Origin of the sequence: Ruminococcus sp. YE282, assembly GCA_900101355.1 — a bacterium.
GTDB classification, from domain to species: domain Bacteria; phylum Bacillota; class Clostridia; order Oscillospirales; family Acutalibacteraceae; genus Ruminococcoides; species Ruminococcoides bromii_A.
Genome location: FMUV01000016.1, coordinates 1 through 51,861, shown reverse-complemented (window position 1 = coordinate 51,861; position 51,861 = coordinate 1). Strand labels below are relative to the sequence as shown.

The following is a 51,861-nucleotide window of genomic DNA, read 5'->3' as shown; positions in this document are numbered from 1 at the left end:
ACGGGGCAAATCAGAAAGCCTGATTGCAACCGCAATCCTGTATTCTGTTATTGCTTGAAGGATTATTATTTACACAAAATTTTATGGGTTGCCGCATGGGGCAGGTCATTAAGCCGGGGAGCCGTTTTTCTTTTTGAACTGCAAACCGTACCAATGCGGGAATCTCACTTTCTTTCGCCGCCTGAAACCATTTTGTCCATCCGGCGACTGCTTGTTGGTAATCTGTCAATTCATAAAGTCTGCACATTTCCTCTTTCATGGCATAACAAACAGCAAGGTCGTGATGATCTAGCAGAATAGATTGTAATTGCTCGGTTTTACTGTCGGAGAGTTTATCAGAGTTAGTGAGCAATGACCAGCGCAGCTTCTTGAGTTGGCTGTATTCCTGCTTTTCCGTTTTAGCTTCTTGTTTAAGAGATTTCATAGTTTCCTTGTCGGTATCATCCGAGATATCGGCAAGGATTTCTTTTTCTTTGGCTTTATGCCTGCGAGCTTCATCCAGACGAAGAACACAGAGAACATCTCTGCCAAATTGCGACTGCATATGAAACCGATCATATACAATCTGTGCTTTGGGCAAATGCTTTGTAACAAGCTTGCTGTAAGATGCGTTCATGTCCATCGCTACCGCGATGACTGCCGACAAGGAGTCGGAAGGCACATCTTCAAAAAACTTTTCAAAATCCTTCATCGCTCTGCCCTTTCCGACCCATAAGATATCTCCCTGCTCCAAATCCATCACGCAGGTTGCGTAACTGTGTCCTTTATGGATTGCAAATTCATCAACAGCAAGTATCCTCGGCTTATAGCCTTCCTCTCTTAACATTTCTTCTCTTTTCCAAATCGCCTCGTCCATAATCTCTCGCTGTACTTTGCGAATCGTGTCCCAGTGAATACCGGTCAATTCCTGTATTGCTTTGATGGACATTTTTTGCTGCAAAAAGCCTTTGATCCAGTTTGCAGCTCGGTATGTTATCCGTGTTCCGGGATATTTGAAAGGTATTTCTTCTGTAAATGTTTTGTGGCAACAGTTGCATTGATATCTATGGATAAAGAAGTTCCATATGTGTGTAGTACCTCTCCATATTGGAATATCTTTGAGTTTGACTTGTCCGTTTTCATAAATATATACACTGCCTCCGCAATAAGGGTACCGGACTGTCTGCGTTGACCTTAAGCTCTCCAGAAACAGTACGCTTTTATCTTTTTTAGGACTGATTCCTATATGTGTTCCTTTAAATCCTTGACTTTCAAATTCAACTTTGATATCATCTAAATAGAGCATAGGTTTCTCTCCTCCATTGTTTGTCTCTTCAACTACAATTTTGGAGCTTCCTATGCTCTTTTTCAATATTTACTTTTGATTATCCCACATTTTTCCGTGATGATGGATAAAACTGCAATAGTATTATTAATTAAATACAAATAAAAATCTGAAGCAGGCAGCTGAAATATCGGCTGCCTGCTTCAATTAATATAATTAAATTTACAAAGAGGTATAACGGTTAAGGTGAACAGAACAAATAATAAGTTCCTTGACTTTATATTCCGTTGACTGCTCCATAGCCTGTTTATACAGTTCCAGTTGCTTCTTGTATAACGAAACAAGCTTAGCTATATTCCCTACTCTGTCTGTCTTATAATCGACAATTACAAGTCTTCCGTCTTCAACAAATGCTAAATCTATTGCGCCCTGCATAATAACATATGCATCCGAACTGATATTTGCATAATCTTCAAACGCATCTGAAGCCTTTATTTTCACAGTAAATCTTTCTTCACGATAAATTCTTTCGGACCTTATGATTCTGTCAAACAATTCCGAATGTAAAAGTTCTGACAATTTAACTGAATCAATACACTGTGACTGTTCTTCGTTCAATCTCCCACGAAACATAAGACGTTCTACTTCTGAATTTATATCATCTCTTGCCAACTGAAAATCACAATACTGTAAAAACAAATGATGTGCTGTTCCGCGTTCGACAGAGGAAGCGGCTGAACGGTTTATAAACGTAGGCTTTGTAAGTACCTTATCAAAATAATCTTCATTCTGATTATGTGCAATCTGCGAAGCGCTGACCTTTTGAGGGAGCGACATAATTTCGGCATTTTTATATTTAAAATCTAAGTTTTTCTTCAAAAGGTCACCATAATTAAATTCATCAGAAACTTGTTCAGTCTCCTGAGCTAAGTTCATAACAAAATCAAGCGAATCTTCTGTTCCCATGGTTAAAACATCACTGCGCTTATCTATTATCTCGAATTTCCAATTTGGATATGGTTGCAATAAAGTAACAGGAGTTGCTGAAAAATCAGCTGTTTTTCTCAATTCATACAATGACGGATTAACAAGAGCAGTAAGCATAATCCAATCACAAATTGATTTACAGCGTTCAACCGTATAAGGCTCAATTATCGACTCAAACACTAACTTTGAGTAAAGATTTGAAAGGTACTTTTCAATATTTTTTATTGAAGCAACCATAATAAGTTTTTCTTTTGCTCTTGTCAAAGCCACATATAAGACGCGCAATTCTTCTGCAATTTCATTTTTGGATATTTCAATTTCAACCGCAAGCCTTGGCAAAGTATTGTACCTACAAATTCCCTGTCTGCGCTTTATTCCAAGACCGGCATAGCTGTCAATCAATACATCTGACTTTAGGTCAGTTTTGTTAAACTCATGAGCTGCGTCTGCAATAAAACAAACAGGAAATTCAAGTCCCTTGGATTTGTGTATACTCAAAACTCTTACGCCGTTAAGTGTGATCGGATTGATACTTGACGACGCAGGAACGGCTGTTTTATTGTTAATAAGGTTATCTATGAATGATACAAAGTCTGACAGGGTTTTAAATCCGTTTGCTTCAAAATTACGTGCGTAAACTCTTATAAGATTTAAATTTTGCAAAGGAGACTCCCCGCCTCTTACTGCTGAGGTAACTGCTCCAAGTGCAGTAGTTTCATATATTTTGCCGATAAGCTCATCAACGGTACTTATACATGAATATGCCCTGAGGTCAGCTAATTCTTTGAGAAAATCTTTTGCCTTTTTATCGGTCTTTGAAAATTTGACAAGTGATGTATAAAGATTAGAATGACGGTCATTGCTGCGAATCAATGAGAGTTCATCGGGTGTAAAGCCGTAAAGCGGACTGCACAGTACGGACAAAAGTGGGATATCAAGCGTCGGATTGTCAATTATTCTCAAAATACTCAGCAAAATTTTCACTTCTAATGTCTCAAAGAAGTTTTCTTTTTCTTCACAGTAGGCAGGAATTCCACACTCAGCAAGCACGTTTACGTATTTGTTGGCTTTAGATTTTGTTGAGCGCAAAATCACGGCGAAATCTCCATAAGTTACACTACGCTGAACATCACCGTCTTTGACGGTAAAACCGCTACCCATCATTTTGTGAATTTTATTGGCAATGTGTCTCGCTTCAATCTCTACATAATCTTCATCTTCAAAAGCAGACTTTTCTATAAGTGATATTTCAAAATCACAACTATCACTTTCAGGATATTTTGCACCGGTATTCAGACGTTCGTCTGCTGTGTAGTCCATCCCTGAAACCTGTTTTGTCATAAGTCTGGAAAAGATAAAGTTAACGGTATCGCAAACCTCTTTCCTGCTTCTAAAATTCTTATCAAGAATAATAGTTGCAGGATAAACAGGATTACGTTCATCGAACTTTTTATAACTTTCTTTTCTGTTGATAAAAATTTGTGGTTTTGCCTGACGAAATCCGTATATACTTTGCTTAACATCACCAACAACGAACAGGTTGTTTTCATCATTGCTGGCACAATTAAAGATGAGATTTTGAACATCATTTACATCCTGAAATTCATCAACTATTACCGCATCGTAACGTTCGGAAATTTCATACGCCTGCGGAGTTTTTATGTAACCGCCTTTTTCATCGGGTTTTGCAAGCAATTTTACTGTCAAAAGTTCGACATCGGCAAATGAAAGAATGTTCTTTTTGGATTTTAATAAATCAAACTCTTTTATATATTCTCTTACAAGTTCAAAAAGTACAGCTACAATGCTTTCGAGCTCTGAAAATTCAGCACAAGCTTCTGCCTCGCTCCTGCAAAAATATGAACTTATCTGTTTTATTGTGATTTTAACTTCATCGCGGTTAGAAGAAACGGCAAGTTTGAGCGGATTATCCTTATATCCCCTCGGGGCAGACATTCTGCCAGATTTAAATGAAGATAAGTGCATTACAATATCATCCCAATTTGCGGATAATAATCTTTTACCCAACTCATTTAAAAATACAAGGTCACTCTCAAATAGCTCTATTGCCTTTTCCTTGAGTTTTTGATCGTCGTCAAGGAGCTTAATGGAATTTTCGGTCAAATTAACTGCATGGTTTACCGCAGGAACAGAATAATCTATTATAATTTTTCCCCATATTGAATCGGCAACCGAATGCTCGCCGTAACTGCTGAGCATATCATCAAGCCATTTATTCGGAAACGGCTGTGTAGACAAAAACGTACAAATTTTCAGAACTGTCTCACGCAATTTGGTGTCTCCACCCTTGCTTGAAAATGCATCAAGAAGTGATGAAAATTCTTTGCTTTCAGTCTCATAAAAAGTTTCAAACGACTTGTCAAGTGCTTGATTTCTGAGAATTTCAAGTTCTCCTTCGTCTGCAATTCTAAAATCAGAAGACACACCTGCCGCATGGAAATATTCACGAACAATATTTCCGCAAAAGCTGTCAATAGTTGATATGCTTGCGTTATATAACAATTGTTTTTGCATAAGCAGCCTTGAGTTGTATGGGTCATTTTCAAGCATACTGTTTAACGCTTCAGTGATTCTTTGTCTCATCTCAGCAGCTGCTGCACGGGTAAAGGTTACAATAAGCAATCTGTCAACATCAATAGGATTGTCCTTGCGTGTAATAAGGTTAATTACACGCTCAACCAAAACAGCGGTTTTACCGGAACCGGCGGCAGCTGAAACAAGAACAGAACCGTCGGTTGAATATATTGAATTTAGCTGTTGTTTTGTCCATTCTCTGTTCATTTCAGCACCTCCCCGTCAAGTCCTTTTTCAATCTGCTTAAAAACTTCTTTATTGTCAACATCAAAAGTATTTCTTGCTTCACTCATACGATATGCACAAACGCTGTCATATGGGCAGTATTCACACGCATCGTGCGCTCCCTTTGCTGGAGATGCAGGGATATTGCCTGAATAAAGCTCCTGTCCCATTGAAATTATTGTGGCATCAAGTTTTTTAAAGATTTCTCCAAACTGAGCGATATTTGCAAGGCTTCTGTCTGACATGGGTGTATCAAGTTTAATTTTTACAGGAATATATTTGCCAAGCTCCGACTTATCCATTCCTCGAATCACTTTGACATCATCAAGCAAAATACCGTTCATTTTTAATTTTGTATCAAGTGTTCCTTCTATTTTTTCCGCGGTTGTATTATCATCGGCAGAAATAACGGGAACCGTAGCAGGCATATAAAGAATACCGGCAGGTACAAAATCGCCATATTTTTCTTTTCCGTTCACTTTGAGGGCATAAAGATAAAGAAGCATTTGGAGGTTAAGTCCGTAAAGAATATCCGATAATTTAAAAGTTTTGGTACCGGTTTTGTAGTCAACAATTCTTATATATTTTTCTGCCCCGTTATTCATAACGTCAACTCGGTCTATACTGCCGTATACGGCAATATTTTGACCTGTCGGAAGTTTAATTGTGTATGCGGGTATTTCTGTTCCGATTTTCAGCTCACAATCCGAAACATCAAAATCACTTTGTGATAATTCTTTTATTATATGTTTCATTAAAACTAAAACATTAGTCTGCAAAACGTTGAGTTTATAAAGAAATGATTTACTTTTGGTGTCGGCTCCGCCGAAGTGGCTTTCAATATATGTACCGACAGTCGAATCTATAAAACTTTTAATTTTATCGTCACCAAATGTTGAATATTCTTTTTTGGAATATTTATTAAAAAATTGTTCAAGTAAATAATGCACAAGCGTTCCGTATTCAAGCGGATTAATTTCTGCTTTTCTGCGTTCACGAATGTTGAGCCCGTAGTTACAAAAATATGAAAAATGACAAAGACTGAACTTTTCAATCTGAGAAGCAGAAATATTTAAATTGTCACCGAATAAGAGCTTTGCATTTTCACTGTTTTCTATTTTAAACGGCGAATCATCAAGTGAACGTTCTACTGCTCCGCACTTTGCAGAGTAATACTCATCTTTCTTAAGAATTTCATCTAAACCAAAAAGAGATGATGAACCGCCAGACATTGAACGGGCATATTCTTCAAATGCAGGCGCTTTGGCATACATAGCGTCTTTTCTCGAATCAAAATCGGCACTGTCAAGCATTGGAATGTGCGGAAAAACTTTTTTGATTTCGTCGAATATAACAGACGGAGTATATTGTGTACCGAGCAAATCGACAGCAGGATATGACACAAACAGTTTTTCTGACGGAGAAGTCATACAACAATAAGTCTGAAATGTTTCAAGATTAGCAAGGTCAGAAGAATCTACGGAAAGTTTAATTTCATTTAATGACAGAAGTTTCATTTCATATGATGAAAACAATCCGATTGTCTGCAGAACAGCAGGAAAGTTGCCGTCCGTACAGCCTATCAAAAATGACGCTTTGTTATCGCACAACCTTACTCTCTCCGATGTTGTAACATTAACGCAGTCAAGAGTTTGGGGTATTCGTGAAAACTCAATTGAGGAAATTTGTATTGATAAAAGCTCAAAATATCTTTTTGCGGAAAGCCTCATCTCGGAAGTTATGGCAACAGTTTTATCAAGAGCGTCCATCAAAAAATTCCAAATTCTTATTTGCTCCGCACCAAGTCCTTTTTGGATTCCATTTTCAAGTTTGTCATACATATTGCCAAGGGTCTTTGGTACATCAAATTTACACAGTAAATCATAAAGTTGGGTCGTTATTTCTCTGCCGTTTTTATCCTTTATATTATCTTTAAAATAAAGTAACGATTCAACAATTGATTTTCTTACTTTCTCGGCAACCCTGAGGTTCTTAGTGTCAGATTCTGAAAATTTATCGGAAAAACCTCTCGGATTTTGCTTAAACTCAGATTTAAAAGCAGAACCGTTAATATTCCATATAAAAACATAATTCTCAAATATGCTGATTTCATCGGGAGAATTATTTGTCAGCCCGGTTTTAAGCAGTGACAAAACATCCTCACGCTCAAAATCATCCAGAATTATTCTGAAAACAGAATTTACAAACCTTATAACAGGCTTAACGTCAACAGTCTTATGAACATCCATAAAATACGGAATATCATATTTTTCAAAAACCATATCAAGTATTCCGTTATACGGTAAGGTATCATGACAGATTACCAAAATATCAGAATATTGATAGCCACGATTTATAACCAGGTCTTTTATGCGCTTGGCTACAAAAGCACACTCATCATATGTATTGGAAGCAGAATATAATTTTATATTCTGAGGTTCTATATCACTTTTAGCATATTCATTGCGAAAAATTGAGCTTTCAAGCAAAGCCAATTCATCGTTTTTATATTTTTTTAATTCCGTAAGTTTAATCGGCGTTTTAATATCGACAAAGTCTTGTTTTGCATAATTTTTTAGAATCTTATATGTCTTATTTGACGTTGCAAACAATTCCTCATTGTCATTAGAAAAGACATCAAGTGTGAGCGAAATGCAGATGTATTTACAGCGTGAAATCAAAAGCCTGAGAACCTTTAGCTGCTGAGCCGTAAAGTCACTGAACGAGTCTATGTAAAGATAATAATCTTTCAAAAGCTCATTATTCTCTACAAGAATATTATATAATCGTGTTAAATCATCAAGCGGGTCAATATAACTTTGTGAAACAACTGCATCGTACGTATCAAGAATAAGTGCAGCATCAGAAAGTTTTGATTTTAATGTATTATCAGTAATAAAGTTTGAAACATTTCTCAGCATTTCAGGAGAAATGTTATTTTTCTTGCAATCTGATAACGTACCAAGCATTAACGAAGTGTTGCTTTTGGAATTTTTGGAATTAAGTACAGTCAGTTTTTCAGACAGCTGTTCAAGTGCAATATTCATTACTACCGCACGTGTTCCTTTATCAATTACATTTTTGGGATTGTGGGAAGTCAATTCAAAAATATAATTACAAAAACGTGAAAATCCAAACACTTTAACATTTCTAGACTTTCTCGCGCCAAGAATATCAAGAAACGCTTTTTCCGTTTCAAAAGTTATTTGGTCGGGAACAAGCGTTATTATATTTTCATTTTTGCTTTCGGCAAGTTTCTTTATTGAATTGTAAATATATGTGGTTTTGCCCACTCCGTTTTTTCCGAGAATAAATTGAAGCATATTCCCTCCGAAATTTGTGTTAAATCAGTTTTTAAAATTTATATAATTTATATAATTATTATATAATAACATGTGCGTCAAAAACAGGACTTTGGTTTTTGTGATTATTTTAGCATAGAGATTAAATAGTAACAATGCGTTCAAAATCAAATTTGCTTTTGATTTTCAAAGGAAGAGCAAAATTGTTCAAACAATTCTACAATTTTGAATTTATACTGATACTGTTCGTTTTTTACAATATCATACTGCTTTTGGTCAAAAACCTCACGAGCCTTTGAATCTTTTTCGCTCTCGCTTGAAATGCAAATTGACGGGTACATTACACACCACCAATTATGACCCTTTCCTTCACCTATTGTTATTCGAAGGGCATCGTACATTCCCGACGGAAGAGTGTAATTATCGTAGTACCTTGTAGAAAAATACATATTCGTTATTTCAGCCTTTACCGAATAATCAAATCCGTTATTTAATACTTCCGCATATGCCACATCAGCTATGCTTTGAAGATTTTCAGAAATTACTTTTTCCGCCTCTTCCTTGGATTTTGCACTTTCAAAAAGAGACTGAGTAAAACAAAGAACCTTATCTCTGACTTTCAGTTTCAAATTTTGGTCAAAATCCGAATCTGAATTTGCAAGGATGTGCAATCTGAAAACCTCATCCGAAATTTGTGAACACTCAGACTGGAACGGTATCATTGAATAAATAACTGCAAGCACAAATGCTATGCAGGCTGATTTAATAAATATTTTCATAAAAATAACCTGTCCTCTCTTGGAAAAGATTATGGGCAGGTTATTTTGATATTATACAACAAAGCAGCCTTTTTTTGCAGGCTTGCATAAAAATGTTTCTTTATATATTGATTTTAAGGCTTCAACGCATTTTTTTGCCTTTCTATCAGATGTAAAAACAGCAAAAACTGCCGAACCGGAACCCGACATTCCTGCACCTCTTGCACCTGATTTAAGCATAATACGTTTAATGTCCGCAACTTCGGGAATTTGCAGTGCAAGTTCAAAGTCGTTAAATATAGTTGTTGAAATCAAGAACATATCACGGCTGAAAAGTGCCTTAATCATCTCATCTGTGTATGACGGATGGGGATTCAGCGCATCAACCTTTTTATAAGCTTCCGCAGTTGACACACTTACATTGTCAGGCTTACAAATAACAATTGAATAACAATTAAAAGACGGCATCTTTTTTAACACGGTTCCTATTCCTGTTGCAAGCATAGTACCGCCTTCAAGGCAAAACGGAACATCCGCTCCGACTCTTTCGGCAATTGCGTGCATCTCTGCAGGCTTGAGCATTGAATCAAAAAGGACATTAAGTCCAAGTATTACGGCAGCTCCGTCACTGCTTCCGCCGGCAAGACCTGCCTGTGCAGGAATAGTTTTGTTAATATCAATATGAACACCTTTAACATCTGTTTTGCAGTAATCAAAAAAACGATAGGCAGCTTTGGCACATATATTACTGTCATCGCAAGGTATTCCGTCATAGTTACAGGATACGGTTACCGCTCCGCTGTCATTATCTTCAAGAGTGATTATATCGTAAAGGTCAACAGCCTGCATTATTGTTGAAATATCGTGATATCCGTCAGTGCGCTTTCCTACAACATCAAGTGTAAGATTAATTTTTGCCGGGGCTTTTACCTCAACCTTCATTGTTTAGCTCCTTCAAAAACTCTCTTATGCGTTCAAGAGCTATTTTTAGATGTTTTAGCGAGTAAGAATATGAAACACGTACAAAGCCCTCTCCGCATTTTCCAAATGCAGTTCCCGGAATAACGGCAACATGCTTGTCCATAATCAGCTTTGTACAAAATTCTTCAGATGTAAGTCCGGTACTTTTTATGCAAGGAAATACATAGAACGCACCAAGAGGCTCAAAGCATGAAAGACCCATTGCGTTAAAACCGTCAACCACAAGCCTGCGACGCATATCATATTCATCACGCATCTTATTTATATCACGGTCACCGTTTTTTAGTGCCTCAATAGCGGCATACTGAGCTGTTGTAGGAGCCGACATTATACCGTACTGGTGCAACTTTGTCATCTGGGCAATTATAGGAGCAGGACCGAGTGCATATCCAAGTCGCCAACCGGTCATTGCATATGACTTTGAAAAGCCATTTATTACTACGGTTCGCTCGTACATTCCGTCAATTGAAGAAATTGATGTATGAGTGTTGCCTCCGTATGTAAGCTCGGAATATATTTCATCAGACAACACAAGCAAATCGTGTTTTTTGATAACCTCTGCTATTTCTTCTAAATTCTCTTTAGCCATTATTGCACCTGTCGGATTGTTTGGATAAGGCAGAACCAAAAGTTTAGATTTTGGCGTTATTGCGGCTTCAAGATCTTTTGCTTTAAGGCGAAAACTATCTTCATTCTTTGTTTTTATAATTACAGGTTTTCCGCCTGCCATTACTGTAAGCGGTTCATAACAGACAAATGAGGGCTCAGGAATAATTACTTCTTCTCCCTCATTTACAAGCGTACGAAGAGCAAGGTCAATTGCTTCACTGCCGCCGACAGTTACAAGAATCTGCTTGTCAGCTTCATATTTTACACCGAACTTGCGCTCAAAATAATCTGAAATTCCGTTAAGAAGCTCAGAAAAGCCTCGATTCGGAGAATACCATGTTTTGCCCTTTTCAAGGCTTCTTATGCCCTCGTCACGAATATGCCACGGGGTTTGAAAGTCAGGTTCGCCAATACTCAGTGAAATAACGTCGTCCATCTCATTTGCAATATCAAAAAAACGACGTATGCCTGACGGAGGAATTGTTTTTATGCTGTTGTTAATGTAATTGTCATAATTCATCAGAGAATTAAGCTCCTCTCGTCAACCTGGTTATCGGAATTAATCAAATTCATTCCTCTGTCCTTATAACGGCGCATAATAAAGTGTGTTCCTGTTGAAAGCACACCGTCAATAGTTGAAAGTTTTTTGGCAACAAACATAGCTATATCCTGCATTGTTTCGCCCTTAACAATAAGAGCAAAATCATAAACACCTGCCATAAGATAAACGGATTCAACCTCGTCAAATGCCATACACATTTCAGCCATTTCATCAAAGCCTGTTTCTTTTTTAGGAGTTACTCTTAACTCAATAAGTGCTTCAACAAAGTTGTCGTCCAAACCGTCCCAATTTACAACAGCCTGATAACCCTTGATTATTCCTTTATTTTCATATTCTTTTATTTGTGCTTTTATGTAGTCCTCAGGCTCTCCGAGCATAGAGGCAATTTCGGATGTAGTAAATCCGGAGTTTGTACTTAAAAGCTGTAATAGTTTATCCATATATAATTCCTCCTGTTTTTCAGATATTATACTGCCTGTACGGCAAAATTGTCAACAGTATTAATAAGACTTACACATATTGACGTTGCTATGCAGTATAGTTCGTTTGAACTGTCTGTAATTGTCAGCTCATAAGAACCTCCGCAATTTTTCTGTGACAAAATGACCGAATTATCAACGTCAATGATACTGAAATTTTTTGTAATAACCTCGCCTTTGATGTGCCAGTTATTTCCGTAAAAATAAGAATGTATTCCTTTTTGCGTCAGAACGGTTACAAAAGTCACATGAGATTTTCCAACCTTAAAAACGAAGGTCTTGGTTCCGACAATCGGCAGTTGACGAATTTTTGCTATAACGTTATTTTGTGTATCCTTTAAAACAATGGTAACATTTGATTTTGGTTTCATTTTTTGAAACGAAGCATAATACTTAGGGTTTCCAAGTTCATCATAGACGGTATATATAGCCTTTGATGCGGAATCATCTCTCTTTATAAAAAGCTTCATATATATCACCGAAAGTTAATTTTCTTGATTATCTAATTCATTTAGCCAAACATTTACAGATGCGTCGCTCGGCATTCGCCAGTCGGAACGTGGAGAAAGCGTAACAGAACCCACCTTTGGTCCGTCAGGCAAACAAGAACGCTTAAATTGCTGAGCAAAAAACCTTTTTACAAAAACAGTAAGCCACTTTTTTATTGTAGCATTGTCATACTTGCCCGAAAAAGAAAGCTTTGCCATATAATATATTTTACTCGGAGTAAACCCACAGCGTACCAAATAGTAAAGGAAATAATCGTGGAGCTCATACGGACCTACAACGTCTTCTGTTTTCTGGGCAATCTCACCATTATTATCCGGAGGCAGTAACTCCGGACTTACAGGCGTATTTAAAACATCAAGCAAAACGGATTTTAACGGTTCATCGGATTTATCTGCCTCATAAGCTGTAAGATAACGCACAAGGGTTTTGGGAATTGATGCATTAACGGCATACATACTCATATGGTCTCCGTTATATGTTGCCCAACCAAGTGCAAGCTCGGATAAATCACCTGTACCGATTACAAGCGCACCGTACTTATTTGACAAATCCATAAGCACCTGAGTTCTCTCTCTTGCCTGTGAATTTTCATACGTTATATCAGTTAATTTCTCATCGTGATTGATGTCTTTAAAATGCTGCCTGACAGAAAGGGTAATATTAATATCTTCAAAGGATGTTCCGTACGCCTGCGCAAGTTTTTCTGCATTGGATTTTGTTCGTCCTGTTGTTCCAAAACAGGGCATTGTTATTGTATGAATATTTTTTCTGTCTATACCAAGAGCGTCAAAAGCATGTACACATACAATAAGAGCAAGAGTGCTGTCAAGTCCGCCCGACAAACCAAGCATAACATTTTTTATGCCTGTATGGGCAAGACGGGTAGCCAATCCGGTTGACTGAATTGTGATAATTTCTTCGCATCTACTCTCAAGGTCGCCTGCGCTTGACGGAACAAACGGTGTTTGAGAAAATTTTCTTTCCAGATTAACGGCTCTTTTTGCCATTGCAAATTTTTTAATCACATATTTACCGTTAAATGTATTGCAAAAAGTCGTGGAACGTCTTCGTTCATATTGCAGCCTTTCAACATCAATATCTCCGTATATAATCCCCTGCGTAAATCTTTTGCTTTCAGAAAGAATTGACGCATTTTCGGAAATTATGTTATGTCCGGAAAATACCATATCGGTGGTACTTTCTCCAAAACCCGAGTCACAGTAAATGTATGCGCAGTACAATTTTCCGCTTTGCATTCTTACAAGTTCGTGTCTAAACTGCGCCTTGCCAATCAAATCATCAGATGATGAAAGATTGCATATAACGGTTGCACCGTTCAGTGCCAGCTCAACTGACGGAGATGAGACTACCCACAAATCTTCACATATTTCAATTCCGAATTTAAAATCCGGCATATCTGCACATTCAAAAATTTGATAAGGTGATAACAAAATATTTTCTGAATCTGCATAATCAATGTAAACAGAAACATCCTTACCGCTTGCAAAATGACGAACCTCATAAAACTCGCCGTAATTCGGAATGTTCACCTTGGGAACAATTCCAAGAATTTCACCTTTATAGATAACAACCGCACAGTTATAAAGTGACTGCATAACAGCAATCGGCGCACCAATTACAATTACAGTGTCAAGAGACTTTGATGACTCTTGCACTTTACGCACTGCGTTTTCAGCTGATTTTAACAAAGCTGTTTGCAGAAAAAGGTCCGAACAGGTATAGCCCGTTACGCAAAGTTCAGGAAAAACAACAATTTCCGCACCATTATTACATGCCTCTGATACAAAATCAATTATCTGATTTGCATTATAATTACAGTCGGCAACACGGATTTTAGGGGTTGCCGCCGCAGCTTTTACAAAGCCGTATTTCATCTTCTCACCCTTTATAAAATAATAACCACAGGTAAGATATACCTATGGTTATTATACAACATTACATATAATTATACAAGCACTTAGCCGATTTTAAATCGGAGCACGCTCTGCTTTGGTTGCAAGAAGCAGAGCGTGCGATAGATTGCAAGGGTAAAAGGAGCGTTAGCTCCTCGGGCTTTCGGTGGGAGATTATAACTCCGTCGAAAGCCCGGATATTCCCCCGACGCCTAAGAGGCGGGGAATATCTGCACTATGTTATATTTATCACAGCAATGTGCGGGTAAGTCTGTCTCTGTGGAATAAATATTGAGTTTCAAGCATAGGCTCAAAGCCTGCAATATAACAGCTTGTGTATCCCATCATAAGCCAAAACCACATTACCATAAACGATATGTCGTAGAGCAAAGCCTTTTCAAAAAGCGAATAAAACAAATACGCAAACAAGAACGAGAACAAACAGGGATAGACATCATTTCTGAAAACTTTATCTATTCGTAAGAACAAATGCTGAGCAGCGTGCTTTGCAAACCTGAATCCGAAAACACCAAACAGACTGAATCCGATTATACCAGTTGACACAAGAATAGTTAAAAATCCATTGTGTAAATCACTGTTATGATAAGAAAATTTTAGCGTTCCGTTTAAATATTCGCCGCTGTAAAAGATGATATTGCCGTTAGAAATACCGATTAACGGAGAAATTTTAAACAAATCAATAGATTCTTTCCATAATTTAAAACGACCGCTGTCAATATTCTTGTTTTGATGGTCAAAAGTGACCGCTTTACTTGTTTCTTGTTTTGAAGAATTATTTTCTTTTTCAGAAATAATTTCATCATCATCAAACAAAATATCAATCATAGCATTTGTTTTTGACGTTACAACAGAGAAACCGGCTTTAAATATTGACCTGAACATCAATGAAGAACCAATTATAAAGCAAGCTATTAAAATTAAAGACACTATCTTTAAAACAACCTTTGAAGCGGTAAGCCCGAGCTTATCGGCAAAGAATATATATGTTATATATACAATGGCATATCCTATCATAAGCACAAAAGACGCGTTTGAATCACACAAAACAAGCGAAAAAACATTTGTAACTATGCAAATTGCAAGCCATACCCGGTTTATACTCGGCTTGTTTATATTGCTCAGGAAGCTGCATTTTGAAAGCATATGGCAGCAAACTATTGCAACAACCGAACAAAAGCCGAGAAGATTGGGATTTACAAACACACCGGTAAAACGATTTTCGTAAATAGGAAATTTTACCCATACCCACGAAAAGCTAATACCAAACATAAGACAAAACATTCCAAAAATGTTAGCTATCGTTGTAATATAAATAATCAGTTTTGCAATAAAATACAGTTCTTTTCTAAAATCAAAGTCAGGCTCGGTGTGCGCTCCGTAAAAAACAAAAAAACAAATTAGCACATGCAAAAGCATCAACAAGCTGTAAAATAAAGTAATGGAATAATTAAATAAAATTGTGACAAGTGATACTACCAAAAATGCGCCAATCCACAAACCAAATCGAAGTTTAAAAAAGGTATTATATCTGCGCTGATTTAAAATCACAAGTCGAACACCCCACAGAAAAAGCGGCACAAGAAAAACATACGCAGGAATTTGAAGAAAAGAAACGTTGCAAAAAAACAAATCAATAATGTAAAGCGTTCTGAACAGCGAAGTATCTTTTAATTTTTCTTTAAAAGCAACCATTTTTACCTCTCAAATGCGTAATTGTAACAATGTTCATTTAATAATTTAACAAAATACATCTTTAACTGTTTTAAACATTAACTTAATATCGGAAAAAAAGCCAAAATTTTTAGTATACTGCAAATTATACTTCATTTTCTCAGGTAAAATTTCATTAATGTATACATAGTCAGCGTCTTTGCTTGAGCTTAAAAGTTTTTCCTCGTCTTTGTACATAATAGAAGCAAGCGAGGTTATTCCTGCAGGAATAAGCAATGTGGCATAATACTCGGGTTTATACTCGTTTACATATTTTGGCACTTCCGGGCGAGTGCCGACAATTGACATACTGCCTGAAAGCACATTAAAAACCTGAGGAAGCTCATCAAGACGGTATTTACGCAAAAAACGTCCAATATTTGTAACACGAGAATCACTGTCAGTAGTTACCAATGTGCCGATTTTGTCAGCGTTTTGTACCATTGTACGAAACTTTAATATTTTAAATATCTTGCCATAAGTCGTAACCCTTTCCTGTCTGTAAAAGACAGGACCCTCAGAAGTAAGTTTTACGGCAAAAGCAATTATTATTATCGGAATAATAAGTAAAATTAGCAATATAAATGAAACTACAATATCAAAGGCGCGCTTTAAAATAAGGCTGCCGTTCTTGTGGCTGAGGATATTATAATATTCCTTTACTTCATCACACCTGAACTGCGGCGGAAGTTTAGAAAATGACTTCATAAAACAACTCCTAAATTCACACAATTACAGATAATTATATCCTTTTTAACTTTTGTTTTCAACAAATATGTCAAAACATTCATAATTTACGGCATAACGTAAAAACCGACGGTATGCAGCCGTCGGTTTTTATGTAATTTTATGGAGTGATCCAAACACATGAAGTTTTTTAGTTAAAACGAAATTCAATCTTTAAAAAGTAATTATTGAATTTCTATGGATATATAGTATCACAGTTTTTGTGTAATGTCAACACATTTTTGGTAAAATATTCAAAAATTATAGATTTGTTTTTAAGTGTATAAATACTTGACTTCGAGGCTAAAAAAATGTAAAATTAAATGCGTAAGGAAGTTGTGTTATGAATAACGAGTTTTCACCTGATTTGGTTTCACTGTTAACCGATGACGGTAAAGAAATTGAATTTGAGATTCTCGATACTGTTGATTACGGAGAAAGTACTTATTACGTCCTGTCGCATCATTTTGATAATCCAAGTGATGCGCTTAACAGAGCTTTTGAGTACTATATATTTGAGGTTGTCAACGACGACGGTGAAGAAAAGCTGATTGAGGTTGAAGACGAGCACACAGCTCAAGAAGTTTATAAAATATTTGAGGAACGATACAATAATTTGCTTTTTGAAAATTGTGAGTAGATTTGCTTCGACTTCATATAATAAATTAGACATCGTTAATAATATAATTTAAAAATTAAAATTCCTGCCCGATACGTGTATGATTTTAAAATAACCCTACAACACTTAAATCGGGAGCCTGGCTCTTTGAGCGGTGTGCAGACCTCCCAGTTTGGAAGAAGGGAGCCTGAAGCTCAAAGGAGGGCACCCACCTGCTTTTTTGTAGGCAGGTTATTATTTAAATCTTACGGTCGGGCGGGTTTTATGTTTTTTATACATAGGAGAAAATTATGGATGTTTCAGTTTTAGGCTGCGGAAGATGGGGCAGCTGTATTGCCTGGTATCTTGATAAAATCGGTCACAATGTGTTAAGTTGCGGTCTTAAGGACGCACCCGAATTTATACAGCTTGAAAAGTATCATAAGAATGACTACTTGACCTTTCCCGACAGCATTGAAGTTTCATCAGACCTTGAAAAAGCTGTTAAAAGAGCTGAGGTAATCGTTATTTCTATATCTTCTCAATATCTTCGTTCATATTTTGAGGATATTTCTAAATATAATCTTGACGGAAAAATCATCGTGCTTTGTATGAAAGGCGTTGAGGCAACAACAGGCAAAAGATTGAGCGAAGTAGTCGGAGATTTTGTCGATGAAAGCAAAACGCCCGTTGCAGTATGGGTTGGTCCAGGACATCCGCAGGACTATGTAAAAGGTATTCCAAACTGTATGGTTATTGACAGTAATAATCAAGAAGTAAAAGAAAAACTTGTAAATGAATTTACAAGTGAGCTTATACGATTCTATCTTGGAACAGACTTGATAGGCAGTGAAATAGGCGCAGCCGCAAAAAATGTAATCGGAATTGCGGCGGGTATTCTTGACGGACTTAATTACACATCATTAAAAGGTGCTCTTATGGCAAGGGGTACAAGAGAAATTTCGAGACTTATAAAGGCTCTTGGCGGAAATGAAATGAGCGCATACGGCCTTTGCCACCTTGGAGATTATGAGGCAACCCTATTTTCACAATGGAGTCACAACAGAAAGTTCGGAGAAGAATATGTTAAAGGCAACACCTTCAACAAACTTGCCGAAGGTGTGATGACTTCAAAGGCTCTTTACAAGCTTGGCAAAGAAAATAATGTAGAATTGCCCATTGTAGAAAGCATATATAATGTTTTGTTTAATGATATGGACGTTAAGGAAGCAATCGGAAAATTGTTTTTACGTTCGGTAAAAAAAGAATTTTAATACATACTTGGGAGTGTTTTTATGAACAGTAAGTCTAAAAACAGGGGTAACTCAAAAACTCCTAATAAAAAAAGCTCATTAAGCACGGTTAGTACCATTAATAATCAAAGCAAATTTGAGAGTTTTATTGTAAATATCATTGCATTTCTTACAATGTTTGCGTTTGGTTACATTGCAATTATGAGCTTTATTCAGACAAGCGTTTTTGATGTTAGCAAATATTCGTCTGAGGTAGTCTTGTATCAAACAGACAACATAATTTTGAATATTGCTTTCACCGCATTGTTTGTATTCTTATTGTTCAAATTAAAGCGGTATTTCAATTTTTTTGCAAAAGTAAATATGAAATATATGGAAATTGCAATTGTTGCGTTTCCGATAATTATAGGTCTAATTTGGATTTTGTCTGTCACCTCGGTACCGGGTGCCGACAGTTACAGCCTTTTTGAAGCCGCAACAAGAGCGGCAAAAGGCGATTACAGTGCAATGCAAAACGTCACTGACTTTTATAATAAGGATTTCTATAAAGGTTATTCATACTTTAACTATTATCCGTTTCAACTTGGCTTTGTGTTATTCAGTGAAGTAATTTACAGAATCTTCGGTACCACAAGCTCAATGCCGATTCAGGTTATCAACGTTTTATGTGTCGGTATTGCATATCTCGGTATAGCAAAAATAACAAAATATCTGTTTAAAAGACGCTCAATAGAATTTATTGCAATTTTGCTCCTTGCAGGATTTATCCAGCCCGTTTTGCTTTGTACTTTTGTATACGGCAATATAATCGGAATGTGCTGCGCCGTTTGGGCAAGTTTCTTCTTAATCAGATATTTTCAGACTTCTAAATACACAATGTTGATACCAAGCGGACTTCTTTTGATATTTGCCGTGCTTGTGAAGTACAACAATATGATATATGTTATTGCCTTTGCAATCATTCTTATTGTACACACAATAAAGGCTAAAAAATGGCAAAGTATTGCATTTGCGCTTGCAATTTGCATTGCTTCGTTAGGTTCGATTCAGCTTGTTATTATGTCTTATGAATCAAGAGCAAACAATGAATTTTCAAGCGGAGTTTCACAGGTTTTGTACCTTGATTTGGGGCTTTCCGATTCATATATGGCACCCGGTTGGTACACAACAATTGCTAAAGATACATACGCTAACAACAGCTTTAATGACAAAGCTGCAAATGCTCAGGCTTGGAATGATATAAATCAAAAACTTAAGAAATTTGGCAATAACGCTTCATATACAATTGACTTTTTCGGCAAAAAGATTCTTAGTCAGTGGAATGAACCTACATTTGAAAGCATATGGATAAGCAAAGTTAAACAACATACCACCGATATTAATGCTATCGGAAAAAGCGTATATGACGGCAGCTTAGGACAATTGTTTGAGCTTCATTTTAATTTCTATATTCAAATTCTATATTCGCTTTTTGCTATTGGATTATGTCTGCTTATAATAAGGAAATCTACAAACTTATGCACAATATTGCTGCCTCTTGTAATTTTGGGCGGATTTGGATATCACCTGTTGTTTGAAGGAAAATCGCAGTATGTTTTGACATACATTCCGCTTATGATACCGACAGCGGCATACGCAATGAACAGTATTTTGGAGGGAAAATATACTACTCTTCATAAATATATTGATAAACTAAAACAGATACCTGAAAACAAACAGGCATAAAACAACGGGATGGTTACTTTCCATCCCGTTGTTTTTTAACCTATATTAGAAAAGTCATCAAATCCGACTTCTTTAAGTATATCTTTATAATAATTAACATCTTCCTGATTATAATCAATTCTGTTTTTCAGTCCCGCTTTTATACTTATATTTTTCTTAATGAAAATTCTTTTAAACCACATACAACACCAACTGAAAGGAAGCAAGAACGGAGCTTTTTCTAAATACGGATATGATTGTATCATTGATGATTTTTTTGGACAAACAGAGGAAATAAGATAAGACAGTTTTCCAGAGCCTTTTCCCTCGCTTTTGGTCTTTTCAAGGTATTTATATGTATTAATCATAGTACCCGCACTTGCTCTTCCTAAGCGACCACTGAGCAAAATAAGTGTTTCAAAATCATCAAATTTAAAAGTCGAGCAACTGTCTGAAAACCATTTGAAAGCTATTTCTCGCACACGATTTTCAAATTTTACAAGATTTAGCAGTTCGAGTCTTTTATTTAAATACTCCATATCAAACTGTGCCTGATGATTTTTATAATAAAAATAAATATCAAGAATCATTCTGATACCCAAGCCTGCTATTCTCAGGTGATTTGAGGAATGGACAAGAAGATAAACGTAATGGTCTTCAGGAGACAGTCGGTACGAATAAGTATAACCCTCTCGTTTAACTGTTTTGTCAAGTTGGTCAAAAAGGTATGGATAAAAGCTTTCATAATTATGAACGAGAGTCTTATGCATTTCAACGTACATATAGGGCTTTTTTTGAAAATGATACTGATTTTCACCGTCTTTGCGCAGAAATGAATATCCAAGTTCCGCAAATGCAACATTAACGCTGTCAAGCTGTTTCTCATCAAACAGAATATCATAATCCGAGATTGAGCGAAAATCACTGCGTGGATACTCTTTTTTTAAAAAATATCCTTTTACAGGTGCATTTTTTATCTTGTATTTGTCAAACGTTTTTAACAGTTTCTCCATTTCATAATTCAAATTAGTATCAAGCAAAAGTTCTGTACCCTTTATGCCGATTAAATTACTTCTGACTGAATCGGGAATATAGCTGTTTGGCAACCCAAGGACAGTATTTGCAAATATTGCCGAAAGTCCGCAATACCTAACATTTGAGATTATATTCTGCCAATTAATTCCTGCAAACGGAATCGGAATCTGCGTATTATTTGCCGCCGACGCAACTACATTTATAATATAGCTGAACTCTTTTTCTTCAATTTTGCTCAGTTTTGTTTTCATCGTCAGCTTTATCCTTTTTATCAAAAAATCCTGCCATCTTATTTTTTACAATAAAATACAAATGCCTGAAAACCTTGCTGTAAAACCAAAGATTAAGGTACATTCTATATGGAAGTGAATTTGTAGTATAAGACTTACCTTTGCGGTAAAAAGCAGTTACAACGCCATAAATATCTTCATCATAAATGCCATGTTCCTTTGTGAACTGATTGTCACCCCTCAAAACATAGCCACCGTCAGCATCAAAATCAACAATTCTATGCAAAACATATGAACCGTCTTTGCGCTTGTATAGAGGAATGTCAAATAAATGCAATCGTCCTTTGGGTTTAGACAATACAACAACATCTTCCCCGTCTCTCAGCATTGGAAGCATACTTGTTCCGCTCGGAGAAAATGTTACAGTTCCGCCGTTTTCAAGTTTTTCAACAAGAATTTCGATAATATCGTCAATTGTTACTTCTTTATTCAAGAATATCCGCATCCTTTAGCTTTTGGATAAAAACATCAATATCGGCTTCGGCTTTTTCGGAAGTTACCTCATATTCAGAAAGCAATTTATCCAGCAGCTCTTGATTATCGGCACCTTTTTGAAGAATTTCAAATAGAAATGCGCCTGTTTCGTTTAAATTTATGATACCGTTGAAATCTACCGTCATATCATTGACAGGCACAACAACATAAGAATCAGCAACTTTTCGCAGAATAAAGTCCTCTTTAATCTTCATATTTACACCAACTCGCATAATATTATACAATTTATTATAATATAAACATATAAAAAAAGCAAGGGCGTTGCAATTAATGCAACACCCCTGAAAATATATTACGTTAGTACAAATTAATACATACCGCCCATATCAGGTGCAGCAGGAGCAACAGCCGGAGCCGGCTCTTTAATATCAGCAACAAGTGACTCCGTTGTGAGTACCATTGCAGCTACTGAAGAAGCATTCTGAAGAGCTGAACGGGTAACCTTTGTCGGGTCAACGATACCTGCGGAAACCATATCTGTATATTCCTCGGTAAGTGCGTTGTAGCCGTAACCAACCTTATTAGCTTTCTTAACATTTTCAGCAATTACACTGCCCTCAAGACCTGCGTTTGCAGCAATCTGGCGAAGCGGCTCTTCAAGAGCTTTAAGAACAATCTTTGCGCCTGTTTTAGCGTCACCCTCAAGGGTTTCTACAAACTTTTCAACAGCAGGAATAGCGTTCATGCATGCAATACCGCCGCCGGCAACAATACCTTCTTCAACTGCAGCCTTTGTTGCAGCAAGAGCGTCTTCAATTCTGAGCTTCTTTTCTTTCATTTCAACTTCTGTTGCAGCACCAACCTTAATAACTGCTACACCGCCTGCAAGCTTAGCAAGACGTTCCTGAAGCTTTTCACGGTCAAAGTCAGAAGTTGTAGTTTCAATCTGCTGTCTAATCTGAGCAACTCTGCCCTTGATAGCATCCTTGTCACCTGCGCCGTCAACAATGATTGTATTTTCCTTTTCAATCTTAACCTGACGTGCAGAACCAAGCTGATCCATAGTTGTGTCTTTAAGTTCAAGACCAAGATCAGATGTAATTACAGTACCACCTGTAAGTGTTGCAATATCCTGGAGCATTTCTTTTCTTCTGTCGCCAAAACCCGGAGCTTTAACAGCAACACAAGTGAATGTTCCGCGAAGCTTGTTGAGTACAAGAGTTGTAAGAGCTTCACCCTCAACATCTTCTGCGATGATAAGGAGCTTTTTGCCTGACTGAACAATTTGTTCAAGCAAAGGAAGAATCTCCTGAGTTGTTGAAATTTTCTTATCTGTGATAAGAACAAGCGGATTGTCAAGCTCGGCAACCATCTTATCCGAATCTGTTACCATATAAGGTGCGATGTAGCCTCTGTCAAACATCATACCTTCTACTACTTCACTGTATGTCTCGGCAGTTTTTGACTCTTCAACTGTAATTACGCCGTCTGTTGTAACCTTATCCATTGCTTCGGCAATAAGTTTTCCGATAAACTCATCCTGTGAAGAAACTGTTGCAACTCTTGCAATATCATCTGTGCCTGCAACCTGCTGGCTGTTGTCAACAATTGCCTTTACAGCAACATCAACAGCATCAGCAATACCCTTTTTAAGTACCATTGGGTTTGCACCGGCAGTAACGTTCTTCATACCCTCACGAATAAGAGCCTGAGCAAGAAGTGTTGCGGTAGTTGTACCGTCGCCTGCTACATCATTAGTCTTAATTGAAACTTCCTTAACAAGCTGAGCGCCCATATTTTCAAACGGGTCGTCAAGTTCTACTTCTTTTGCGATAGTAACACCGTCGTTTGTGATTAACGGAGCGCCGTATTTTTTATCAAGTACAACGTTTCTTCCCTTTGGACCAAGTGTGATTTTTACTGTATCAGCAAGCTGATCAATGCCCTTCATAAGAGCCTTTCTTGCTTCTTCACCATATGCAATTTGTTTAGCCATAAGATTTTACCTCCAAAAATTATTCAACAGTTGCAAGAATATCTGACTGACGTACGATTGTAAACTCTTCGCCGTCAATTTTAACCTGTGTTCCTGCATACTTACTTGCAATTACTTTGTCTCCGACATTCAGATACATTTTTACTTCGTTGCCGTCTACAACCCCACCCGGGCCTACTGCAACAACAGATGCAAACTGAGGCTTTTCCTGTGCAGCTGACGAAAGAATTATACCACTCTTTGTCTTTTCCTCTGCCTCTTCAACTTTTAATACTACTCTGTCAAGTAATGGTTTGATAGTCATAAAACTGCCTCCTGAGATATCTATAATTAATAATTAGCACTCGTACTTCTTGAGTGCTAATTCTATTTTATACCATTTTTTCTAAATGTCAAGAGTAATTTGACTATTTTTGACCTTTAATTAAAATATTTTTTAAATCTTATGGACAACCCTGCATTTTGTGTACATATACGATAGTATACATAATGTAAATTAATGTTGACAGAGGTTAAGTTTTATATTAAAATGAAAATATAACATATTAAAGTAAGGGGATTATTTATGAAAAAGAAATCTGTTGTCGCAAAAATTCTTTGCGGTGCATTCGCATTAATAATGGCTGCCTCTGCAACTGCTTGTTCATCAACAAATGACCATCCTCTTGTACCTGCAGACGGCTATGAACTACCATATGAATACAACGACGGCTATGAAGCAAAGTTAAAAACCGTTGATGATACATATTATATGACAACAGCAACCGATGAAGACGGTAACAAAACCATTCACTTTAAAACTTCAGAAACCGAAGAGCAAGTAAAAGAGTATTACGATAAATATTTTGCAGATTTGGTTCCTGTTCGTCCAAAAGACAAGAACGATATATCAACCGGTTATTATGATAAAGAAAAACGTTTAGTCATTTATAACCTGTACATTTGGACTGCTAACGGAGAAACAAACTATAAAATGGGTACAAAAGCCTGTGATGATATTAATTCAGATGATATATGGGAAGTTGACGAAACAAGTAACACCACCACATCCGCTTCAACAACTACCGCTTCTACAACAGCTGACTAATACAAAATATAATAGCATATAAATTTTAAAATCCTCAGTTTATCTGGGGATTTTTTTCATTATTAATTAGCAGTTAAAAAGGTTTTTTTCAGCTGATAAAAACTTTTTATGTTGAAATTAATATATTTTCAATTATAAACTGTATTTATAATTTACAAAATCTTTTGTGTGCAACATTACGGATAACCTGAAGTTAATTGACAAATACTTTGCTTTTGTGATAAGATATTTTCTGAAATTTGAATGTTATCGTATTTTTGCGATATAACTTCAACGATTAAAAAAACAAATTAAAGAAGGAATTTTAATGAACAGCAGATTTAATGCACCGGCTGAAATTGCATCGCTGGTGTCAAAATCAGGTGTGGCAAAATCAAAGCTTTCTCTGCCAAAAATGATTTTGCTCGGACTTATGGCAGGAGCTTTTATTGCATTCGGCGGTGCGGCAAGCAATGTTGCAATGCACGGAATTGCAGATGTCGGGCTTGCAAGAGTAGTTGCAGGCGTAATCTTTCCCGTGGGACTTATGCTTGTTGTGTTTACCGGAAGCGAACTCTTCACAGGCAACTGTCTTATGATTATTCCGACGCTTGAAAAGAAAATCAAGATTTCTTCAATGATAAAAAATCTTGTTACGGTTTATATATCAAATTTTGTCGGCGCACTGATTATTGATTTGCTCATCACCTTTTCAGGACAACTTAATTACTCAAACGGCGGACTCGGTGCTTTCACAATAAAGGTTGCGCTTGCCAAAACAACAATTAATCCCGCAACGGCAATTGTCAGCGGAATACTTTGTAACATTCTCGTTTGCCTTGCAATTGTTATGGCAACGGTCGCAACAGATGCAATAGGCAAAATTTTCGGTGTATTTTTCCCTATTTGTGCATTCGTAGTCTGTGGATTTGAACACTGCGTTGCAAATATGTTCTATATTACAACCGGTGTTATGGCAGCTATGAATCCAGAATACGTTGCAAAAGCACAGGAGCTTTACGGCATTACAGCGCAGCAATGTCAAAATCTTGCAAACCTCTCGGGCTGTGAATCCTTGCTGTTCGTTACAATCGGCAACATAATCGGAGGTATGGTTTTTGTAGGACTTCCGTTTTACTTTGCATATGCACGCAAAAAGAACAATGAATAATGAATTAAAATAAATAATGTATATTAATTAAGGCAGCCATAAAGGCTGCCTTAGTTTTTACTCGCTTAACAACATTCTGTCGTTTTCTATTTTTGAGCCGCTTACTTCTTCAAATTTTTGAAGAAGGTGTTCAACGGTAAGTTTTTTCTTTTCTTCGCCCTCAATATTTAATATAACTTTGCCGTCACACATCATTATCAAACGGTTGCCGTGTGTGATGGCATCTTTCATATTATGAGTAACCATAAGAGCAGTAAGGTGATTTTCTTCAATTATCTTATCAGACAACTCAAGAACCTTTGCGGCAGTTTTCGGGTCAAGCGCCGCTGTATGCTCATCAAGAAGCAAAAGCTTTGGTTTTTGGATTGTAGCCATAAGAAGCGTTATAGCCTGACGCTGACCACCCGAAAGCAATCCAACCTTTGTGGTCATTCTGTCTTCAAGACCAAGGTCAAATTCTTTTAGCATTTCACGATATTTGTCTTTCTCAGATTTTTTAACGCCCCATGAAAGACCTCTGCGTTTACCTCTGCGAGCAGCGATAGCAAGATTCTCTATTATCTCCATATCGGCTACCGTACCGGTCATCGGGTCCTGAAAAACTCTTCCGAGGTACGGAGCACGTTTGTGTTCCGGAAGTCCCGAAATGTCTTTTCCGTCAATCAAAATTTCACCGCTGTCCACCGGCCATACACCAGCAATTGAATTGAGAACAGTAGATTTGCCAGCTCCGTTTCCGCCAATTACAGTACAAAAATCGCCGTCGTTAAGTTTAAGATTAACGCCGTTGAGGGCACGCTTTTCATTGACAGTACCTGCGTTAAACGTCTTATAAATATTATTAATTTCAAGCATTTTTGCCACCGCCCATACGATTCTTTAAGTTTTCTTTTGCAAGCTTTTTAAACGAATTTTTGGATTTTCCCTTTAAATACGGAACTGCAAGGAAAATTGCCACTATTACGGCAGTGAAAAGCTTTGTATCGTCCGTAGGCATCTTCAACCAAAGTACAATGCCCATTGCGATATAATACAAAATTCCGCCGACTACAACCAAAATTAATCTGATGACAAAATTAATACGCTTGCGGAACAATGCCTCGCCGATTACCTCACCGATGATTACAGCGGCAAGACCGATTACAATTGCACCTCTGCCCATATTTACGTCTGAGAAGCCCTGATATTGCGCCGAAAAGGAACCTGCCAAGGCTACAAGGCCGTTTGAAAGTGCAAGAGCGATTACCTTTGCAACATTAATATTAATTCCCTGAGCCTTGCTCATTGAAGGATTGCTGCCCGTTGAACGGATAGTTGAACCCTGTTCTGTGCCAAAATACCAATACATCAGAGTGATTATAATTGCAGAAATAATCAAACCAACCAATATTGCCATATTAATGTTGCTTGCAGAAATTACAAGAGTATAATTTCTGTAACTTATCGGCAGGTTAGATTTTCCCATAATATTCAAATTGATTGAATACAATGCGATTTGAGTAAGAATACCTGAAAGAATATCGGGTATTCCCAACAAAGTATGTAAAAGTCCGGTAATAAGACCAGCCAAAATTCCTGCTACAAGAGCCGCAATAACCGCAATCCATACAGGAACACCGTTGATAAGCAGAATTGCAGTAACCGCACCGCCGGTTGCAAAAGAACCGTCAACTGTCAAATCAGCAAAATTCAGAAGTTTAAACGTGATAAACACGCCAAGAGCCATTATTCCCCAAATTATGCCCTGTGCAACATTGCCCGGAAGCTGTGATAACAGGTTCATAGGATTTAGGGATGAAAAATAAGATATAATTACATCCATGTTATTTCACCATATACCATACTTAAAATAAAACATTGGGGTGTGCGTTTTACAACACCCCAATAATTTTTAGACAAATTTAATTTACTCAACAGTTTCAAAGCCGTCAGGAACTTCTATTCCCAAAGCTTTGCATCTGTCTGCATCATATTTCTTGGTAGTAGAGGCATTCTGAATTTCCATTGTAGAAACATCTTTTCCGTTAACCAAAATATCATATGCCATTTCACCGGTCTTTTTACCAAGGTCATAATAGCTTATAGAAAGGGTTGCAATACCGCAGCCTTTGCATATTCCCTCTTCACCTGCAATAACAGGAATTTTCTTTTCAAAAGCAATGTTATTTACATTCTCGGCATTAGCGGCTGCTGTGTTATCTGTTGGAATATACAGAAAATCAGCTTCGTCACATGCTGTTGTTGTTACAGCGGCAAGGTCATTTGAGTCGGAGAATGAATATTCCTTAACAGTATATCCCTCTTTTTCAAAATAAGGTGTGATTGTGTCAACCTGATATTTTGAATTTGCCTCAGCAGAACAGTAGAGAATACCAACTGTTTTTTTGTCAGGCAAAAGTTCCTTTGCAAGCTCAGCCTGCTGGTCAAGCGGAGCAAGGTCGGTAGTTCCCGAAATGTTAATTCCCGTATAGCCTTTCCAATCACTGATTTCAAGTGCAGTAGCATAGTTGGTTACAGAAGTTCCTAAGATTGGAATTGTATCGGTAGCTGTATAAGCAGCCTGTAAAGCGGCTGTTCCGTTTCCGAGAATCAGGTCATAATTAGAAGAAACAAACTGATTGCAAATTGTAATACAGTTCTGAGAATCGCCCTGAGCATTCTGTTCATCAAATTTTACATTATCTGCACCGAGTTTTTCAGTAAGGGCGTCTTTGAAGCCTTTTGTTGCAGCGTCAAGCGCATCATGCTGAATAAGCTGGCAAATTCCGATATTGTAAACTTTAGCGGCATCACCTGAGTCAGAAGAGCTTGAAGAAGCTGATTCTCCGCAGCCTGCAAAACCAAGTGAGATTGTGAGTGCAGCAAGTGAACCCGCAATTATTCTTTTTGTCTTGTTCATAAATAATCCTCCTAAAAGCTTTAGTGCTTTTACACTTTTATGCGTTAATAATCTAACTTAGATAATTATACAAAAAAACAGGAAGATTTTCAATAGCAATTAAAATATTTATACGTTATTTATAATATCAAGTATCTCTTTTTGTCTATTTTGCTACAACATTGGAATCACCAAGTTGAAACTTGAGTTCCTTTATCATCACATCATTAAGGCTTACCCACATATTGACAGGAGCTTTGACCTTGCGGTTTGAATTTGTGAGATAAAAAATAACAGGAGTATTTCCCTCAAAAATATCAAGAACCCTTTTGGCTTTATGATACAATTCGGTATTTAAATCGTCAATTCTTAAATACAGTGCTTTAGGAATAGCAGGTACAGCGTTATTTGATGATGCATTTAAATTATGAACAGGATAATTTGGCGCTGCGTTGCGATTGACATCGAAATTTTTGCACTCTTCGTTTGTTCGTGCCTTTTCTACCGAATCACAAATTATCTTCGGTTCTTCATTTTCCTTAAAATTGAGATGTCCTCTGATTATCAAAGCATTAGAATCGTTTAAGAGCATTGCACACTTTTCGTAAACATTCGGGAACACAACAACTTCGATTGTACCGAATCTGTCTTCGACAACCGCAAAAGCCATCATTTTGTTAGTCTTAGTAAGCTGAGCTTTCACAGACTTTACTATACACACAACGGTAACGGTTTTTCCGTCAAAGTACAACTCACTGTCATTTGAAATTATTTCACCGATTCTGTCCGCCTTTGTAATTCTTGCAAAATCCGCATAGTCGTCCATGGGATGTCCGCTAAGATACATACCGGCAATTTCATTTTCCATATGCAAAAGCTCACTCTTGGGAAATTCAGGTAAATCAGGAAGGTTTGGCATTGAAGATTTATGATGATTATCATCACCGATTTCAAAAAACGAAAGCTGACCGTTAAGATTATGTTTTGATTCATAGTCAAGGTCATCAAGAACCGTTTTTGTAACAGCCAAGAGCTGACGTCTGTTAGCCCCCATTCCGTCAAAAGCACCGCATTTTATGAGACTTTCTATTGCACGGCTGTTCATATACTTTCCGTAAAGGCGTTTGCAAAAATCAAAAAACGATGTATAAATGCCCGAACTTCTTTCTGCTATTATGCGGTCAATAAACTGTCTGCCAAGATTTTTTACAGCCAACAATCCGTATCTGATGTTTTTTCCGCTTACTGTAAAATCGTGATTACTCTCATTTACGCTTGGAGGCAAAACATTGATGTTAAGGCGTTTACACTCGGTAATGTACTGAGCGGTTTTATTTTGGCTGCCGAGAACACTTGAAAGCAATGCGGCCATATACTCTCGTGGATAGTGACATTTTAACCAAGCGGTTTTATATGACGTAACGGCGTATGATACGGCATGCGCCTTATTGTACGCATATGAAGCAAAGCTTTCCATCTCATCAAAAATAGCATTTGCCGTCTTGGCGTCAACACCACGTCTTACGCAACCGTCAACTACCATATTGCCGTGCTCATCAACAAGGCCGTTGATAAAAATACTTCTTTCTTTTTCCATTACATCGTGCTTTTTCTTGCTCATTGCACGGCGCACAATATCCGCACGCCCAATGCTGTACCCTGCAAGTTTGCGGATAATTTGAATTACCTGCTCCTGGAATACAACGCAACCGTAGGTATCCTTTAAAATATCCTTGAGTAAAGGATGCTTGTAATGTATATGAGACGGATTATGGCGGCAGTCAATATAAGTTGGAATACTTCCCATAGGTCCGGGACGATAGAGTGAGACAACCGCAAGAATATCTTCAAAACAATCTGGTTTTAACTGAACCAAAACATTCCTTATTCCCTGACTCTCAAACTGAAAGACCCCTTCGGTGTTTCCCTTTGAAAACATTTCAAAAACCTGTTTATCGTTTTCGTCAATATCATCGGGCGAATAGTTTGGATTGCTGTGTTTTATCAGTTTTTCCGCATCATCAATAACCGTAAGATTACGAAGTCCTAAAAAGTCCATTTTGAGCAATCCGAGGTCTTCAAGGTCATTTTTCGGAAACTGGGTAACAATTACATCGTCGTTTTTGGAAAGCGGCACATAATCATAAACCGGTTTATCTGTAATTACAACGCCTGCCGCATGGGTTGTTGAATGACGAGGCATTCCCTCAATACTTTTAGCAATGTCTATCAGCGTTTTTGTTTGTTCGTCATTTTCATATTGTCTTCTAAGTTCCGAGCTTATACTCATAGCACGGTCAATTGTAATATTAAGTTCGTTTGGAATCAATTTTACTATTGAATCAACAGCGGCATATGACATAGCCAAGGCTCTGCCCACATCACGTAAAGCCGCTTTTGCCGCCATAGTATCAAAGGATATAATCTGTGCTACATGGTCGCTTCCGTATTTTTCGATTACATAGTCTATTACTTCTTTGCGACGGCGTTGACAAAAGTCTATGTCAAAATCAGGCATACTTACACGTTCGGGATTTAAAAAACGTTCAAAAAGCAAATTATGTTTTATTGGGTCAACAGCAGTGATTCCTATGCAATAGGCACAGAGTGAACCTGCTCCTGAGCCTCTTCCGGGTCCTACAGGGATATTTTTTGATTTTGCGTATTGAACAAAATCATTTACAATAAGATAATAATCCACAAAACCCATTTGTGAAACCGTATTTATTTCGTACTCAAGTCGGTCAATTATGGATTTGTCGGGATTTTCGCCGTAATGCAAATATAGTCCTCTGTAACAATTTCTGCGAAAATAATCAAGATGATTTTCATCGTTTGGCAAATCAAAACGAGGCAACCTGCGAACACCAAACTCAAATTCAACGTTACACCTGTCCGCAATAAGCTGGGTATTGTCAAGAGCCTCGGAATATTCCGAAAACAATTCACGCATTTCCTGCTCTGATTTAAGATAAAACTCATCAGTCAGAAATTCCATTCTGTTGCTGTCATCAACAGTACCGTTGGTCTGTATGCATAAAAGTATACTGTGCATTTGGCTGTCGGATTTTTGAATATAATGACTGTCGTTGGTGGCAACTATACTGACCCCGACTTCTTTTGCAACCCTGACGAGCTGCGGAAGAACTTCGGATTCTTCCCGAATCCCGTGATTTTGAAGTTCAATAAAAAAATTATCCTTGCCAAACATATCTCTGTAAAATTCAGCTTTTTGCTTTGCGGCAGAATAATCTCCGTTGAGAAGCTTTTGCGGAATTTCACCTGCAAGACAGGCAGAAAGGCAAATCAAGCCCTCGTGGTACTGCTTTAACAGTTCATCGTCAATTCTCGGTTTGGAATAAAAGCCCTCGGTAAATCCGAGAGACACAAGCTTTATAAGATTTTGATAGCCGATATTATTCTCACAAAGAAGTATCATATGATAATACTTTTCATAAGCGGTAGTTTTGTCAAACCTTGAATGAGGAGCAACGTATACTTCACACCCGATTATCGGCTTTATTCCCTCATTTTTGCAAGCCCTGTAAAAATCAATTACGCCGTACATAACTCCGTGGTCTGTAATTGCAAGAGAGTTCATCCCCATCTGCTTTGCCGCTTTTGCAATTTTACTTATTCTGCACGCACCGTCAAGCAAGCTGTATTCGGTGTGGACGTGTAAATGTGAAAAAGCCATTTTACTCACCTGCCGTTGCTGTGATTTTTCCGTCAGAAAATTCAAGCGTAAATTTATCACCGCTATGAAGCTGTTTTTTTGAGCTTATTACCTTGCCGTCCTTTTCTGCTATTGAATATCCTCTTGCAAGAACAGAAATCGGATTAAGTGCGTCAAGCTTTGAAGCCGTATTTTTAATTTTGGATAAATCAAAATTAAGCCTTTCATCCATTTTTCCCGAAATGACATTAGAAGTGTTTTTCAGATTCAACTCATATTCATTAATTACAGTTTTCGGAGAAACGGCTGAAAGCCTGTGACGAAGATTTGACACAAGCAAGTTGCTGTTATTTAACAGATTATTAACCGATGAAGTTACATACTGAAATTGATTGCGGTAAAATGCTCTGAGTTCATTTTGGTCCAGCACTGCTATCTCTGCTGCGGCGGTTGGTGTTGCTGCACGTTTATCGGCTACAAAGTCACATATGGTGTCATTTATTTCATGACCGACAGCAGAAATCACAGGGATTTTGCAGTCATAAATTGCATAAGCAAGATTTTCGTTGTTAAACGCCCACAAATCTTCAACCGAACCTCCGCCCCTGCCGATGATGATAACATCACAAAGATTGTATTCGTCGAGCAGTTTTACAGCTCTTATAAGCTGCTCGGGGGCACCGTCGCCCTGAACAAGGACAGGACAGAGAACAATGTCAACGCAAGGAAAACGTCTTAACAGAGTTTTTCTAATATCCTGTATTGCCGCTCCTGTCGGAGAGGTTATTACCCCGACAGTCTGAGGAAAGCGAGGCAATGGCTTTTTATGCTCAACAGAAAAAAGTCCTTTTTGAGACAATTTCGCCTTAAGCTGTTCATAGGCAAGCGTTAATGCACCTATACCGTCAGGCTGCATATCTTCGATATTAAGCTGATACTGACCTGTCGGAGCATAAACCGTTACCCTGCCACGACAAATTACTTTCATTCCGTTTGCAGGCATAAATTTCAGATACCTGAGGTTACCTGCAAACATTATGCTGCGAATAACCGAACTTTCATCTTTTAAAGTCAGATACGCATGACCGCTTTTGCTGTTAACGTTAAAATTAGAGATTTCCCCTGCAAGAAAGACAGTGTTGAGTTTTATATCATTTTCTAACAGTGATTTTATATAGGTATTTAGTTGTGAGACGTTCAATATTGAGGGGGTCTTAAAATTCGGTGTGTACATTTTTATACTTCCTGTATGCAAGATATGCAATGCCTACGGCATTATCCGAAGACAAGCTCGGCTGTGCAAAAGCCGCATTGTATTTTTCTTTAAACGAATTTTGTATAATGGAATCGGACATAACCCCGCCTGCATAAAGCACGGGCATTGTTCCGTATTTTAAAAGCAGCTTATCGGTCATAAGCGACAAGGTCTTTCGTATATACTCAATGCAATATGCGGCAATATATTCTTTGGATTCATTATTTTCAAGCAATCGCCTGCAAATGTTTTCAAGTCCGCTAAGGCAGCAATCGCATTCTTTGAGAGTAGGACGAACAGAAATTTTCTTTGTGTTCTTCAAAGCAAGTTTTTCCAGCTCTGCTCCGCACGGAAATCTTAGTCCAAGCATAAGCCCCACCCTGTCAATAGCTTGTCCGGCATTCAAATCAAGTGATTTGGCAGCTAAATCAAGTGAAAATCCATATCCGTTTCCTTTTGAAATTACCGCTTCCGTAGTTCCGCCGCTAACGTGAAACGCAAGAAATTTTTCAGTAAATAAATTCTCACTTTTAGAGTCATACAAAGCCGCGGCAATGTGACCCTCCTGATGAGAAAAAGTATATAAAGGGACTTTGAGTGCCGATGATAAAATTTTAGCCGTGTTCTCTCCAACAGTAAAACACGGCATATATGAGCCGTCAACCGGTCGCGGTCTTGACGATGCGCCGATTGCGGCTATATCTTTAGAATCAATATCTTTTACAAGCTCTGAAAACAGCAAATGAAGCTGAGCAGTATGATGAAACACAGCGTCACTTTGGCGCAAGCCAAGCTCCCCCGGCTTTACTGGCAAAAGTTTTTTCTGCTGAAAGAATTTTCCGGTATTGCTGTCAAAAACAGCTGTTGAGGTGGTGTAGTTTGAAGTATCAATCCCGAGAAAAAAACTCATTGCTTTTCCCCTGCTTTTCTGCGGACATATGCGCCTAAAATTCCGTTGACAAACTTGCTTTCATCAATTGTGTATTTTTTTGCGAGCTCAACCGCTTCGCTGATTGAAACACTTTCGGGAACGCTGTCAACATAATTTATCTCATAAATTGCAAGTCTGAGAATTGCAAGAGAGGCTTTTGAAATTCTTGCAATTGTCCAGCCTTTTTTTAGATATTTTGAAATTTCAGCGTCAAGCTCAGCCTGCTTTTCTTCAATACCGCTTACGACCGAATGTGCATAACCGCAAACTCCGCCCTCAAAAAGCTGAGTATCATCTTCAATCTTTGCTTCTGCCGGTTCATTATCAAAGGAACCTGAGAACAAAAGCATAAACGCCTGTTCTCTTGCTTCACTTCTTGAAAGAGTAACCTGACTGTTGTTAGATTCATTATCCATAATATACCAACTTTACATTTTAATTCAGGATAATTATAACACAGCAGATTTCAAAAGTAAACAATTTAGCAAATTTATGCTCCCACTATTGAGATGTCGTCATATGATACCTCATAGTGTGATGTTACCGCATCGTCAATCACGAGTGCCGAAGTATCGTTCAGTTCGGTATCAGGAACAACAACCGTTACCCCGTCATCGCTTATGTAACACAAACATTCGGAAAATCCCTTTGCCTTTACAATACTTTCAATACTGTCTTGAATGGTAAAATTCTTGATGGTTTTCTCAACATCTTTTTGAGCTTCGGTCATATCATCATCAGAAGCGTCCTCAAGCTTTAAAATCTCATTTGCTTTGTCGATAACTTCATCCTGGAGTGACTGCCGCTTTGTGCGTTCATTTGCAAAGTAACTCTCCTGTTTTTCGGACAGTGCCGCCGTCTGCACATTTTCGTCCTCAGTTGCCGAGGATACTGTTGCATTTACATACGAAGCTGCGCCAAGTTCTTTGGCGCTTGTGTCGGTTTTTCCTCCGCCAAACTGCCAGTTTACATACACTGCCGTGCCAAGTGCCAATACAAGTGCAGCCAATACAATATATACCTTTTGAAATTTCATAATACTCCCGACCTTTATTCTGATAATTTTGTAACACATACTTTTGCTGTTGATATGTCAAGTGCCTTTGTCACTGCCTGGGTAATCCGCTCAACTACAACAGGACTGTCACCACCTTCACATACCACAAGCACTCCTCTGATAAGGGGTTGAATTTCCTTTGTTTTTGTGGTGCTGTCGTTAAGATAAACATATTCAACGCTGTTTTCCATAGTGAGCAGCACCTTTGTTTTTCCGGCGCCCTCAATTTGCGATAAAACCGATTGAAGGTCGCTTTCAATTTCCGTACTGTAAGTTGTTACCGAAAACTCCTCATCCTTTCTTTTTCCGGAAGCAGAACCAAAATCAACGTATGATGATAAAAATATTAACGCTATTCCGATAATACCCGCAATAATAATTATGCTGCGTATTTTTTCGGGTTTAAAAATATTTTTAATTTTCCCAATACTTTTGATTTCTTCCATATTCTACTCCGTGATTACATTTGGCTTTACTCCGAAATTTTGTTGGGTTATGCTGCTTATATTATCGGAGTAAGGCGTGTACTCTTTGCTTATATATATGCTTATTGAAGATATGATTATGCTGTTATCACCCTTTACAGACAAAATTATTTCACAGCTATTGATTTTAATACTGTTTTGCTCAAGAATTTGTTCAAGCGTTTTCTCAAGATTTGCCTTAGTTTGATTAACCACTTGCTTTTCGTATGCTTCATCATATGACGCCGAAAGCTCGTCGCTGCTCTCATACTGAGATAAATTTAAATTAAAATCCGCAAATGCATTTTTTATGGGAATTATAAGCGAGCAAATAATAAAAGCCCCTAACACAAGATTGATCATTTTCTTCGTACTGCTTTCTGACACAAAGGTTGAAACAAGCGTACAAATAAGCGAAGACGCACAAATTACCGCCGCAACTGCACTTAGACTTTTCAACTGTCGCCACCGCCCACCAGCAGAACAACTGCGCTTGATATTATGTAAATTGACATTATGCAAAGCAGAATAGCTATAAGGGTGGTAAACACGGTTGAAACGCTTTGTAAAAGTTTTGCAGTCTGAGAAAGATTTAGTACCTCGGCAGTTGATTTGCCGACCCAAAGGGTTATTACCCACATAAAACTTTGGATAATAACAGGCATAAATACCACAGCTATCGCTATAATAACGAAAACTCCCATTCCGGATTTGAGCATTGATACACTGCCTTGAACAGTGCGATATGCGTCTGACAAAGCAGGTCCCACAATCGGCACAAACGAAGTCAACGCAAATCGAACAGCTCTGCCCGAAACATTGTCAAGAGAACCGGTTATCAGTTGCTTTACGGCAAGTATAGATGTAAAGATTGTCATTGCAAATCCAAGCAGCCATTTGATTATTTTTGCAATTATATTTGTAAAACCGCCAAGGTTTATGTCGGGAGATATATTTGACGTTATGCTCAAACCTAAAAACATATTTAAGAACGGGACAACTATTTTGGAAGAAATTTGGCCCACTCCCTCTCCGGCGGCTATCATTGAAGCATAATAAGCCCCCGAACTCGCAGCCTGTCCCGATGAAGCCATAATAACCGTAATAATCGGAATATATGAAAGCATAAGATTACTTGAAATTTCGATTACCGATGCAGCTGAATCAATTACCGATATTGCAGGCATTGCAACCGCACAGGTTATACAAAGTGCAGACACTATATTTATCGCCGTTGATACATCACTGCTGAGGGTGTTGCGATATGCAGACAATATTGAGCATAAAAGCAATAACGCTATGATTGTAATCAGTCCCTTAAGGGGCATTTCAGCATTTTGTGCAGCAATATTTGAAATTTCACCTACGACCGAATCAAAAGAAATTTGACTTAGTTTTTGCACATCAACAGATTCAGCACCGATGTTTTCAAGACTCTGCCTTGCTTCGTCAGACAAGCTTTCGTAAACTGCTGAAAAATCATATTGAATATTGCTGTTCTCCTCTGCATTTACGGTAATTGAAGAAGAGAAAAAAAGAGCGATAATTAAGAAAATTATAACAGTCCATTTTTTCAAACTAACGTCCTCACCTTTTTAAAAGTGACAGCACCACATTAAGTATGTCCGCATAAAGCGGAAGCGAGGTGACAGTTACCAAAATTTTGCCTGCAAGTGAAACATTTGAAGCAAGAGCCTTGCTTCCCGCATCATTGCAAGTATTCACAGCAAACTCTGTAACAAGACAAATACCGATTACCTTTAGTAAAATAACAACATAGCTTGTACTTATATCCGACACGGCAATTATGTTGGATATAGTAGAAAAAATTGCAGATGCCTGCGACAACACGGATAGCAACATCATTACCGAACAGGCGATGCCGAGCATCAATGCAATTTCTCCGTTTTTTGGTCTTAGCGTAACAACAAAAATAACCGTTGTAACCGCCAATACGCAAATTGTAATAACATTCATTTTAAAAACCAAACAATTGCTTTATTGTAGTGAATAAATTGCTGATTTGAGTAATTATTAATGTAAGCACTACAATAAGTCCTGCAAGCGTTGTTAGCATTGCCTGTTCCTCACGTCCGCTTCTTATTAAAAGCTGAGATAAAACGGCTACAATTATGCCTATTGCCGCTATCTTGAAAATAAGTTCAACATCCATTTTTACCTCTATATCATAACCAGGGCGACTGAAACGCCGACAAAAAGCCCCATTATTTTATATAATTTTGATTTTTTTGCAATCTCATTCTGAGCAGACAAAAGTTGTCGCTGAAACATCGACTGATAAAGCTGCAAATGCTTTATTTGACCTTCTAAATCAGACTTTCCAAGCTCTGAGCCAAAGTCTGTTAAAAGCTTTTTATCCTCGCCTTTGAGCGCCAAAGAGTTCGGAAGTTCTGACACGTTGGCGTTCCACAATTCTGAAAAAGCTTTATCTGTTTGGCTCGAATCAACGATCAAATATCTCATATCATCAGAATTTGCCGAAGCAGATATAAGAGTAAAAATATCAGAGCCGCTAAACCTTAGATTTGTTTCAAGCAAAGATATGAATACAAGCAAATTTTCCAAAAACTCACGGCGCCTGTATAATGCTTTAGACTTTATACACCCCGTCACAAAGCAAGCTGATACCAGCAACAGACTTCCTAAAATTTTAAGTATCAAGAAATTCACCGACCTCTGATATTTTGGATACCTGACCGATTTTTGTCCTATCGGAAAGAAAAACAATTTTTGAAAATGCTCCGAATCTTAACAGCGACATTATATTTTCCTTTTGCCTCAATTCTTCAGCGTTTGAGGTATGGACGGTAGCAATAATTCTAACGCCGCTGTTTATAGCCTGCTCAATTGCTATTACGTCGTCTGATGAACCGATTTCATCGCATACCACAACATCAGGCGACATACTTCGGATTGCCTGAATCATGCCGTCACTTTTATAATAGCAGTCGTAAACATCACACATTCCTATGTCATTCTGATAAACTCCTGAACAAGTTCCGGCAAGTTCTCCTCGTTCGTCAATAAGTGAAACATTCTTTTCCGATTCGGTAGACAATATTCTTGCCAAATCCCTTAAAACAGTAGTTTTGCCCGAACAAGGTGCACCGCATATCAAAACTCCGCCGTCATCATTTTTTAATTGCTTATACAGCTTTTGTGCACATCCGCGATGCTGCCGTGCAATTCGTATATTTATTGATGAAATATCTCTGATATTTGTAATTTTGCAGTTGCCTATTACGGCAGTTCCGCATATGCCCGCACGATGTCCGCCCTGCATAGTAACAAAACCGTTGACAATTTCGTTTTGTCTGGTATAAACCGAATAATTGCAAATACTTTGAAAGGTTTCTTCAATATCAGATTTTGTAACCGTCAGCATATATTTATCGTTAATTGAGCTCGTCAGATTGCCGTCGGCAGTTATGTAATACTTGGAATTTATGCATATAATCATTAAAGGGCGATTAAGCCTTAACCTGATTTCCATTGCCGTGCCCTCAAGTTGGTTAATAAACGGCAAAAGTTTTTTTCTTAATGAAGCCGAAAGACAGGCTGATGCTTGCCGAAGTCGTCCGTTGTCATCAATCTTTGTCATTTTACATTCCTCCAAAAATCATTACACTAATTACTATGTTGACAAGCATAAAAATATGACCACGATTTTTAACCGTGGTCATAAATATTATTATATTTAGATTTGTGTTATCAGTAGAAAATCTCTGCCTACAAATAAGGAAATATTTGATATTAGCTTATTATTTATCAATCATACTTAAAAACTGTTCTTCCGAAATGACTTCAATTCCGAGTTTCTGCGCTTTTGTTAACTTTGAGCCTGCCTCTTCTCCGGCAAGAACATATGAAGTCTTTTTAGACACCGAAGAACTGGTCTTTCCGCCGTTTTGTTCAATAATTTTGGAGGCTTCACTTCTTGTCATCGTAGGCAAAGTTCCTGTTAAAACAAAAGTATTGCCCTCAAAAACTCCTCCGGAAATTTTTTGTTCGGAGGGTTTCATTTTAAGACCCAAATCTTTAAGGTCAGCAATGAGCTGTTTTGTGCTCTCAAGTGAAAAATAATTTTCAAGGCTTTGTGCCATAACCGAGCCAAACCCGTCAATGCTCTCAAAATCTTCGGCTTTAGCGTTCATCAAATCGTTAACGGTAAGAAAATGCTCACACAATAATTTTGCCGCCTTTAGCCCTATATTGCGTATACCGAGAGCATATACAAGTCGGTAAAGCTCGTTATCCTTTGACTTCTGAATTGAATTTATCAGGTTATTGGCAGATTTTTCAGCCTTGCGCTCAAAGGCAGATATATCATCCGTCTTTAATCGATATAAATCAGCGGGAGATTTTACGAGTTTCTCTTTTAAAAGCTGTTCGAGAAATGCGGGACCAAGTCCATCAATATCCATAGCGTCACGGCTTACAAAATGAATCATATGCCTCATAAGCTGAGCCGGACAATCGGTATTTGTACAGCGTGTAGCGGCTTCATCATCCTGCACAACAGGACTTCCGCAGGAAGGACATACTGTCGGAAATACAAACGGCTTTGCATCCGACGGATGTTCACTTACGGAAAGAACCTCGGGAATAATCTCGCCAGCTTTACGAATTACAACCGTATCTCCGATACAAATCCCCTTTTCTTCAATAAAATCACGATTATGCAGAGTTGCACGGCTGACGGTTGTGCCTGCAAGCAAAACCGGTTCAAAAATTCCGACAGGAGTCAAGACTCCTGTTCTGCCTACATTTATTTCAATGTCAAGCAATTTTGTTGCTTTTTCTTCCGGAGGATACTTATATGCCTCCGCCCACTTGGGATATTTAGCCGTACTTCCCAAAGCACGGCGTGCCTCAAAACTGTCTACCTTAACAACGGCGCCGTCAATTGCGTAGTCAAATTCGCCGCGGCTGTTTCCGATTTGCTCAATTTGCTCAAGAGCCTCATCAATCGTGTCACACACCTTGTAAAAAGATGTTGGAAAACCAAGCTCGGAAAGATAATCAAGGCTTTGTCTGTGAGATTTAAGTTCTGTTCCTGTCACCTGTTGAACATTAAAAATAAATATATCTAATTTTCTTTGCGCTGTAATTTTTGCATTTTTTTGTCTGAGTGAACCTGCGGCAGCATTTCGGGGATTTTTTGCAGGTTTTTCGTCATTATCTTCCTGCCGCTTAACAAGCTCTTCAAAGCTCTTAAACGACATATAAACTTCTCCTCTGACTTCCAAAAACTCCGGTGCGTTAGGAATACGCTTTGGCAAGCTTTTAATTGTCATAAGATTATCGGTAACGTCTTCGCCTGTTATGCCGTCGCCCCGTGTTGAACCTCGCACAAAGACGCCGTTTTGATACTCGCAGGCAACTGACAAGCCGTCAAACTTCGGTTCAACTATATATGTTACGTCAGGTACGACCTCACGCACCCTGCGGTCAAAGTCACGCATTTCAGCGTGAGAAAAACTGTCATGCAAGCTCTCAAGCGGTACGGTATGCACAACAGGAGAAAACTTTTCACCTGCCATGCCTCCAACCCTGCTTGTCGGCGATAAGGGCGACTTGAACTGAGGATACTGCTTTTCGAGCTCTTCAAGTTCTCTAAGCATTTTGTCGTACTCATAATCAGAAATTTCAGGATCGTCTTTGTTATAATATAAATTATTATGATATTCAAGCTGTTCGGTTAATTCTTTTATGCGGCGTTCAGCCAATATTATATCCATATATACTCTCCTGTTTAAGCTAATTAATTAATATCTACTGAACAAACCCAAATTTCAAACTGCAGGCAAAGAGCAACAATATCTCCGCCCTCAGCTTCTCAATCCTTCTCAGGTTGAGGAGCAGGACGGACATAGCGATGCTGTGGCAAGTCGTTTCCTTCAGTCTTGTCACTATCATCCCCATGCCGCATTTGCGTTTGGCGAGGCTGAACTTACGCTCAACCTCAACACGTTCACATTCGTCGATATAATTCTGTTTTTTGTCGACCTCGGCATCCTTTTTCGGCCTGCCGAGAGCCGGTCCGGAGAGCCTGGTTTTGTGCTGTTTGCAGTATTTCAGATTCTCGCGGGTGCGATAGATTTTATCGACAAGTACACGCTCGGGATAATGTCCCGTACGCTCCTTGTACTGTTCGATCATATCCTTCAAGCCCGTGGACTCATTGTATGCGTCAAAGCTGTGTCTTTCGAGACGCGTCCAGCCCTCGCAAACGCTAATATCCAGCTTTACGCCAAACTCTACCTTCGCCTTGGCTTTTCCGCGCACGATCGGTCGGATCCACGGCTGGCTCAGACTGACGATCCTGTCCTTAACACTGTGCGTACGGTTATCGTACATTTCTTTTTGCTGGGTGTAGATCGTTTGGATTGTGGAAAACTTTTCCTCGAATTTTGCGGGAAATGTTTTTCCACCGGCGAGCATTTTTTCGATGTGACCGATGTTCATTTTGAGATAACCAAGTTGATTTCCGATCGCCTTACGCGTCTGCTTTGCTTTCGGTTTGCGGATGCGGGCGTAAGAAGTGTAGTCTTTATGCGCTTTCTTGCGGTATGTGCGCGGCTTTTGCTCACCTTTCACGTGCAGCTCGTCAATGATTTTCTCGCTGCACTCACGAGCCTTATTGAGCAACGAAATGTCCTGCGGAAATGAAATCTGCGACGGAGCGCAGGTCGCGTCAACGATCATCGTTCCGCTGTTCTTATCGATATCATCGGAATCGTCGGATTCGTCTTTTTGTGATTCTTCCTTCTCTTTTTCAAGCTTCGCCTGTTCGGCGGAGATTATCATTTCATTGATTTCTCCGATGATCTCAGGTGTCAGGCGCTTACGAAAGTACACCATCATCGATGGATCAAACGGCGGCTTGCTGTCGTCAAAGGCTTTGTAGCCGCAGAAGTATTGGAGATACGGATTCTCTTGGATTTGAAGCGGGATCTCCGCGTCGGAGTAGCCGTACTCCGCCTGAATGATTCTCGCGCCGAGACCTAGACGAAGCGACTTCGCGACATTGCCCTTCTTGTTGGAGAAAAGCTTCGCGTATTTCTTCTCGATCTCAAGCCACGGAATCATCTGTGCGCGCTTCACCCATCGATTACTGTTTTTCAGATTCATGCCAACCGGCTGTCCGAAATCTTCAAGACTTATCTGTCCGTTATCGAATTTATACATCCCATCCATCTCCAAATACAAGCTTTTTGCGGCTTTTCAACCGTTTTCCTTGCATTTATTATACCACGTTTTGACAGGTTTTGCACTGTTTATCGGATAATTGAGATTATTCAGTTGGCATTAATTAAATTGAATTACAGCGATTATTTATTAACGGCAGATGTTCCCTTTTCACGCAAGAATGTTGATTCAAGGTCAGCAAGATGCAATTTTACGGCAAGCGGATAGCGGTCGTAAGCCTGACTGATGGTATTGCTGTTTTTGTCGCCAAACTCACCCATATGCCAGCGAATCGCCATGGCTTCATCAATTTTAAGGTGCATTTTTCGTTCAATGAGAAATACCGATTTTTCTCCGTGTCCGTACGGAAATTGGTCGTCAACAGCATAATAAGGAACTTTTTCCCACTGTCCCGTAGTTTCATTTTTCACATTGCGTGAAGACACCTTATAAAACTGTGCCTTACATAAATCGTGAAGCAAACCGCAAATTGCAAAGCTTTCAACACTGTCGGTTTCTTCATCAAAGTGTTTTTCCATCATAGTGTTAAAAACACTTACCGAGTGCATTACCAATCCGTTTTCACAGGCACAATGATACCTTGTGCTTGCAGGAGCGGTAAAAAAGTCGGTGCGTTTCAGCCATTCAAGCAAATCATCGGCACCCTGGCGTGTGATATGTTCATTATAGATTGCGATAAATTCTTCTTGTGGCGTCATAATGTCCTCCGTAAAAAAATAAAGGGCACTTATAAAGTGCCCTTAATCGATAGAATTATTCAGCGCTTTCTGTCTCTGCAGGAGCTTCTTCGGGAGCTGTTTCCTTTGTAGGAGCCTGCTCGTCTTCAGGAAGAAGAGCACGCATTGAAAGACTTACACGCTTTTTGTCAAAATCAATTGCTGTGATTTTTGCTTCAACAGTTTCACCAACTGAAAGAATGTCAGCGGGCTTGTCGATTCTCTGGTTGGCAATCTGAGAAATGTGGATAAGACCATCAATACCAGGGATAATATTTGCAAAAGCACCGAATGTTGTAAGGCCAACAATCTTAGCTTTTACTACTGTTCCCTCAGGATAATCTCTCTTAAGAATTTCCCACGGATTGTCTTCGGCATTTTTGAAGCCAAGAGAAATTTTCTTTGTTTCTTCGTTGATGTCCTTTATGTAAACATCAACAGTGTCGCCAACGTTAACAACTTCGCTCGGATGCTTGATGTGTGTCCAAGAAAGTTCTGAGATGTGAATCATTCCGAACACACCGCCAAGATCAACAAATGCGCCGTAGCTTGTAAGTGACTTAACAACGCCCTTGTAACGCTTGCCGATTTCGCAGTTCTTCCAAAATTCTTCACGCTGAGCAGCTCTCTGCTCTTTGAGTACACTGCGGATTGAGCCGATTGCTCTTCTCTGTCTGCCGCGCTGTGAAACCTCAATAAGTCTGAAGTTAACTTCCTGACCAACGAGATCCTCAAGCTTTTCGTCACGGCTTGCAGTAGCCTGTGAAGCAGGGATAAATACTCTTACGTTGTTGTAAAGTACAATTACGCCGCCCTTAACAGCTTCTGTAACCTTGCTTGTGAGAATTTCCTGAGATTCAACCTTGCCCTGAAGTTCTTCCCAACCCTTCTGAGCGTCAACTCTGCGCTTTGAAAGCATAATTGTACCCTCTTGGTCGTTAGTCTTCATGATAAGAAGCTCGATTTTATCGCCGATTTTTACAATATCTTCAGGTTTAGCGTTTGGATCGTTTGAAAGCTCTGAAACAGGAATAAAGCCTGTCTGTTTTCTGCCGACGTCAACCTGAACTTCGTTAGGTGCAATACTGATTACTGTACCCATTACCCTCTCATTTGTATTTAAGTTTTTGAGGGACTCTTCAAGCAGCTCCTCAAAAGATTCTTCAACATTTGTTTCACCGGATTTAATTTCACTCATTGTATCCAGTACCTCCTTTATTATCCTTGTCGGTGTTGACGCACCGGCAGTCACGCCTATGTCTTTGGCAGCCCGAACCTTTGCCGTATCAAGTTCCCTGGCGGTTTCAATCAGTACGGTATCAGAACATCGCCTTTTGCAAATATCAAATAACTTTGCCGTATTTGAACTGTGTCTGTCACCTATAACTAACATAAAGTCCGACTGAGCAGCAATTAAATCAGCTTCACTCTGCCTAACTGACGTAGCATTACATATTGTATCAAATATTTTTACATTTGTACATAGTTTTTTTATCTTTTTTACGGATTTTTCCCATTCTTTTGTATCAAAAGTGGTTTGTGCAACAACCTTTAAGTTTGTATTGTTCTTTTTAAGAATAATAGGCAATATTTCTTCAAGCTCGGCTTCATTATTAAAAGTATAGCACTCGGCAAGGCAATTGCCGATTATGCCCTGCACTTCCGGGTGATTCTTGTTACCCGCTATCAAAACAATATCATAATCCGGATTTGCCTGAGCCACGATGTTATGAATTTTCTTTACAAACGGACAAGTTGCGTCTTTATAGTCAATACCCTTTGCGCCAAGCTTATCTATTACCGACTTTGGGACACCGTGTGAACGTATTACAAGCGTTTCACCGTCTTTAAGCTCATCAATATCATCTATCGGTCGGCATCCCTTTTCTTTTAATTCACGCACAAGCTCCATATTGTGAATAATCGGTCCGAGGGTACAGACTTTAACATCGTTTACAATTAAATCATTCACAATATTAATGGCTCGGTTTACACCAAAACAGAAGCCTGCCGACTCAGCCTTTTTTATACTCACGTAAATCTTGCTCCCTCATCTTTTTTATTTCGTCCATTATCTTATTTGAGGCGTTTCTAAGCTCTCTCCTGCCTCCGTCGGGAGTAAGCCCCAATTGTTCGGGAGTAAGCGGCTCACCAAAATGTACAACACATTTTGAAAACCTGTGCTTTGGATTTCCGACAACGGTAATACATGCGGGAATCACAGGCACCTGCATCTGTTGAGCAACAAGCGCACAACCCGAACGTGGGCGCATTAAATCGCCGGTTTTGGTTCTGCCGCCCTCAATAAAAATAGTCATAACTTCGCCGTCTTTGATTAAGTCCTCGCCTGTTTTGATGGCTTTGTTATCTCCTGCGCCTCTTTCCACTGGAAACGCACCGAGGGCACGTATAACCGAAGCGAAAAATTTATTTTTAAAAAGTTCGGATTTAGCCATAAAAAACAGTCTGCGTTTTTGGCAAAGGCCTAAAAGAACAGGGTCTGCAAAAGAAATGTGGTTGCATGCGAGAATACAGCCTCCGCTCTCGGGAATTGTGTGATTGTTAATAGCCTTATATCTGTAACAGAGTTTATATATCGGAGTACAAACTACTCGTCCGATTGAGTAAAGAACTTTTGACTGTCCCATTAAATATTCTCCTTGATTACTGAAATTATTTTGTCAACAGACTGTTCAAAATCAAGCTCTGTCGTATCGACAATTACACAGCCATCGGCTGGCTTAAGTGGCGCAACATCTCGGTGAGTATCATTATAATCACGCTGTATTACATCGTTAAGTACATCCTCATACTTAACGTCCATGCCTTTTTCACAAAGCTCTTTATATCTTCTCTGAGCTCTTGCCTCGGGTGACGCTGTTAAAAATATTTTTACTTTCGCATTTGGAAGAACCACCGTACCTATATCACGTCCGTCCATAATAACGTTATGGGTTTTAGCCATATTGCGCTGCAAGTCAAGAAGATATGCTCTTACCGCAGGAACAGCCGATATTTTTGACGCCATCATTGAAGCCTCAGGAGTACGAATTTCACCTGACACATCTTCGCCGTCAAGCAAAACTACCTGTTCACCAAGGCTATTAAATGTTAAATCTACGTTAATTTTGTCTAAAAGTTCTTCAACTTCTTTTGACGGTTTTGGCTCAACATTTTCGCGGCTTGCGGCAAGACCTATTGTGCGGTAAAGTGCACCTGTGTCTACATATATATAATCAAGAGCTTTTGCCGCTTTTTTTGCGATTGAGGATTTTCCTGCTCCTGCAGGGCCGTCAAGTGCTATTACAACAGACATATAAATTCTCCTTGTGTTTTATTTTAATATAATATTTCTAAATTAGAATTATACAGTTTTCAAGTATATTTAGATTGAGGCGGAATTACCGGCAAGTCTGCCCGTACTCCAAGCTATCTGCAAATTAAATCCGCCGGTGTATGCGTCACAGTCAATAACTTCACCAGCAAAATACAGGTTGTTTAAAAGCTTGCTTTCCATAGTTTTGGGATTAATTTCTGTGGTTTTTACGCCGCCTGAGGTAATAATGGCTTCCTCAATCGGTCTGAAACCGCTTATATCAACCGTAAAAGCTTTAAGAATTTCACAAAGCTTTCGGCGCTCTTCCTTTGTTATTACATTACATTTTTTATCAAACGGAACGCCCCAGCGCTTTAGCACGGGAATAATTATTTTTCTCGGCAAAAGCTTTGAAAATGAGTTTGACACATCTTTATTTGAATTTTCAGTAAAATCATGTCTGATTCTTTTGTCAAGCTGTTCAAAATCGAGCGCAGGTTTCAAGTCAATTTCTGCATAGTATTTTCCTGCCGTTATATCACGCAAATGTGAACTTGCGGAAAGAATCATCGGTCCGCTCATTCCAAAATGGGTAAAAAGCATGTCACCAAAATCACTGTATGATGTTTTGCCGTTTGAACGGTTAATTATTTTAAGAGAAACATTTTTCAGCGATAACCCCTGCATGGATTTACATTCGGAATCACAGCTCTCAAGAGGCACAAGCGACGGTTTTGGCGTAATTATCGTGTGTCCTGCCTGCTTTGCAAGAGTATATCCGTCACCGGTTGAGCCTGTCAAAGGATAACTCTTTCCGCCGCAGCAAACTATCACACAGTCAGCTTCATAAGTTTTTCCTTTGCATTTAACAGCACATAAATTTCCGTTATTGATTACAAGCGCTGTTGCAGTGTCGTTGATGAGTTTTACACCGTTTTGCTCAATATAACCGTTGAGTGAATCGACAACGTCAACCGCCTTGTCGGAAATCGGAAAAACACGGTTGCCTCTCTCTGTTTTAAGGCTGAGCCCGAGGCTTTCAAAAAAATTCATTGCCTCCCACGGATTAAACGAATTTATGGCAGAATACAAAAATCTTCCGTTTACAGGTACATTGCTTATAAAAGTCTGGACATCACAATTATTGGTAATATTACACCTGCCCTTGCCTGTAATCATTATTTTTCTGCCGACGCGATTATTTTTTTCAATCAGGTTAACGGAAGCCCCATTTTCGGCAGCGGTACCTGCGGCAATAAGTCCTGCCGCTCCTCCGCCGATTACAACAACAGATTTATTTTTCATCTTCATCAGCCGCTATCGGATGTTCCCTGTCGTGACTTGTATAAACGCCCTCACGATTCCACACCTGTTCAAGGTTACGGAATGTTTCGGAAACCTCCTCCTTTTTCTTTAATACGGTTGCAACGATAAGTGCATTTATAAGACTGAGCGGTGCAACAAGCGAATCGACGATTGAAGCCATATCACTGCGTGCTATAAGGACGGAATCGGCAGACTGAACAAGAGGCGAAGCCATACTGTCAGTCAGCGCAACTGCATGTGCTCCGCGGGAACGTGCAAAGTTCATCGCTTCAATTGCCATACTGCTGTAACGTGGAAATGAAATTCCGATTATAACGTCTTTTTCGGTAATTCTGAAGATATGTTCATAGGTTGATGTTGCGCTTGTGGTATTTATAAGACGTACGTTGTCAAAAATCAACTCAAAATAGTAAGCCAGAAAACTTGCAATAGCGGCGGTTGAACGAACACCGAAAATATATATTCTTTCAGCATTGCAGATTTCCTGAACGGCACGATTAAAATCTTCGTTAGAAGTTTCCTCAATGGTTCGGCGAATTTTCTCAATATCCTGGTTAAGAACGCTGTCAAGCACATTCTCGTTTCCGATTCTGCTTGAAGTAACTTCTATTCTTTGAACAGAAGTCAGCTTGTTGCGAATCATCTCCTGCATAGCTTTTTGAAGGCACGGATAGCCGTCATATCCAAGCTCGGTTGCAAATCTGACAACAGTGCTTTCAGACACACCGACTGTCTGTCCGAGCTTTGAAGCCGTCATAAAAGCGGCTTTGTCATAGTGTTCCTCAATATAAAGGGCAATTCTTTTTTGTCCTTTTGAAAATGAATTCATCATTAAATCTATTCTTGTAAGAAGATGCGTTATCATTGTATGATACTCCCTATTTTTAAATACTCTTTCATTTTAACACATTAACTTGCATAATTCAATGATTGATGGATTATTTTTAGTAAAATTTTGACCCGATTTGAGAGATTATTTTGTTTTTGTTGCAAAAGTACATTCATTATGTTAAAATTAGGTATCCTATTATCGCTTTGGGAGATGAATTTATGATTGCTATTATTGATTACGGAGCAGGAAATATTCAAAGTGTAAACAAGGCTTTGAAATATATAGGCTGTGAAGCGTTTATTACCAGAGATAAAGAACAAATTTTGCAGGCTGACGGTGCGGTTTTGCCGGGAGTAGGCTCATTTGGAGACACAATGGATACGATGAATTCATACGGTATCAAAGATACTGTTATTGACTTTATTAACAGCAAAAAGCCGTTTTTGGGAATTTGCCTTGGACTTCAGCTTTTGTTTCCCAAAAGTGAGGAAAGTCCGGATGCCAAAGGACTTGGAATTTTTGACGGAACGATTTCAAAAATTTCGTCAGGCGATGGCTTAAAAATCCCCCATATCGGCTGGAACAGTCTTGAAATAAAAAAGAATGACGGACTATTTAAAGGTATTGACAAAAATCCGTACGTTTATTTCGTTCACTCATATTTTCTTAATGCAGCGGATAAAAATATTGTTTCAGCTCAGACAAAATACGGAGTTACAATTGATGCGGCAATTGAAAAGGATAACGTATTTGCAACCCAGTTCCACCCGGAAAAAAGCGGTGAAACCGGTCTTAAAATTTTGAAAAACTTTGCCGATATTGTAAAAGGCTAAGGAGGATAAGTTATGTATGCAAAAAGAATAATTCCCTGCCTTGACGTAAAGAACGGCAGAGTTGTTAAAGGAATGAGCTTTGTAAATCTTGTTGACGCAGGCGACCCTGTTGAATGTGCAAAGCAGTATGACAAACAAGGCGCAGACGAATTGGTCTTTCTTGACATTACTGCATCAAGCGATTCAAGAAATATCACAATTGATATGGTTGAAAAAGTGGCAAATTCTATCTTTATTCCGTTTACTGTCGGCGGAGGTATCAGAAGCGTTGATGATTTTAACGTTCTTCTGCGTGCCGGAGCAGATAAAGTTTCCGTAAATTCAGCCGCTGTATACAGACCTGAGCTCATCAGCGAAGCAGCTTATAAATTCGGCAGTCAGTGTGTTGTTGCGGCAATTGACGCTAAACGCAAAGGTACAAGCTGGGAAGTATATGTAAACGGCGGAAGAAAACCGATGGGCATTGATGCCGTTGAATGGGCAGTAAAATGTGAAGAACTTGGCGCAGGAGAAATACTTCTTACAAGTATGGACGAAGACGGACAGAAAAACGGTTATGATATTGAACTTACAAAGGCTGTATCGGAAAAAGTTAACATTCCGGTTATTGCAAGCGGAGGTGCCGGAGCGCTTGAACATTTCTATGACGCATTCACCAAAGGCAAAGCCGATGCAGTGCTTGCAGCCTCACTTTTCCATTTTGGAGAAATTCCGATTCCAACACTTAAAGAATATCTTGACAAAAAAGGAATCCCTGTCAGATTATAATCTACGTGCAAACGCCCGATATTCCACTAAAATGAGGCAGATTTTCGCTCATTTTATAGAAAAATCTAAGCATACAAATACTGCACCTGTCGTTTTTTGACCTGCCCCAGATTGAGCAGACAGTACAAAAACAGCCTAATTGGTAGAAAATAAAATTTTAAGCAACAAACTGATTTCGTTTTTCAAGCGGAGTCAGTTTTGTTTTAGTTTGAATACGGTAATTGTTGTAAAAATTGATGTATTCGGATATGAAGAGGCGAGCCTCTTCATATCCGGAAAGTTTTACTCTGTGGATACATTCCGTTTTGAGAATTGAAAAGAAATTTTCGGCTAAAGCGTTGTCATATGGATTACCACGCCTTGACATTGACGGCGTTATGCCGTAT

The 51,861-nt window shown here is 38.6% G+C and carries 47 protein-coding genes and 1 other RNA gene; 8 read left to right on the top strand and 40 right to left on the bottom strand.

Annotated features, from left to right (window positions below; all coding sequences use genetic code 11):
• Positions 1-10: 10 nt before the first annotated feature.
• From BLP46_RS06945 to BLP46_RS06895, 11 genes are all read right to left on the bottom strand, one after another.
• Positions 11-1,285, bottom strand: coding sequence for an ISL3 family transposase (locus BLP46_RS06945; protein ID WP_092977586.1), 1,275 nt, complete (start codon positions 1,283-1,285; stop codon positions 11-13).
• A gap of 201 nt (positions 1,286-1,486) precedes the next feature.
• A complete protein-coding gene (gene addA, locus BLP46_RS06940; RefSeq protein WP_092977584.1) occupies positions 1,487-5,053 on the bottom strand; it encodes a helicase-exonuclease AddAB subunit AddA in 3,567 nt (1,188 codons plus the stop codon).
• The gene (locus BLP46_RS06935; RefSeq protein WP_092977582.1) at positions 5,050-8,394 is read right to left on the bottom strand and encodes a PD-(D/E)XK nuclease family protein; all 3,345 of its coding nucleotides are present in this window, start codon (positions 8,392-8,394) and stop codon (positions 5,050-5,052) included. Before BLP46_RS06935 ends, addA begins: the two co-directional genes overlap by 4 nt.
• A 146-nt stretch (positions 8,395-8,540) precedes the next feature.
• Positions 8,541-9,152 carry a stage II sporulation protein R gene (spoIIR, locus tag BLP46_RS06930; RefSeq protein ID WP_092977580.1) on the bottom strand — a complete coding sequence of 204 codons (612 nt, stop codon included), beginning with the start codon at positions 9,150-9,152 and terminating at the stop codon, positions 8,541-8,543.
• A gap of 51 nt (positions 9,153-9,203) precedes the next feature.
• Positions 9,204-10,073, bottom strand: coding sequence for a 4-(cytidine 5'-diphospho)-2-C-methyl-D-erythritol kinase (gene ispE / locus BLP46_RS06925; RefSeq protein WP_092977578.1), 870 nt, complete (start codon positions 10,071-10,073; stop codon positions 9,204-9,206).
• Positions 10,063-11,241, bottom strand: a complete 1,179-nt coding sequence (locus BLP46_RS06920; protein ID WP_092977576.1) for an aminotransferase class I/II-fold pyridoxal phosphate-dependent enzyme — start codon at positions 11,239-11,241, stop codon at positions 10,063-10,065. Before BLP46_RS06920 ends, ispE begins: the two co-directional genes overlap by 11 nt.
• A complete protein-coding gene (locus tag BLP46_RS06915) occupies positions 11,241-11,723 on the bottom strand; it encodes an Lrp/AsnC family transcriptional regulator (protein ID WP_092977574.1) in 483 nt (160 codons plus the stop codon). Before BLP46_RS06915 ends, BLP46_RS06920 begins: the two co-directional genes overlap by 1 nt.
• Positions 11,724-11,749: 26 nt before the next feature.
• Positions 11,750-12,232, bottom strand: coding sequence for an LURP-one-related family protein (locus BLP46_RS06910; RefSeq protein ID WP_092977572.1), 483 nt, complete (start codon positions 12,230-12,232; stop codon positions 11,750-11,752).
• A 15-nt stretch (positions 12,233-12,247) separates the two neighbouring features.
• On the bottom strand, positions 12,248-14,167 hold the full coding sequence (locus tag BLP46_RS06905; RefSeq protein WP_092977570.1) for an NAD(+) synthase: 1,920 nt from the start codon (positions 14,165-14,167) through the stop codon (positions 12,248-12,250).
• A 267-nt stretch (positions 14,168-14,434) separates the two neighbouring features.
• Complete coding sequence (locus tag BLP46_RS06900; RefSeq protein ID WP_092977568.1) at positions 14,435-15,898, bottom strand: O-antigen ligase family protein; 1,464 nt, start codon at positions 15,896-15,898, stop codon at positions 14,435-14,437.
• Between the two features lie 45 nt (positions 15,899-15,943).
• Complete coding sequence (locus tag BLP46_RS06895; protein ID WP_092977566.1) at positions 15,944-16,624, bottom strand: sugar transferase; 681 nt, start codon at positions 16,622-16,624, stop codon at positions 15,944-15,946.
• Positions 16,625-16,985: 361 nt separating this feature from the next.
• Between BLP46_RS06895 and BLP46_RS06890 the strand changes: the two genes are divergently transcribed.
• From BLP46_RS06890 to BLP46_RS06875, 4 genes are all read left to right on the top strand, one after another.
• Complete coding sequence (locus BLP46_RS06890; RefSeq protein ID WP_092977564.1) at positions 16,986-17,282, top strand: DUF1292 domain-containing protein; 297 nt, start codon at positions 16,986-16,988, stop codon at positions 17,280-17,282.
• 58 nt (positions 17,283-17,340) lie between these two features.
• A non-coding RNA gene (ssrS, locus tag BLP46_RS06885) (6S RNA) lies at positions 17,341-17,527 on the top strand.
• A 24-nt stretch (positions 17,528-17,551) separates the two neighbouring features.
• The gene (locus BLP46_RS06880; RefSeq protein WP_092977562.1) at positions 17,552-18,514 is read left to right on the top strand and encodes an NAD(P)H-dependent glycerol-3-phosphate dehydrogenase; all 963 of its coding nucleotides are present in this window, start codon (positions 17,552-17,554) and stop codon (positions 18,512-18,514) included.
• Positions 18,515-18,535: 21 nt separating this feature from the next.
• Positions 18,536-20,218 (top strand): glycosyltransferase family 39 protein, encoded by a 1,683-nt coding sequence (locus BLP46_RS06875; protein ID WP_092977560.1) that lies wholly within the window; start codon positions 18,536-18,538, stop codon positions 20,216-20,218.
• Positions 20,219-20,253: 35 nt separating this feature from the next.
• Here the strand turns inward: BLP46_RS06875 and BLP46_RS06870 are convergent, their stop codons facing one another.
• The 5 genes from BLP46_RS06870 to BLP46_RS06850 all read right to left on the bottom strand — a co-directional run bounded on the left by BLP46_RS06870 (position 20,254) and on the right by BLP46_RS06850 (position 24,257).
• Positions 20,254-21,483 carry a nucleotidyltransferase domain-containing protein gene (locus BLP46_RS06870; protein ID WP_092977558.1) on the bottom strand — a complete coding sequence of 410 codons (1,230 nt, stop codon included), beginning with the start codon at positions 21,481-21,483 and terminating at the stop codon, positions 20,254-20,256.
• Positions 21,458-21,955 carry a S24/S26 family peptidase gene (locus BLP46_RS06865; protein WP_092977556.1) on the bottom strand — a complete coding sequence of 166 codons (498 nt, stop codon included), beginning with the start codon at positions 21,953-21,955 and terminating at the stop codon, positions 21,458-21,460. Before BLP46_RS06865 ends, BLP46_RS06870 begins: the two co-directional genes overlap by 26 nt.
• Positions 21,948-22,211, bottom strand: a complete 264-nt coding sequence (locus BLP46_RS06860) for a PqqD family protein (RefSeq protein ID WP_092977554.1) — start codon at positions 22,209-22,211, stop codon at positions 21,948-21,950. The genes BLP46_RS06865 and BLP46_RS06860 overlap by 8 nt, the downstream gene beginning before the upstream one ends.
• 113 nt (positions 22,212-22,324) lie before the next feature.
• Positions 22,325-23,953, bottom strand: coding sequence for a chaperonin GroEL (gene groL / locus BLP46_RS06855; protein ID WP_092977552.1), 1,629 nt, complete (start codon positions 23,951-23,953; stop codon positions 22,325-22,327).
• Between the two features lie 19 nt (positions 23,954-23,972).
• Entirely contained in the window at positions 23,973-24,257 is a 285-nt protein-coding gene (locus BLP46_RS06850) for a co-chaperone GroES (protein WP_092977550.1), read from the bottom strand.
• A 261-nt stretch (positions 24,258-24,518) separates the two neighbouring features.
• Here BLP46_RS06850 and BLP46_RS06845 point away from each other — a divergent pair, with 261 nt between their 5' ends.
• Together BLP46_RS06845 and BLP46_RS06840 are read left to right on the top strand one after the other, a co-directional pair.
• A complete protein-coding gene (locus BLP46_RS06845) occupies positions 24,519-25,040 on the top strand; it encodes a hypothetical protein (protein ID WP_092977548.1) in 522 nt (173 codons plus the stop codon).
• Positions 25,041-25,347: 307 nt separating this feature from the next.
• Positions 25,348-26,190 (top strand): formate/nitrite transporter family protein, encoded by an 843-nt coding sequence (locus BLP46_RS06840; RefSeq protein WP_092977546.1) that lies wholly within the window; start codon positions 25,348-25,350, stop codon positions 26,188-26,190.
• Between the two features lie 57 nt (positions 26,191-26,247).
• Here BLP46_RS06840 and BLP46_RS06835 read toward each other — a convergent pair whose 3' ends face one another.
• From BLP46_RS06835 to BLP46_RS06725, 23 genes are all read right to left on the bottom strand, one after another.
• A complete protein-coding gene (locus BLP46_RS06835; RefSeq protein WP_092977544.1) occupies positions 26,248-27,045 on the bottom strand; it encodes an ABC transporter ATP-binding protein in 798 nt (265 codons plus the stop codon).
• Positions 27,038-28,012 carry an ABC transporter permease gene (locus tag BLP46_RS06830; RefSeq protein WP_207645215.1) on the bottom strand — a complete coding sequence of 325 codons (975 nt, stop codon included), beginning with the start codon at positions 28,010-28,012 and terminating at the stop codon, positions 27,038-27,040. The genes BLP46_RS06835 and BLP46_RS06830 overlap by 8 nt, the downstream gene beginning before the upstream one ends.
• A gap of 84 nt (positions 28,013-28,096) precedes the next feature.
• The gene (locus BLP46_RS06825) at positions 28,097-29,089 is read right to left on the bottom strand and encodes an ABC transporter substrate-binding protein (RefSeq protein WP_092977542.1); all 993 of its coding nucleotides are present in this window, start codon (positions 29,087-29,089) and stop codon (positions 28,097-28,099) included.
• A gap of 145 nt (positions 29,090-29,234) precedes the next feature.
• Complete coding sequence (locus BLP46_RS06820; protein ID WP_092977540.1) at positions 29,235-32,765, bottom strand: DNA polymerase III subunit alpha; 3,531 nt, start codon at positions 32,763-32,765, stop codon at positions 29,235-29,237.
• Position 32,766: 1 nt separating this feature from the next.
• Positions 32,767-33,978: an exodeoxyribonuclease VII large subunit gene (gene xseA, locus BLP46_RS06815; RefSeq protein WP_092977538.1), complete on the bottom strand. Its 1,212-nt coding sequence runs from the start codon at positions 33,976-33,978 to the stop codon at positions 32,767-32,769.
• On the bottom strand, positions 33,959-34,909 hold the full coding sequence (locus BLP46_RS06810; protein ID WP_092977535.1) for a tRNA (adenosine(37)-N6)-threonylcarbamoyltransferase complex transferase subunit TsaD: 951 nt from the start codon (positions 34,907-34,909) through the stop codon (positions 33,959-33,961). Before BLP46_RS06810 ends, xseA begins: the two co-directional genes overlap by 20 nt.
• Positions 34,906-35,346 (bottom strand): transcription antitermination factor NusB, encoded by a 441-nt coding sequence (gene nusB, locus BLP46_RS06805; RefSeq protein ID WP_092977533.1) that lies wholly within the window; start codon positions 35,344-35,346, stop codon positions 34,906-34,908. Before nusB ends, BLP46_RS06810 begins: the two co-directional genes overlap by 4 nt.
• A 74-nt stretch (positions 35,347-35,420) precedes the next feature.
• Entirely contained in the window at positions 35,421-35,966 is a 546-nt protein-coding gene (locus BLP46_RS06800; protein ID WP_167669204.1) for a SpoIIIAH-like family protein, read from the bottom strand.
• 14 nt (positions 35,967-35,980) lie between these two features.
• Positions 35,981-36,433 carry a SpoIIIAG-related protein gene (locus BLP46_RS06795; protein WP_092977529.1) on the bottom strand — a complete coding sequence of 151 codons (453 nt, stop codon included), beginning with the start codon at positions 36,431-36,433 and terminating at the stop codon, positions 35,981-35,983.
• Positions 36,434-36,436: 3 nt separating this feature from the next.
• The gene (locus BLP46_RS06790; protein ID WP_167669203.1) at positions 36,437-36,910 is read right to left on the bottom strand and encodes a stage III sporulation protein AF; all 474 of its coding nucleotides are present in this window, start codon (positions 36,908-36,910) and stop codon (positions 36,437-36,439) included.
• Positions 36,907-38,028, bottom strand: a complete 1,122-nt coding sequence (locus BLP46_RS06785) for a stage III sporulation protein AE (protein ID WP_092977525.1) — start codon at positions 38,026-38,028, stop codon at positions 36,907-36,909. The genes BLP46_RS06790 and BLP46_RS06785 overlap by 4 nt, the downstream gene beginning before the upstream one ends.
• Before the next feature lie 10 nt (positions 38,029-38,038).
• Positions 38,039-38,428, bottom strand: a complete 390-nt coding sequence (locus BLP46_RS06780) for a SpoIIIAC/SpoIIIAD family protein (RefSeq protein WP_092977524.1) — start codon at positions 38,426-38,428, stop codon at positions 38,039-38,041.
• A gap of 1 nt (position 38,429) precedes the next feature.
• The gene (gene spoIIIAC, locus BLP46_RS06775) at positions 38,430-38,624 is read right to left on the bottom strand and encodes a stage III sporulation protein AC (protein WP_092977522.1); all 195 of its coding nucleotides are present in this window, start codon (positions 38,622-38,624) and stop codon (positions 38,430-38,432) included.
• 8 nt (positions 38,625-38,632) lie between these two features.
• A complete protein-coding gene (locus tag BLP46_RS06770) occupies positions 38,633-39,142 on the bottom strand; it encodes a stage III sporulation protein AB (protein WP_318259518.1) in 510 nt (169 codons plus the stop codon).
• Positions 39,123-40,073: an ATPase, T2SS/T4P/T4SS family gene (locus tag BLP46_RS06765; RefSeq protein WP_092977518.1), complete on the bottom strand. Its 951-nt coding sequence runs from the start codon at positions 40,071-40,073 to the stop codon at positions 39,123-39,125. The genes BLP46_RS06770 and BLP46_RS06765 overlap by 20 nt, the downstream gene beginning before the upstream one ends.
• Positions 40,074-40,233: 160 nt before the next feature.
• Positions 40,234-42,213, bottom strand: a complete 1,980-nt coding sequence (gene ligA, locus BLP46_RS06760) for an NAD-dependent DNA ligase LigA (protein ID WP_092977516.1) — start codon at positions 42,211-42,213, stop codon at positions 40,234-40,236.
• A gap of 34 nt (positions 42,214-42,247) precedes the next feature.
• Positions 42,248-43,663, bottom strand: coding sequence for an IS5 family transposase (locus BLP46_RS06755; RefSeq protein WP_143000463.1), 1,416 nt, complete (start codon positions 43,661-43,663; stop codon positions 42,248-42,250).
• A 143-nt stretch (positions 43,664-43,806) separates the two neighbouring features.
• Positions 43,807-44,382 carry a hydrolase gene (locus tag BLP46_RS06750; RefSeq protein WP_092977514.1) on the bottom strand — a complete coding sequence of 192 codons (576 nt, stop codon included), beginning with the start codon at positions 44,380-44,382 and terminating at the stop codon, positions 43,807-43,809.
• 55 nt (positions 44,383-44,437) lie between these two features.
• Positions 44,438-46,435: a bifunctional 4-hydroxy-3-methylbut-2-enyl diphosphate reductase/30S ribosomal protein S1 gene (locus BLP46_RS06745; RefSeq protein WP_092977512.1), complete on the bottom strand. Its 1,998-nt coding sequence runs from the start codon at positions 46,433-46,435 to the stop codon at positions 44,438-44,440.
• Positions 46,416-47,048, bottom strand: coding sequence for a lysophospholipid acyltransferase family protein (locus tag BLP46_RS06740; RefSeq protein WP_092977510.1), 633 nt, complete (start codon positions 47,046-47,048; stop codon positions 46,416-46,418). The genes BLP46_RS06745 and BLP46_RS06740 overlap by 20 nt, the downstream gene beginning before the upstream one ends.
• Positions 47,048-47,716 carry a (d)CMP kinase gene (gene cmk / locus BLP46_RS06735; RefSeq protein WP_092977508.1) on the bottom strand — a complete coding sequence of 223 codons (669 nt, stop codon included), beginning with the start codon at positions 47,714-47,716 and terminating at the stop codon, positions 47,048-47,050. Before cmk ends, BLP46_RS06740 begins: the two co-directional genes overlap by 1 nt.
• Positions 47,717-47,785: 69 nt before the next feature.
• Entirely contained in the window at positions 47,786-49,021 is a 1,236-nt protein-coding gene (locus BLP46_RS06730) for a BaiN/RdsA family NAD(P)/FAD-dependent oxidoreductase (RefSeq protein WP_092977506.1), read from the bottom strand.
• Entirely contained in the window at positions 49,011-49,907 is an 897-nt protein-coding gene (locus BLP46_RS06725; RefSeq protein WP_092977504.1) for a MurR/RpiR family transcriptional regulator, read from the bottom strand. The genes BLP46_RS06730 and BLP46_RS06725 overlap by 11 nt, the downstream gene beginning before the upstream one ends.
• Before the next feature lie 185 nt (positions 49,908-50,092).
• Between BLP46_RS06725 and hisH the strand changes: the two genes are divergently transcribed.
• Entirely contained in the window at positions 50,093-50,707 is a 615-nt protein-coding gene (hisH, locus tag BLP46_RS06720) for an imidazole glycerol phosphate synthase subunit HisH (protein ID WP_092977502.1), read from the top strand.
• Positions 50,708-50,719: 12 nt separating this feature from the next.
• A complete protein-coding gene (gene hisF, locus BLP46_RS06715) occupies positions 50,720-51,475 on the top strand; it encodes an imidazole glycerol phosphate synthase subunit HisF (protein ID WP_092977500.1) in 756 nt (251 codons plus the stop codon).
• Between the two features lie 157 nt (positions 51,476-51,632).
• Here hisF and BLP46_RS06710 read toward each other — a convergent pair.
• A partial coding sequence (locus BLP46_RS06710) for an IS3 family transposase (RefSeq protein WP_143000462.1) occupies positions 51,633-51,861 on the bottom strand: 229 nt, incomplete at its 5' end.

Excerpts from the sequence above, each read along its gene's own strand:
- hisF (WP_092977500.1), top strand. The coding sequence starts at position 50,720 with ATGTATGCAAAAAGAATAATTCCCTGCCTTGACGTAAAGAACGGCAGA.
- BLP46_RS06920 (WP_092977576.1), bottom strand. The coding sequence starts at position 11,241 with ATGAATTATGACAATTACATTAACAACAGCATAAAAACAATTCCTCCG.
- BLP46_RS06740 (WP_092977510.1), bottom strand. The coding sequence starts at position 47,048 with ATGGGACAGTCAAAAGTTCTTTACTCAATCGGACGAGTAGTTTGTACT.
- BLP46_RS06850 (WP_092977550.1), bottom strand. The coding sequence starts at position 24,257 with ATGACTATCAAACCATTACTTGACAGAGTAGTATTAAAAGTTGAAGAG.
- BLP46_RS06730 (WP_092977506.1), bottom strand. The coding sequence starts at position 49,021 with ATGAAAAATAAATCTGTTGTTGTAATCGGCGGAGGAGCGGCAGGACTT.
- BLP46_RS06800 (WP_167669204.1), bottom strand. The coding sequence starts at position 35,966 with ATGAAATTTCAAAAGGTATATATTGTATTGGCTGCACTTGTATTGGCA.
- BLP46_RS06835 (WP_092977544.1), bottom strand. The coding sequence starts at position 27,045 with ATGCTTGAAATTAATAATATTTATAAGACGTTTAACGCAGGTACTGTC.
- BLP46_RS06870 (WP_092977558.1), bottom strand. The coding sequence starts at position 21,483 with ATGAAAACAAAACTGAGCAAAATTGAAGAAAAAGAGTTCAGCTATATT.
- BLP46_RS06845 (WP_092977548.1), top strand. The coding sequence starts at position 24,519 with ATGAAAAAGAAATCTGTTGTCGCAAAAATTCTTTGCGGTGCATTCGCA.
- BLP46_RS06830 (WP_207645215.1), bottom strand. The coding sequence starts at position 28,012 with ATGGATGTAATTATATCTTATTTTTCATCCCTAAATCCTATGAACCTG.
- BLP46_RS06895 (WP_092977566.1), bottom strand. The coding sequence starts at position 16,624 with ATGAAGTCATTTTCTAAACTTCCGCCGCAGTTCAGGTGTGATGAAGTA.
- cmk (WP_092977508.1), bottom strand. The coding sequence starts at position 47,716 with ATGTCTGTTGTAATAGCACTTGACGGCCCTGCAGGAGCAGGAAAATCC.
- hisH (WP_092977502.1), top strand. The coding sequence starts at position 50,093 with ATGATTGCTATTATTGATTACGGAGCAGGAAATATTCAAAGTGTAAAC.
- BLP46_RS06765 (WP_092977518.1), bottom strand. The coding sequence starts at position 40,073 with ATGACAAAGATTGATGACAACGGACGACTTCGGCAAGCATCAGCCTGT.
- BLP46_RS06905 (WP_092977570.1), bottom strand. The coding sequence starts at position 14,167 with ATGAAATACGGCTTTGTAAAAGCTGCGGCGGCAACCCCTAAAATCCGT.
- ligA (WP_092977516.1), bottom strand. The coding sequence starts at position 42,213 with ATGGATATAATATTGGCTGAACGCCGCATAAAAGAATTAACCGAACAG.
- groL (WP_092977552.1), bottom strand. The coding sequence starts at position 23,953 with ATGGCTAAACAAATTGCATATGGTGAAGAAGCAAGAAAGGCTCTTATG.
- BLP46_RS06935 (WP_092977582.1), bottom strand. The coding sequence starts at position 8,394 with ATGCTTCAATTTATTCTCGGAAAAAACGGAGTGGGCAAAACCACATAT.
- spoIIIAC (WP_092977522.1), bottom strand. The coding sequence starts at position 38,624 with ATGGATGTTGAACTTATTTTCAAGATAGCGGCAATAGGCATAATTGTA.
- BLP46_RS06890 (WP_092977564.1), top strand. The coding sequence starts at position 16,986 with ATGAATAACGAGTTTTCACCTGATTTGGTTTCACTGTTAACCGATGAC.
- BLP46_RS06915 (WP_092977574.1), bottom strand. The coding sequence starts at position 11,723 with ATGGATAAACTATTACAGCTTTTAAGTACAAACTCCGGATTTACTACA.
- BLP46_RS06820 (WP_092977540.1), bottom strand. The coding sequence starts at position 32,765 with ATGGCTTTTTCACATTTACACGTCCACACCGAATACAGCTTGCTTGAC.
- BLP46_RS06945 (WP_092977586.1), bottom strand. The coding sequence starts at position 1,285 with ATGCTCTATTTAGATGATATCAAAGTTGAATTTGAAAGTCAAGGATTT.
- BLP46_RS06750 (WP_092977514.1), bottom strand. The coding sequence starts at position 44,382 with ATGACGCCACAAGAAGAATTTATCGCAATCTATAATGAACATATCACA.
- BLP46_RS06900 (WP_092977568.1), bottom strand. The coding sequence starts at position 15,898 with ATGGTTGCTTTTAAAGAAAAATTAAAAGATACTTCGCTGTTCAGAACG.
- BLP46_RS06810 (WP_092977535.1), bottom strand. The coding sequence starts at position 34,909 with ATGAGTTTTTTTCTCGGGATTGATACTTCAAACTACACCACCTCAACA.
- ispE (WP_092977578.1), bottom strand. The coding sequence starts at position 10,073 with ATGAAGGTTGAGGTAAAAGCCCCGGCAAAAATTAATCTTACACTTGAT.
- xseA (WP_092977538.1), bottom strand. The coding sequence starts at position 33,978 with ATGTACACACCGAATTTTAAGACCCCCTCAATATTGAACGTCTCACAA.
- spoIIR (WP_092977580.1), bottom strand. The coding sequence starts at position 9,152 with ATGAAAATATTTATTAAATCAGCCTGCATAGCATTTGTGCTTGCAGTT.
- BLP46_RS06825 (WP_092977542.1), bottom strand. The coding sequence starts at position 29,089 with ATGAACAAGACAAAAAGAATAATTGCGGGTTCACTTGCTGCACTCACA.
- addA (WP_092977584.1), bottom strand. The coding sequence starts at position 5,053 with ATGAACAGAGAATGGACAAAACAACAGCTAAATTCAATATATTCAACC.
- BLP46_RS06910 (WP_092977572.1), bottom strand. The coding sequence starts at position 12,232 with ATGAAGCTTTTTATAAAGAGAGATGATTCCGCATCAAAGGCTATATAT.
- BLP46_RS06880 (WP_092977562.1), top strand. The coding sequence starts at position 17,552 with ATGGATGTTTCAGTTTTAGGCTGCGGAAGATGGGGCAGCTGTATTGCC.
- BLP46_RS06780 (WP_092977524.1), bottom strand. The coding sequence starts at position 38,428 with ATGAATGTTATTACAATTTGCGTATTGGCGGTTACAACGGTTATTTTT.
- BLP46_RS06795 (WP_092977529.1), bottom strand. The coding sequence starts at position 36,433 with ATGGAAGAAATCAAAAGTATTGGGAAAATTAAAAATATTTTTAAACCC.
- BLP46_RS06860 (WP_092977554.1), bottom strand. The coding sequence starts at position 22,211 with ATGAAGATTAAAGAGGACTTTATTCTGCGAAAAGTTGCTGATTCTTAT.
- BLP46_RS06840 (WP_092977546.1), top strand. The coding sequence starts at position 25,348 with ATGAACAGCAGATTTAATGCACCGGCTGAAATTGCATCGCTGGTGTCA.
- nusB (WP_092977533.1), bottom strand. The coding sequence starts at position 35,346 with ATGGATAATGAATCTAACAACAGTCAGGTTACTCTTTCAAGAAGTGAA.
- BLP46_RS06755 (WP_143000463.1), bottom strand. The coding sequence starts at position 43,663 with ATGTATAAATTCGATAACGGACAGATAAGTCTTGAAGATTTCGGACAG.
- BLP46_RS06875 (WP_092977560.1), top strand. The coding sequence starts at position 18,536 with ATGAACAGTAAGTCTAAAAACAGGGGTAACTCAAAAACTCCTAATAAA.
- BLP46_RS06725 (WP_092977504.1), bottom strand. The coding sequence starts at position 49,907 with ATGATAACGCATCTTCTTACAAGAATAGATTTAATGATGAATTCATTT.